Origin of the sequence: Sinomonas susongensis (assembly GCF_005877005.1) — a bacterium.
In the GTDB taxonomy this organism is placed as follows: Bacteria; Actinomycetota; Actinomycetes; order Actinomycetales; family Micrococcaceae; genus Sinomonas; species Sinomonas susongensis.
In genome coordinates this window covers 1-42,916 of sequence record NZ_SSNH01000018.1, presented here as the reverse complement: position 1 = coordinate 42,916, position 42,916 = coordinate 1, and the positions used below count along the sequence as shown (strand labels likewise).

Here is a 42,916-nt window from a genome sequence, read left to right as displayed (position 1 = left end):
CTTTCCAATCCCCGCCTGGATCATCAGCCGATCCTCAGCAGTCAGCTCCCTACGCGCCATGCGACTCCTCAGCTCATGCCCCCGAAATCATCGCAAGCGTTGCTTCGAAGTCCTGAACTCAAGGAACAAGTGGGCGGGAGGAACGCTACTGCTCCTCGAGGGTCTGCCTGAGCTCCCGATACTGCTCGGGCGTGATCTCGCCGCTCACCAGCCGTTCGTCCAGCATCCGTCGGGCCCGGCTGCGAACCTGAGGGGCCGGGATCGGCTGGAAGGCGGCCTGCGGGTTGGATCCGAACGCGCCGGCGCTCGAGGCGTCGGTGCTGGACGCGCCGGTACTGGACGCGCCCGTACTGAACTCGCCCGTACTGGACGACTCGGTATCGGACCCGTCAGTACTGCGCCCGTCAGTACTGCGCCCGTCACTACTGTGCCCGTTAGTACTGCGCCCGTCAGCACTGGCATCCGCACCGGCCCCTCCGATACCGGCCCCTCCGGTATTGGCAGTCTGGCCGGGCTCCATTGCAGTCGACCCGACCGGCCCCCGTTCACCAGGGTCGTGATGGCCGGGGCCGTCGGAATAACCGGTCGGCGGGTACTGAGTCGGCGGATACTGAGCCGGAGCATGCGGATACTGGCCGGAAGGATACTGGCCCGGAGGGAACTGGCCCGGAGGGTGGCCGGGCATCGGCGGGGCGCCCCCGGGCGGGGCGGCCCCGGGGGGAACGCGCCCGGAATGGTGCCACGGCTCATGCATGAACAGCCTCACGGCAATCACGACGAGCAGGGCAATGACGATCAGGAGCAGGATGATGACGAACAGTCCGCCCATCCCGACTCCGCCCCAGCGAAGCATCGAAACCTCCAGGCTCGAACCAGATCGCGGGGCGTCCGCCAGCGGGAAGGTGCTGCCGTGACGCCGAAGCGCCGTGATCAAAGGGTAAGGCTCTCGGCCGTTAGCCCCTAGCCCCCAGCACGCGGACAGGCTGAGAATGATGCAACCGGCTCCGAGGACGGGACCGGCTGGGCGGCAGACGGAGGAACGCGGTGGAATTGCGTGCAGCGAGGGATACGTCGGGGACGGGGCCTGCGACGAGGCTGCGAGTCTTCATCCTCGACGACCACGAACTCGTGCGCCGCGGGCTTCAGGAGCTCCTCGAGGACGAGGGCTTCGAGGTCGTGGGGACGTCCGGGAGCGCGGTCGAGGCAGCGGGGCGCATCCCAGCGCTCCGCCCGGACGTCTCCGTCCTCGACGTGCGGCTTCCCGACGGCACCGGCATCGAGGTCTGCCGCGACGTGCACGCCGTCGACCCATCGCTCCCCTGCGTGATGCTCACGAGCTACGACGACGACCAGTCGCTCCGCGGCGCGATCCTCGCGGGGGCGAGCGGATACGTGCTCAAGGAGATCCGCGGCACCGAGCTCATCTCCGCCCTCCGGCGCGCAGCCGCCGGCCAATCGCTGTTCAGCGAGGAGGACAAGGCGAAGGTCATCGGCAGGCTGGCCCCCGCCCGGGACGAGGAACCGCGGCTGGCCCTGCTGAGCCCCCAGGAACGGCGGGTGCTCGAGCTGATCGGCCGCGGGCTCACGAACCGAGAGATCGGAAGTGAACTGTTCCTTGCCGAGAAGACGGTGAAGAACTACGTCTCCTCGCTCCTCGCGAAGCTCGGCTTCGAGCGGCGCACGCAGGCAGCACTGTTCATTGCGCGTCACCACCCCGCAACGCACTAGCCACCGCATCTTCGGGCAGGGCCGAGCAGCCGGCAGTCGCGATCGCGGCAGCGCCAGGCAGAAACGGGAGCCAAGCCCCCCAACGGACCTGGCTCCCGCAGCTGGGTCAGCCGCGCTTGACCTCGATCTTGTTCGAGAGCCGCGCAGACTTCTGCTCCGGTATCGGTACGCGGACCTCGAGCACGCCGTCGGTGTACGTCGCAGTGACGTCGTCGGCGGAGGCACCTTCGGGAAGCTTGAGCGTCCGGGTGAAGGAGCCGTAGCGGAACTCGGTCCGGTAGCCGCCCTTCTCCTTCTCCTCCTGCCGCTCCTCGCGGTGGGCCTCGATGCGCAGCTGCCCTTCCGAGATGCTGACGTCGACGTCCCGTTCGGGATCGATTCCGGGGAGCTCGGCGCGCACGACGAGCTTTCCGTCGTCGACCAGTTCCTCGACCTTGATCCCGGTTGACGCGACTTCCTCGCCCTCGAACATCCTCTGGAACAGCTCAAACGGCGATCGCCGGGAATCGAACCACCTGGTCAGGTCTGACATGACGGCATTACCTCTCTTTCCCTCACTGTCGGAGCCGCCCTCTCGGGCACGGGCGCAAGAGCCCGCTGCACACCAGCTTGGGGGAGAGCGCCGGGGATGTTAAGAGCCCAAGTACCCTAGGAGAGCGCTACCCGGCCCACGACTGCCGCACCGGTCAGCCGGTGTTGCGCAGCCCGGCCGCCACACCGTTGATCGTGATGAGCAGTGCGCGCTGGAGCCGTTCGTCGATCTCCCGCTCGCCGGGCTGGCCGTCTGGCGTGCTCTCACGGATGCGCCGCAGGAGCTCGACCTGCAGGTAGCTGATGGGGTCGAGGTACTGGTCGCGGATCTCGAGGGTCCGCTTGAGGGTCGGTGCCGCCTCGAGGAGGTCCCGCTCGCCGGTCAGGCGCTCGACCTCGGCGACTGTCAGCTCGTACTCGTCCCGGATGTCCTCGAAGATGTGGTGCAGTTCCTTGGGGACGAGCGAGGAGACGTAGTGCGAGGCGATCTCGAGATCGGTCTTGGCGAGCGTCATCTCCACGTTGGAGAGGACTGACTGGAAGAACGGCCACCGCTCCTGGAGCTCGCGCAGCTCGGCGTCCTTCCCCGCCCGCCTCGCGGCCCGGAGCCCGGAGCCCACCCCGAACCAGCCCGGGATGATCTGACGGGACTGGGTCCATCCGAACACCCATGGGATGGCCCGAAGGCCGCCCAGGCCGGCACCGGAGTCGGGGCGCTTCGAGGGGCGGGACCCGATGTTGAGCTGCCCGAGCTGCTCGACGGGCGTCGAGGCGACGAAGTACGCGGGCAGGTCGGGATCGTCGATGAGCTTCCGGTAGCGCTCGAACGCTGCGTCGGAGATCAGGTCCATGAGCTCGCCGTAGCGCTCGCGCTCGTCCACGGTCGTGCGCGGGGCACGGTGCAGGGCAGACGCGCGCATGACGGCGGCAAGGGACAGCTCGAGGTTTTCCCTCGCGAGTTCGGGCAGCGAATACTTGTCGCTGATGACCTCGCCCTGCTCCGTGAACTTGATCTCGCCCTCGAGGACGCCGTTGGGCTGGGCCATGATCGCGTCGTAGGTCGGGCCACCGCCGCGGCCCACCGAGCCCCCGCGCCCGTGGAAGAGGCGGAGCCGAACGCCGTGCCGCGCGGCCACGTCGCGGAGCTTTCGCTGGGTCTTGTGGATCTCCCACTGGCTCGTGAAAACCCCGGACTCCTTGTTCGAGTCGGAGTACCCGAGCATGACCTCCTGCACGTCGCCGCGGAGCCGCACGATCTCCCGGTACGCGGGCTCGGAGAGGAGCTGGTCGATGATCTCGGCCGACGCGCGGAGCTCGTCGACCGTCTCGAGGAGCGGAGCGAACCCTATGTGGGCGTAGGGCGCGTCGCCGAACAGCCGGACCAGTCCGGCCTCGCGGGCGAGCAGGGCGGGCGCAAGGACGTCGTCGGCGCCCCTGGTCATCGACACGATGTACGTCTCGATGACGTCCGGTCCGTAGATGCGGCGGGCCTGCCGGATGACGCGCATCGTCTCGTACACGCGCGCGGCGTGCCCGGGAAGCTCGACGGGGTGGCCCGAGAGGGGACGGCGGCTTCCGAGCTCGAGCGAGAGGATGCGCCTCCGCTCGGCGCGCGGAAGCTCGAGGTACGGCCGCGAGAGCTCGCCGAGCGGGTCGAGGAGCAGCCCGACGGCGTCGTGGTGGTAGTCCGCGTGCTCGCGGATGTCGACCGTCGCGAGATGCAGCCCGAAGGAGGCGACGACGCGGCGTACGGTGGCCAGCGCGCCGTCGGCCGCCAGCTGGGCCGCGTGCTCCCGGAGCGAACGGTCCAGCACGGAGAGGTCCTCGGCGAGCTGCGAGGTCGCGGCGTAGTCGCGGCCGGGCTCGTGGGGGGTGCCGGCGGCAATGCGGCGGCCGGTGTTGAGGAGCTTCGCCTTGATGCAGGTGAGCTTGAGCCGGTACGGCTCCTGGGCGTTGAGTTCGAGAACGCGCTTGTCGAGGCCGGGCAGCTTCGCGAGGTCTGCGTCGATCGAGTCGAGCAGCTCCGGCTCGACGCCGGCGATCGCCGCCGAGTTCGAGAGGATGCTGATGAGCTCGTCGACGAGCTGGACGGCGATGCGGACGGCCTGCTGGCTCTGCAGGGCGAGGATCTCGCGCGTCACCTCGGGAGTGACATTGGGGTTGCCGTCGCGGTCGCCGCCGATCCACGAGCCGAAGCGCAGCGGCGACGAGGTCGAGGGCAGCGTCACCCCGTGCTCCGCGAGGAGGCCCGAGAGCTCGTCGAGCACCTCGGGGAGCGGGCCGCCCAGGATCTGGCCCAGGTAGTACACGGCGTTGCGGGCCTCGTCCAGCGGCGTCGGGCGGACCTGGCGGAGCTCGTCGGTCTGCCACATCTGGTCGATGATCTCGGCCAGGTGGCGATCCTGCCGGCGGCGCAGCTCGGTCCCCTCCGTCGATGGCACCGAGAGGACCTTGGACACCGCGCGCAGCTTGTCGAGCACCGAGCGGCGCGAGGCCTCAGTCGGGTGGGCGGTGAAGACCGGGCGCACGTCGAGCGACGCGGCGACCTCCTGGAGCACCTCGGGCCCCGCCTGGTCTGCGATGTCGCGGACCGCGGCGGCGAGCCACCCGGAGTTCTCGGCGCGCTTCCCGAGTTCACGGACGCGGTGCAGCTGCTCCGCCGCGTTGGAGAGGTGGAAGTAGAAGGCGAACGCCCGCACGAGCTCGGTAGCCTCGTCGATCGGCAGGGAGGCGAGGAGTTCGCGGACCTGGGCTGCGACGTCGGCCGCATTCCACGGGCCGAGAGCGCCCGCGCCGCCGCGGGCCGCCTCCTTGGACTCCTTGGTCAGGAGCCGCACCTCCTCCACGAGGCGCAGCAGTTCCGGGCCGTGCTGCCGGACGAGCGAGGCGCCGAGCAGCGTCGAGACGCGCCGCACGTCGGCGCGGAGCTCCGCGGCAGGTCCCGTGGGACCGGCGGGGCCGCCTGCCTCTGACGTCAGGTCGTGTTCGGTGGGGGAAAACGGTGGCATGCGGGCACTCCACAGGGATCGGGGCTCGTACGCGACGCCGGATACTGTGAGCCGGGGGGAACTTCCTCAGCGCCAGACAATACCGCAGGCCGTGCCTCCACCACTCCTCGGGTCCGGATGCTGGGAGGCCGAGCTCGACCGCGACAGACCGAAGTCAGCGCTTCCTCCGCCGCTGGACCACGCGGGCGACCCACTTGCCCGGGCTGGACCGGACGGCGGCCCGCCGGATCCGGGACATGTCCACGAAATCACCCTTCTCGGACCCTGACGGTCCAGGTGTGCTGGGGGAACCGGCTTCGGCTGACGAGCGGCGAGTGAACAACGCCTCGGGATCGGACTCCTCAGGATCCACCAGGAGCAGGACCTCGTCCCCGGCGCTGAGCACAGTCGAGGCGTGCACTTGAAGCGGTTGGCCCTGCCGGAGGACCAAACTGACCCAGATGCCCTCGGCAAGCCCGAGGTCCTCGATGGCGCGGCCTTCCGCCGTTGCTCCGGGCGCCACGCGATACCGCCGCAGGCCTTCCGGCGGCTCCCGGAACCGCAAGCCCAGCCCCCAGGGAGTGGGCTCCACCTTTCTCATGGGCACCCCGCAGAACGCGGCGACCGATGGCACCAGGCCGCCCTGGACAAGCACCGAGAAGGCGACGACGACGAAGATCACGTCGTAGATCCGAGTGGTCCCCGCGAGCCCGGACCCGAACACGAAAGTGCCGAGGAGGATCGGCACAGCTCCCTTCAAGCCTGACCACAGCACGAAGATCCGCTCGCCCCACCTGAGCTTCACCGGAAGAAGCACGAGACCCACGAACAGCGGTCGGATCACCAAGGCCAACAGGACGGCGAGGCCGAGGCCGATCAGCCAGGCGTCTCCGTCGGCCATCGTCCGGAGGTTGACGGTCAGGCCAAGTACAACGAACACGACAATCTCGGCGATGCTCGAAAGGGAGGAGTGGAAGCGTCTGATGTCCGCCTTGTAGGGCGCCCCTTCGTCGCCGATGATGATGCCGGCAATGAACACAGCCAGGAACCCGGAACCGTGGGCGACGGTGGCCACGCCGTAGAGCGCGAGCGCCCCGGCCAGCGTCCGCAGGGCGTAGAGGCCCTCGCTGGGGAGTTGGACGCGCCGCATGAAACTCAGAAGGAGCACCCCGCCGACGATCCCGACTGCGGCGCCCACACCCATCTGGAGCACGAAGTTGCCGATGACACCGGGAACGTCAATGCCACTGATGCCGCCGCCGGCGAGCAGGCTCACCATGAGGGCGATGCCGACCGGGTCATTCGCCCCGGACTCGCCCTCCAGGATCACCCCGGTGCGGCCGATGACTTCCCGGCTGCCCAAGACCGAGAACACGACGGCGGGGTCGGTCGGGGACAGCGCTGTCCCGAGCACCAGCGCTGTGGGCCAGTCGAGTCCGAACAGGGCGTGCGCAGCCAGCGCAAGCCCCGCGGCAGTGGCGAACGTCCCGATGGTCCCCGTCAGCAGCACCGGCCACCCGGCGGACCGGAACCGCTCCCAGCCGATGTGCATGCCCCCGTCGAACAGCACCACCACCAAAGCCACTGTCACCACTCGCTGCACGGTGGTGGTGGAGAGCCCCCCGAACTGCGGGAACACGTCCGAGACGGCAGCAGCGCACACGAGGAAGATCACCGGGGCCGGGATCCGCAGCCGCCCGCTGATTCGATTGGACAGCACCGCCGCCAGGGCCGCGAGGGCGACGACCAGGATGACAAGCCCGAACTGAGCGACATCGTCCAATTCGCGATCTCCTTCGACGCCGCACCGAGGACCCCTGTCCTGCGGATTCTACGACCGGCCGGACGGGCATGATCCGCAGTGGCCCCCGCTACCCTTGAAAGGTGATGAAATCCCCCCTCCCGGTGCGCGACGGCGTCAACGCGACGCGCCTTCGCCTGCCCTCGGAGGGGCCGTGGAAGACGGCGCTCGGCTACATGCTCCACCGCTGGGGCCACGTCGACCCGGAGGGAATCCTCCGAAGGTTCGACGACGGCGAGATCGTCGGGGCGGACGGCTCGCCCCTCCACCGGGGCACCGCGCTCGACGAGCACACCTTCATCTGGTACTACCGCACGCTTCCCGCGGAGGAGCGGCTCCCCGTGGAGCTCTCGGTCCTCCACCAGGACGAACATGTCGTCGTCGTGGACAAGCCGCATTTCCTCCCGACCACGCCCGGCGGGACCTACATCCAGGAGTCCGCGCTCGTCCGGCTCCGCAACGAGCTCGGGCTCCCCGACCTCGTCCCGATGCACCGGCTCGACCGGATGACCGCGGGGGTCCTCCTCTTCGCCGTGAATCCTGAGACGCGCGGCCGCTATCAGGTGCTGTTCGAGCGGCGCAAGGTGCAGAAGGAGTACGAATGCGTCTCGCTGGTCCCGGCCGGCGACGAGGACCGGTTCCTTGAGCAGTTCGCGGAACCCGTCACGGTGCGGAACCGGATGGTCAAGTCCCGGGACTACCTGCTCGCGAACGTCGTCGAGGGCGAGCCCAACACCGAGACGCGGATCAGCCTGCTCCGACTCGACCCCACTCCCGACCCGCCGCGGGCCCTGTTCCGCCTCGAGCCGCACACCGGCAAGACGCATCAGCTGCGCGTCCACATGGCAGGGCTCGGCGCCGGGATCATGCACGACCCGTTCTATCCCGTGCTGCTCGACAAGGCGCCGGACGACTTCGCCCGCCCCCTCCAGCTGCTCGCGCGCACGATCCGCTTCCGCGACCCCATCTCGGGCCGAGAGGTGGAATTCCGCAGCCGGCTCGAGCTGCAGGAGGCTCCGCCTCCCCGCACCGCTTGACGGGATCCGTCACAGGCCATCCAGGATTGTCATTTCCCGTTCCCCGGATGGATCTGGGGGCATTGGCTCACTTCCACTTCTGGTCCACACTGTTCCCATGAGGATCGACATCGTCACCGGTGACATCACGACCCGTCCCGTCGACGCGATTGTGAACGCCGCCAACAGCTCCCTGCTCGGGGGCGGCGGCGTCGACGGCGCCATCCACCTCGCGGCCGGCCCGGAACTCCTCGAGGCCTGCCAGGAACTGCGTCGCAGGGACTACCGCGATGGGCTGCCCGTCGGGCATGCGGTGGCAACCCCGGCCTTCCGCCTCCCGGCGCGCTGGGTGATCCACACGGTCGGTCCGAACTGGCACGCAGGCCAGCGGGACCCGGACCTCCTGCGCTCCGCCTTCCACGAGAGCCTCACCCTCGCCGACAAGCTCGGCGCCACGTCAGTGGCCTTCCCGGCCATCTCCGCGGGAATCTACGGCTGGGACCCGCGCGTCGTCGCCCGCACCGCGGTCGACACCGTCCGCGAGGCCGACACCCAGACAGTCGAGCTCGTCGAGTTCGTCCTCTTCAACGACGATATGGCCAACGTCTTCGTCGCCGCGGCCTGACGGCGGGCGGGGGCCGGGGACCTAGACCGGAAGCCACTTCCCCCGCCGCTGCCGCAGGACCCGCAGCCGGCCCGTCGTCGCGACCTCGTCCACCGCCTCGTGCATCGCCAGAGCCGACGCCCAGGCGGCGGCCGTCTCGTCGTCGTCGGACGCCGCCTCGACGAGGAAGCGGAGCGTGATCTGGGGGATGCCGCGCACGACGTCTAGCTGTGCCGCCTCGACGAGGTGGCGCGACCCCAGTGCCTCCTGAGCGGCCTCCATGACCCTCTCGGGAGGGTACCCGGGGCGGAGCCCTGTGATCTGCAGGACTGCGCGATAGCTTGGCATGCCGCCAACGTATCCTGTGTGGGTGACCCTCCAGAATTCCTTGCTGGGTTTCGCCGCGCTCGCTGCGCTCATCACGGTGATCCCCGGTACCGATACCGCTCTCGTCCTCCGCTACACCCTGAGCCAGGGCCGCCGCCACGCGTACATTGCGGCGCTCGGGATGATCTCGGGCGCCTTCGTGTGGGGCGTCGCCGCGGCGACGGGCGTCTCGGCGCTCCTGACGGTCTCGACCGTCGCATACGACGTCCTTCGGCTCGCCGGCGCCGTCTACATGGTCTGGCTCGCAGTCGGCCTGTGGCGCGCCTCGTTCAGGAAGGCGGCACCGGGCACCGCGGACGACGGCGAGGGGTCGCCTCTCGCGGCTGGCCTCCCGCGCCTCGGGCAGGAGCCGCTGGGCCGGACCTGGGCCAAGGGCCTCGTATCGAACCTCCTCAACCCGAAGTACGGGATGTTCTGCATCGCCGTCATCCCCCAGTTCCTCGTGCCCGGGGTCCCGTCCGTGTGGATGGGGCTCATGCTCACGGTGGTCAGCAACATCGAGGCGGTCGTGTGGTTCGTCGCGATAGTCGGCGCGGCCCACTTCTTCCGGAAATGGCTGGAAGGGCCGAAGTTCAGGGCGTGGATCGACCGCGTCACCGGGACGGTGCTCGGCGCGTTCGGGGTCGCAGCGGTGCTGGAGACGAAGATTTCCTGACCGTCGACGCGCCCCTTGCCCGGACGCGGCGGGCAGGGTCAAGGTGGGTGCATGACGGACACACTTGAGGGCTCCCCCAAGGAAGCTGAACGGCTCGCCCGCTGGCAGCGGTTCCGCGAGAACCGGAACCGCGCCCTCGCCGAAGAGCACGGGTGGCTCACTCTCACGTCGCTCCAATGGCTCACGCCCGAGCCGTCACCGGTCGAGCTCGTGCCGGGCCTCTGGTCCACCTCCGAAGCCGTCGGCCTCGAGACGGCAGTTCTCACTGCCCGCGCCGACGAAGGCCTTGTCTTCGACGAGGAGGGCGACCCGGTGGACGGAACGTTCAGCGCCCACCTGTCCAACGAGGAGTCGCTGAACTGGGTGCGCTACGGGACGATCGTGGTCGAGCTCGCGATGCGGGGAGGCCGCTACGCGATCCGCACCCGGGATTCGGAGGCGCCCACGCGGACCGAGTTCCGCGGCGTGCCGGTCTTCGACTATGACCCCGAGTGGGTCATCGAGGCCAAGTGGGAGCCGTACCCCGTGCCGAGGGAAGTACCGATCTCGACGGCGAACCCACTCGTCGACGGCGTCCACCTCTCGGCCGGCGAGGTCGTGTTCCACCGCAACGGCCACGAGTACCGGCTCCAGGCCGAGCAGGGCAAGCTCGGCGACCTCACGATCACGTTCCACGACGAGACCAACGGCCGCACCACCGAAGACTGGCGCAAGGTCACAACCGCGCGCCCCCGGCCGGACGGCGGCGTGACACTCGACTTCAACCGCACCATCAACTACCCGAGCGCCTTCACGCCCTACGGGACGTGCCCCATGCCCGTGCGGGACAATTCGCTCGACCTGGCCGTCGAGGCCGGCGAGAAGCTGCTCGAGGAAGACTAGGCCCGAGGAAGACTGGGGCGGTCTACTTCGGCGCCATCCGGATCGCGCCGTCGAGCCTGATCGTCTCGCCGTTGAGCATCGTGTTGTCGACGATGTGGGCCACGAGGTTCGCGTACTCCCCCGGCCGCCCGAGCCGCGCCGGGTGCGGCACCTGCTGCCCGAGCGACGCCTGAGCCTCCTGCGAGAGCCCCGCCATCATGGGGGTCTCGAAGATCCCGGGGGCGATCGTGACGACGCGGATGAGCGAGCGCGCGAGCTCCCGTGCGATCGGCAGCGTCATGGCATGCACTGCGCCCTTCGAGGCCGAGTAGGCGGGCTGGCCGATCTGCCCCTCGAAGGCGGCCACCGACGCCGTGTTGACGATGACGCCCCGCTCCGGCCCGCCGAGCTCGGTGCTCACAGGCTCGGCCTGCACCATCGCGGCGGCGGCGAGCCGAAGCACGTTGAACGTCCCGAAGAGATTGACCCGGACGACCCGTTCGAACTGCTCGAGCGGGATCACCCCGTCCCGCCCGAGGACCTTGCCCGGCGTCGCGATGCCCGCGCAGTTCACGACGATCCGGAGCGGCCCCGGCCCGGAGGCTTCGGACATGGCGAGGTCGACGGCGGCGGCCACCTGAGCCTCGTCGGTCACGTCGGCCGGGGCGAAGAGCACGGGCGGGCCGCCCCGGCGCGACGCGTTCAGCCCCTCGGCGAACTCCGCGCCACGGCTTCCCGGAAGGTCGACGACGACGACGCCGGCCCCGCCGTCGTGCAGGCGGCGTGCGGTGGCGGCGCCGAGACCTGAGGCGCCGCCCGTGACGAGCGCCGTAGCACCAGCGAGATCCATGGATCCTCCCGATTGCGAGTTGAAGGCACGATTCGCAGCTGAACAGGCAGTTGAGTTAACGCCCGCTAACCGCCGCCATCCTAACGGGCCCCGTGACCCCCGTCACCTGTCCGGCCTCCGTTAGCGTGGTGGCGTGAGCACTCCCGAGACTGCCGCCGCCCGCGCGAGCGTGGCCGCAAAGAGCGTCACCGCAACCTTCGGCCATGCGCCCCTTCGCGTCGGCGGCGCATGGCTCGCGTGGGTGCAGGACCCGCACCGGCGCCCTCAGCTCCCGTGGAGCGAGTGGCACTACTGGTGGCAGGCCCACCTGCTCGACTGCCTCGTCGACGCTGCAGAACGCGAGGCGGCAGGGGCCGAACGCGAGGCGGCAGGGGACGAAGGTGAGGCCACAGGGGCCGGGGACGCCGAGTGGGCCGGCGACCCCTCGTGGCTCCTCCTCGGGCAGAGGCATCTGCGGGGGATCCGACTGCGGAATTTCGGCCGCTTCCCCAACATGTTCTTCGACGACATGGCCTGGCTCGCCCTTGCCTCCCAGCGGGCAGAAGCCCTCGCCCGGAAGCTCACCGGCCAGGGCCTCCCTCCCGCCGGCACTGCCGTCCGGGAGCTCAAGCGCCGCCTCGTGGCGGCGCAGACGGACGACCTCGGCGGAGGCATGTTCTGGAACACCCGCCGCCGCTACAAGAACACCGCGACGGCAGGCCCGGCCGCCGTCTTCTTCGCGCGGGCAGGCGATCATGATCGGGCCCAGTCGCTCGTCGACTGGCTCTGCGAGACGCTCTTCGACCCGGCGCAGGGCCTCTTCCTGGACGGCATCGACGTGCCCCGCAATGGCGGGGAACCGAGCCTGACGCGCGATGTCTGGGCGTACAACCAGGGGACGGTCCTCGGCGCGCTCGTCGAGCTCGGCGACTATCGGCCCGCAAACCTGGAGCGCGCCGCCGCACTCGTCGATGCCGTCGACCGCGGGCTCACCGTCCCCGTTCCGCGGCTACCGGGGGCGGCGGAGAGGGAATCCCGCGCCCTCAAGGCGCACGGGGACGGGGACGGCGGGCTGTTCATGGGCATCCTCGCGCGCTATCTCGCCCTCGCCGCCCGTGACCCCCGGCTTCCGGGGCCGACGCGGGACACGGCCCGGCGGCTCGTCGTCGAGACGGCGGACGCCATCTGGGCAGGTCGCGAGGAGCGGGCCGGCGAAGGGGCCGCCCGCGGGCTCGGCCTGGGGCATTCGAATCGGCCGAGCGTCGTCTTCCCAGCCCACCCCGGCGAGCTCGCGTCGTCGTCGTACCCCGAGCGGGACGGGCAACTCGTCCCCGTCGAATTGGGCACGCAGGTGCAGGCTTGGACCCTCTTCGAGGCCTCCTACAGGGTGCTCCGGACCAATTAGGGCACACCAAAATTGCGTAATTGAAGTGATTTGCATCACAATTGGGGCGGAATCGCACTGAGGTTAGGTGTGGCTAACCTACAGTCGTTCTCGGAGGCAGCGGCCTCCACCCTCGACGTCGAAGCCTCACCGCGCCCTTCGGGCTGGCCCTCGCGTGCCGGTCCCCAAAAGCTACGAAAGGACCTTCTGTGAAGATCCGCTCCCAGGCCCTTGTGGGCATCGCGATCGCCGCGATGGCCGCCACCGGCCTCTCAGCGTGTGGCAGCACCCCCGGCTCGTCGTCAGGTTCGGCGGGGGCCAGCGGCGGCCCGACCGACACCATCACCGTCTACAACGCCCAGCACCAGGAACTCACGCAGGCCTGGGTCGACGCGTTCACGAAGCAGACCGGCATCAAGGTCAACATGCGCAACGGCGACGACACCGAGATGGGCCAGCAGATCATCCAGGAGGGGAAGAACTCCCCCGCCGATGTCTTCCTCACCGAGAACTCCCCGGCCATGAGCGCCGTCGAGAACGCGGGCCTCCTCGGGGACCCGGGCTCGCAGGCCATCGCGAACGTGCCACAGGCCTACCGCCCTTCGACCGGCAAGTGGGTCGGCATCGCCGCCCGCTCGACCGTCCTCGCCTACAACAAGACCAAGCTCAAGGCGAGCGACCTCCCCAAGTCGCTCATGGACCTTGCCGACGCCTCGTGGAAGGGCCGCTGGGGCGGGGCTCCCTCGGGCGCCGACTTCCAGGCCATCGTCTCCGCGATGCTCCAGCTCAAGGGCGAGAGCGCCACGCTCGACTGGCTCAAGGCCATGAAGAGCAACGCGAAGGCCTATCAGGGGAACACGACCGCGATGAAGGCCGTCAACTCGGGCGAGATCGACGCCGCGGTCATCTACCACTACTACTGGTTCGGGGACCAGTCGAAGACCGGCGAGAACTCGAACAACGTCGGCCTGTACTACTTCAAGAACCAGGACCCGGGCGCCTTCGTCTCGGTCTCGGGCGGCGCCGTGCTCGCCTCGAGCAAGCACCAGACGGCCGCGCAGAAGTTCCTCGAGTTTGTCACGGGCGCAGACGGGCAGAAGATCCTCCAGACGGGCTCGTCGTTCGAGTACCCGGTCGGCTCCGGCGTGGCCGCGAACCCCAAGCTCACCCCGCTGCAGGAACTGCAGGCGCCGACCATCGACCCCGCGAAGCTCAACTCCCAGAAGGTCACCGACCTCATGACCCAGGCAGGACTGCTCTAGACCTTGTTGCAGACCACAGCGTCGCCAGCACAGCACACACCCCCAGTGGACGGAGGCAAGGGCCTCCGTCCACTGGGGGCTTTCCGCGCTGCGTTCCGCAAGGTGCGCTCGATGCCGTGGACTGTCCTGGTCCTCAGCGTCCTGATCGGCGCCCTCTCCCTCGTGCCGCTCGGCTTCGTCGTCGCCATGACGGTCGCGACGGGCTGGGACACCGCGGTTGCGCTCATCGTGCGGCCCCGCGTCCTCGAACTGCTGGGCAACACGATCTGGCTCGTGCTCATCACGGTGCCGCTCTGCCTCGTGATCGGGGTTGGCGGCGCGTGGCTCGTGGAACGGACGAGGCTGCGGGCACACCGGGTCTGGGCAGTGCTGCTCGCGGCCCCGCTCGCGATCCCGGCGTTCGTGAACGCCTACGCGTGGGTCTCGGTCGTCCCCTCCATGGCAGGCCTGGGATGGGGCGTCTTCATCGCGACGCTCTCCTACTACCCGTTGGTCTACATCCCGGCCGCGGCGACCCTGGCCCGCCTTGACCCGGCGCTCGAACAGTCCGCGGCCTCCCTCGGCCAGGGACCGTGGAAGGTCTTCTTCCGCGTCGTCCTGCCGCAGCTGCGCATCGCCGTCACCGGAGGCGCCCTCTTGGTCGGCCTGCACCTCCTCTCCGAATACGGCGCCTTCGCGATGATGCGCTTCGACACATTCACGACGGCGATCATGCAGCAGTACCGCTCGACCTTCAACGGCTCAGCGGGCAACATGCTCGCGAGCGTCCTCGTCGCCCTGTGCCTCGTCATGCTCGTCGTCGAGGCCCGGGCCCGCGGCAATGCGCGCTACGCCAAGCTGGGTTCGGGCGCCCAGGCCGCGCCGTCCCGCGCCCCACTGGGGGCTTGGGAAGTGCCTGCCCAGGCGGTGCTCCTCGGCCTCGCCGTCATAGCGCTCGGCGTCCCGCTCGCCGTCATCGGCCGCTGGCTCGTCGACGGCGGCGCCCAGATCTGGGAGACGGCAGACCTCGCCTCGGCCCTCGGCCAGAGCCTGTGGCTCGGCCTCCTCGGCGCGATCGCGACGACGGCCGCGGCGTTCCCGCTCTCGTGGCTTGCGGTCAGGTACCCGGGGTGGCTCAGCAAGACGCTCGAGCTCGCGAACTACGTCACGAGCTCGATGCCGGGCATCGTCCTGGCCCTCGCGTTCGTGACCGTCGCGCTCCACGCGCTCCCGAGCATCTACCAGACCACCCCCCTGCTCGTCATCGCGTACGTCCTGCTGTTCCTCCCCCGGGCGCTCGTGAGCCTTCGCGCCGGGCTCGCCCAGGCGCCGAAGGAGCTCGAGGAGGCCGCAAGAGCCCTCGGACGGCGCCCGGCCGCCGCCTTCTTCCGGGTAACCCTCCGCCTCGCAGCGCCCGCCGCGGCCGGGGGCGCGGCTTTGGTCTTCCTCGCCGTCCTCAACGAGCTCACGGCCACCCTCCTGCTGGCCCCGACCGGCACGTCCACGCTCGCGACCCAGTTCTGGAACCTCTCGAGCGGCATCGACTACACCGGCGCCGCCCCGTACGCGCTGCTCATGATCCTGCTCTCCGCACCCATGACCTACCTGTTGTTCCAGCAGTCGAAGAAGGCGGCCGGCCAGTGACCGAACAGAGCCCCACCCCCACCTCGGCCTCGCGCCTTCCCGAGCCCCGCGTGTCGCGGTCCATCGCGGACACCGCGGACCACCACCTCGAGATCGACGAGGTCACCAAGACGTTCGGGCGGCAGCAGGTCCTCAAGGGCATCAACCTGCACGTCGCAAGAGGAGGCACGACGGCGATCGTCGGGCCGTCCGGCTCGGGCAAGACAACGCTCCTGCGCCTCATCGCGGGCTTCGAGGCCCCCGACACGGGGCAGATCAGGCTCGACGGGCGCGTCGTCGCGGGTGACACGTGGGTGCCCGCCCATCGGCGCAACGTCGGGTACGTGGCGCAGGACGGCGCGCTGTTCCCCCACCTGACAGTGGGCCAGAACATCGCGTTCGGGCTCGATCGGGCCCACGGCGGCTCGCGGAAGGCCATCGCGGCACGCGTCGAAGAACTCCTCGACATGGTCGCGCTCGACGGCTCCTACGCGAAACGCCGCCCGAACGAGCTCTCGGGCGGCCAGCAGCAGCGCATCGCGCTCGCACGGGCCATGGCCCGGAAGCCGGAGGTCATGCTCCTCGATGAGCCGTTCTCCGCGCTCGACGCCGGGCTGCGGGTTGCCACCCGCCGCGCGGTCTCGAAGGTGCTCGGGAAGGCCGGGGTGACCACGATCCTCGTGACCCACGACCAGGCCGAGGCCCTAAGCTTCGCCGACCAGGTCGCCGTCATGCGCGGAGGGAAGCTCGCCCAGATCGGCAACCCCTTCGTCGTCTACACGCGGCCCGCGGACCGCGCGACGGCAGAGTTCCTCGGCGACGCCGTGATCCTCGACGCGTGGCTCGAGGGCAGCCTCGCAATGTGCTCGCTGGGGCCGGTCCCCGTCCGGCACCCCACGACGCAGGGACACGTGCAGATCATGCTGCGGCCCGAGCAGATCCGGATCGCCGCGGAGTCGCCCATCCACGGAACCGTGCTCGACTGGGACTATTTCGGCCCCGAGTCCTCGGTGCGGATCAAGCTGGCGGACCGGCCGCCGGCCCAGTCCGTCGACCCGAGGATCCCCGGCGGCGGCGAAATCATCACGATCCGGCATTGGAACGCTGCGATGGCGCGCAAGGGCATGGACCTCGCGCTCAGGGTCATCGGCGAGGGCGTTGCCTTCCCGCTCGGGGAACCCTCGGCGGGCCTCAGCACGCTCGCCGAATGAGGTGACCCGGCCCTAGCCGCCCCAGACGTCTCCGGCGAGGAGCCGCGCGGCCTCGGCCCGGGCGTGCTCGTCGGCGAGTCCCGCCTTCCGCAGGTCCGCCACGAGGTGCTCCCACTGACGCAGTGACGAAAGCTCGTGCCTCTCGGGCCGCAGGACCCGGAGGCGCCCGCGCTCGGCAGCGGCGCGCGGAGGCTTTCGTTCGGAGTGCGTCTGGGAGGGGTCGGGGGCGTGGGCTTTGGAGTGCATGATTGCTGACTGTCCCGTCAATAGCGACGCATGGCACACCTTTGTGCCAGTCCCACTGCTTGAGATGTTCATCAATCATTACGCAGAATTGGGTTTCTGAGAACTGCGATCTGAGCTTTTCCCGCTCGCTAGTCTGGTCATGTGACTGAATCGCAGCCCACGCGTTGGGTCCAGAGCTCCGAGCTCACCCGTTATCGTCTGGCGCCCAACCCCGGGCCGATGAGCCTCGAGGGAACGAATTCCTACGTCATCTCGGGCGGCTCCTCGGGCCAAGGGGCGACGGCGGACGGCGGACGGCCGGGCGTCGTCGTCGTCGATCCCGGCCCGCTCGACGCGACCCACCTCCAGGAACTCGCCGCGGCGGGCCGCGTGGAGCTCGTGCTGATCACACACCACCATTCGGATCACACCGAGGGGGCAGAGGAATTCCACCGGATCACGGGGGCGCCCGTCCGTGCGCTCGACAGGTCCCTGTGCTTCGAGGCCCCGCAGCTCGCGGACGGCGAGGTCATCGAGGCCGCCGGAGTCCGGATCGAGGTGCTCGCGACCCCGGGCCACACCGCCGACTCCGTCTCACTGCTGCTCCCCGACGACGGCGACCACGGCTCAGTCCTGACGGGCGACACGATCCTGGGCCGCGGCACAACCGTGATTGCCTATCCTGACGGCCGGCTCGGCGACTACCTCGGGTCGCTGCACCGGCTCGAGACCCTCGGGCCGAAGACGGTGCTCCCCGCGCACGGACCCGTCCTGCCGGACCTCGGGGAGATCGTCCGCGCCTACGCGGCGCACCGCGAGGAGCGGCTTGCCCAGATCCGGGCGGCGCTCGAGCGCCTTGGGGCAGAGGCCCCGGTGGGCGCGGTCACGGACCTCGTGTACGCCGACGTCGACACCTCGGTCCGAACCGCCGCGGAGACGTCGGTCGCGGCCCAGCTCGATTACCTCCGCGGCTGGGCCTGAGGCCCTTGGGCCTGGGTCACCACACCGAGAAGCCGTGGAACTCCCCGGTGGCGGGCCCGATCGAGGCCTCGACCCCCTCGACGTGCCCCGGCGTCTCACCGGACTGCAGCCACCTGAGGAAATGCTCGACGTCGTCGAGATTCCCCTCGGCCACGATCTCGACGGTTCCGTCCAGCCTGTTGCCCGCGCTGCCGACGAGACCGAGCCTGTCCGCCTCGCCCCGGGTCCAGTAGCGGAACCCCACCCCCTGGACCATGCCCTTGACCGTCGCGTGCAGCCGCGCCTCGGGTACCTGTGACATGGGACCAGTCTAGTTTTTCGGGGAGCGGCGCTTCTGCGGGTGGATCGTCTCGCCACGGGCCAGCATGTCCACGAACTCCGCGATCTTCCTGGCCCTCGTCTCGGGCTTCTTCACGGAGCCCGTCCGGTAGATGAGCGCGTAGCGGTTCACCGCGGTGAGCTGCTCGAAGAGCTCCTGGGCCGCGGGGTTGGCAGCGATGGCGGCGGCGAGGTCGTCCGGGACCTCGGCGGAGGCCTGCCCCGCGTACGCCTGCTCCCAGCGGCCGTCCTTTTTGGCGGCCTGGACGACGGCGCGGCCCGCCTCCGTCATCAGGCCCGCGCTCTCGAGCCGCTCGACATTGGCCACGTTGAGCCTCGACCACCGGCTCTTCGGCCCCCGCGGGGTGAAGCGCGTGACGTAGCTGCCCTCGTCGCGGCGGCCGATCTGGCCGTCGACCCATCCGAAGCACAGCGCGTGGTCGAGGGCCTGCCCGAAGGTCAGCTCGGTCACCGAGCCGCCCTTCTTGTGCTGAACGAGCCACACGCCCGGGCTCGTGGCGTGGTTCTCCTCGAGCCACGCCCGCCACGCATCGGCGTCGGGAAGCAGCAGTTCAGGCAACTCTGGGGCCATGGTGCAAGGGTAGCGGGATCGGCCTGACCCAGAGCCCGGGTCAGCAGGGACATCGTGGACCGGATGCTGTAGAAACTTATCTATGGCAGTGCGCACACCCGACCCCTACCCTGGCTGGCTCTCTCCTGAGGATCTCTACGAGGCCAGGAACCGGCTGCCGATGCTCTACGTCGAGGCAGTGCCCGTGCGCCTCGACCCTCTGGGCTACGTCAACGAGGTCGGCCTGCTCCTCCAGGCCGACGACGAGGGCAACATGATGCGCACGCTCGTCTCGGGCCGCGTCCTCTACAAGGAGACCATCCGGGCCGCCCTCCTCCGGCACCTCGAGAAGGATCTCGGGCCCCTCGCCCTCCCGCAGCTTCCCGTGAGCCCTGTTCCGTTCACCGTGGTCGAGTACTTCCCGTCACCGTCGCAGACGGGCTTCACGGACGAGCGGCAGCACGCCGTCGCCCTCGCCTACGTCATCCCGGTCGCGGGCGAATGCCAGCCCCGTCAGGACGCCCTCGAACTCACGTGGATGTCACCCGCGGACGTGCTGAGCGGGGGCGTCCAGGCCGAGTTCATGGGCGGTCGAGGCGAGCTCGTGCGGCAGGCGCTCGCGTTCGCCGGCGTCGCGGCCTGACGACTATTCGCACGGGGCGAACCTTGGCGCGCCTCGAGGGGACCGTTACCGGACCTTTATAGACTGGGCCGCGGACCGACAGCGACTTGGAGGACTCCGCCATGCAGTACCGCCCCGATTCCGAGCAGGGTGGGTCGAACCCCCACACGCTCGAGCACTTCCGATCCATCGACGCATCGGAGCTGCGCCCCGGGCACCGGCTTGTCCTTCCCGACGGCGAGGGCACGGCCGAGATCATCGAGATCGACACTGTCCTCGACGACTACGGCAACCCGGCCCTCTACTTCACGGTGCTCGAGAACCACCTCAATCTGCGCGTGGCCCACGGGACGTCGGCCCGGATCGCTTCAGCGCGGCCCAGCCGCCCCGCCGACCTCCTGTTCTCGGGCTCCCCGGCGGCGTCCGAGCACCATGATCTCGAGCCGCAGGGTGGCCCCCGCGGCACCGCTGGCGACGCGGACGGCCCCTTCGATCCGGCCTACCCGGCGATCCGGGGCGGCGCGGCGGACGACGACGGCGCCTCCGCGGCGGCCGAGCCGGCGGAACCCGAGCGGCCCGGGACGACGATCACGCTCGACACGGGCGACGTCGTCGTCGTTCCCGGCAAGGCCCGCGCCTCGACCGGGGGCCCCACCCAGGCGCAGCTCCGGCTCATCCCCGTGTACGACGGGCACCCTGAGGACCTCATCCGGCACATCGACGCCGTGCACCCGGGAAGGCACGCGATCCACGAGATGTGCGAACGCCTCGTGAAGGGCATCAACACGAAGTCCGGGGCGTGCCTTCAGGACCTCCGCGACCTCGCGTTCGAACTCTACGTGGGCCAGAACGACCCCGAGAACGCGCAGAAGGTGGCCGACCTTCTCGCGGTCGTCCCGTTCGACGGCAACCCGGGCCGGTGGGCGTCCGTCGAGGCGGGCCTCGCCCTCGCCGCCCACCTCGCACGGGAGCGCGGCGAGGACGCCCGCTCAGCCGTGTACTCGGAACTGCTCCACGCCCCCGACACTGCCGAGACCGACCCGTTCCGGGCCCAGATGGCCGCCCGGGTCCGGCAGCGTACCCTGAACGAGCCGAACCTCTACGAAAAAGAGGTCTCACGCGCGGCCGAGACGGGCGACGAGGCCGAGGAGCGCAGCTGGCGCGTCCTGCGGCTCGCCACCCTGCTCCACCTCCGCGCACACGGCGGCTCGGAAGCGTTCGACCGCGCCGAGCTCGACCGTCGGATCCGGATCGAGCTCGACGCCGTCAGGCGCTGAGGAGCGCCTCGCCGCCCCCGCCGCTGCTCACGGCACGGGCGAGGGGCCTCCCGGCTCCACGAACCCGTGCAGCCGCTCCTCGATCTGGGCCACCCTGGGATCCGTCTCGTCGGCACCGTAGTCGGAGGGCCGCGTCATGTCGGCTCCCTGCGGAAGCTTGAACGCGCGGAACACGAGCGTGAGGACGACGGCGACGAGCAGGTTCAGCACGAACGCCGAGATCGCGATGTACACGCTGACATTCGTGCCGGGGACATTGGCCACCGAGCCGCCGAAGTGCGCGTGCGTCGCCGGGTTCACGACGTTGTACGCCGACACCGTTCCGAAGACGATGCCCACGGCCCACCCGATGAGCAGCGCCCAACGGTCGAACCAGCGCGTGTAGAGGCCCGCGACGACGGCCGGGAACGTCTGCAGGATCCAGATGCCGCCGAGGAGCTGCATGTTGATGGCCGTCGACTGGTCCATCGCGATCACGAACACGAGCGCGCCGACCTTCACGAGGAGCGAGACGATCTTCGAGACGTTGGCCTCCGTCCTCGGATTGACGTCCGGACGGAAGAAGTCCCGGTAGATGTTGCGCGTGAACATGTTGGCGGCCGCAATGGACATGATCGCGGCGGGCACGAGCGCCCCGATCGCGATGGCCGCGAGCGCGATGCCCGCGAACCACGACGGGAAGTGGTCGATGAACAGCTGCGGGACCACGAGCTGCGGGTTCACCGAGCCGTCGAGGTCGATCGGCTTCGTCCCCGCCTTGATCGCCACGAAGCCGAGGAGCGCGAGGAACCCCAGCATGAGCGAGTAGAGCGGGAGGACGGCGGCGTTGCGGCGGATTGTGTTGCGCCCCTTCGACGCGAGCACGCCCGTCACCGAGTGCGGGTACATGAACAGCGCCATGGCCGAGCCGAGCGCGAGCGTCCAGTACGCCGAGTAGTTGCCCGGACTCGGGATGAACACGCCCGCGGCCTTGCCGGTCGCGGGGCTGATCGCGCTCATCTTCGTCTGGGCCGCACCGAAGATCGCGTCCCAGCCGCCGAATTTTATGGGCAGGTAGATGACAGCGACGATCACTGCGAGGTAGATGAGCAGATCCTTGACGACGGCGATCATCGCCGGTGCGCGGAGGCCCGACGTGTACGTGTAGGCGGCGAGGACAACGAACGCGATGATGAGCGGGAGGTCCGTCAGGAACGCATTCTGCGAGCTGCCGAGGCCGAGCACGGTGAGGACGGCCTTGATGCCGACGAGCTGCAGGGCGATGTACGGCATCGTTGCGACGATGCCCGTGACGGCGACCGCGAGAGAGAGCCAGCGGCTCCCGTAGCGGCCGCCGACGAAGTCCGCCGCCGTGACGTACCCGTGCCGGTGGGAAACCGACCAGAGTCGGCTCATGATGATGAAGATGATGGGGTACAGCACGACCGTGTACGGGACCGCGAAGAATCCGCTCACCGCGCCCGTGGCCCACATTGCTGCCGGAACGGCGACGAACGTGTAGGCGGTGTAGAGGTCGCCGCCGAGCAGGAACCAGGTGATCCAGGTGCCGAAGCCACGGCCGCCCAGGCCCCATTCGTCAAGGGTGTGCAGGCCCTCGACTTCCGTGCTGCGCCGCCACCGGGCCGCCATGAAGCCCATGACGGCGACGATCACGAACAGCAGGATCACGATGATGAGGGCGACCCAGTCGATGCTGCGCGTGTTCATAGCCGATCACCTCCCTCGAGGCCGACGTTGGCTGCCCGTGCTTCCCGTCGACGTCGTCTGTCCTCGGTAGTGACGAGCCAGTACGAGAAGCCGCTGAGGATGGCCGAGATCGGCACCCACAGAAGCTGGTACCAGTAGAAGAACGGCATTCCGCCGAGACGCGGCGCGTCGAAGGAATACAGCTGTGGCAGGAGCGGCAGCACAATCGCCGCCGCCAGCAGGATTCCTGCGATGACGTACGGGAGCGGTCGGGCCGGACCTCGTGTCGGAGTATCCCTGGTCAACGAGTCGCGGCGTGGGCCCCCGTCTGCTCCGGGGACTGCAGGGATGGGGCGCTGGTCGGGCGCGGGAGTTTCTTGACCGGACATCAGGACCTCCTTGTCAGCCCGTCCGGCCGTCTTCCCGGGTGCTCGGGAAATCAGCAGGGCGGAGGCGCATATGTCTGTTCCCCCGCCGTCTTTGTACCGCAGTTTGAAGTGGTCGGGAAGGGGCCGCGCTGTTTCCGCGGCGCAGCGCCTGCTGAGGCCGTCAGCCGAGCGAGCTGAGGGAAGCCTCGATCTGCCTGAAGAGAATGGCCGGACCGTTCGGGTTGGGCAGCTGGGTGTTGAGGAGGATGGCCACGGTGGTGCCGGTGCTCGGCTGGTACATCGTGAGCGACTCGTAGCCGAGACCGGTCCCCGTGTGACCCCACCAGCCGTCGAGCTCGCCCGCCGCGAGGCCGTACGCGTCGTACTCGGGGCTCTGCGGGTCGTCCGAGCCGGGACTCGAGACAGCCGTGAACCGCTGCTGCTGGAGGGAGGCGGGGAGGAACTGGCCCGAGCCGAGAGCGGTTCCCCAGCGGAGCAGATCGCCGATGTTGCCGAACAGCCCACCGGACGCGCCGTAGAGCGAGGGGCTCACCTGGGCAAGGCTCTCGAGGTTCGAGGCGCTGTCGATTTCGTAGGGCGTCGCGACGGGCGGCGTCGGATCGCTCGAGCCCGAGTATCCGACGGATGCGAGGCCGAGGGGCGAGAGGAGCCGCGACTGGACCTCTTGGTCCCAGGAGTTGCCCGTGACGGCCTGGATGACCTTGCCGAGCAGCACGAAATTGGTGTTGCTGTACTCGTACTGGCTCCCTGGGGCGAAGTCGAGGGGCTGCGCGAACGCGTAGCCGAGCAGCTGGTCGTCCGTGAAGGGTGCCGTGTAGTCCGTGTTGAGCTGGTCCGAGAAGCCTTGGGTCGCCGAGAACTCGGGCAGCCCTGTCCGCATCTCGAGGGCCATGCGGACGGTGATCGAACTGCCGACCCCGGACCCGTCGTACTGCACCGACGCCACGTCCGGGACGTAGCGGGAAACCGGATCGTCGAGACCGAGCTTGCCCTCTGACACGAGTTGGAGGACCACAGTCCCGACGAAGCTCTTGGTGATGCTCCGGAACGCCGAGCGAGTGTCAGTGGACCAAGCCACTCCGTCGGACGCGTTGCCTTGGGTCGTGACATAGCGCGCACTGCCGCCGGAGGACGCGGAGCCGCCCGTGGAGACGGCAACGGCAACGCCCGCTGCGCCCTGGTCGGAGAGGAACTGCGAGACGACGTCGGAGATCTGGGAGGGCATCTGCTGCCACGCAGGCTGGTCTGACGTGTTTGCCTGGTTTCCCTGGGCCGAGCCCTGTGGGGCTGCCGGACTGGCTATGGGGCTGGGATGAGCAGGCGTCGCTGCGGACGGGGGCGGCGCCGGGAGACGGTTGGGTGCGTGGCCCCGCACCGCGCTCGCGCTCGTGATGCCGGCTGTTCCCACCGCGATCAAGAGGACGCAGCCCGCGGCTCCGACTAGGACTCGGCGGCGCCGGACCCGGATGGACCGGCCGAGGATGCTCTCGAACGGAAGCCGCGCACGGCGTGCTCCGCCATCGTGCTTCATCCGTCCTCCTGCCGCATCCCCCGCTGGGGTCCGTCTGTTAACTTCCATGAGGCTAGCTGTTAATGTCCATGAGGCTAGGAGAAGACTCTGTGCGGGCACTGTGCAAACGCCCAGCCTCCTGCAAGCCGGAGGTTCTACGCAGCGTACGGCAGACTGGTGGGGTGCCGAATTCCCATCCACGCCAGTCCGAGTTCTCCTTCCGCGTCGACACCCCCTTGAGGGCGCGCGACGGCGCGCGCACCCTGGGCAGGACCGGCACCATCACGACCCCACACGGAGAGATCAGGACGCCGGCGTTCATTGCCGTCGGCACGAAGGCGACCGTGAAAGCGGTTCTCCCCGAGTCGGTGCGGGATCTCGGCGCGCAGGCTGTGCTGGCGAACGCCTACCACCTGTACCTTCAGCCGGGTCCCGAGATCCTCGACGAAGCGGGCGGCCTCGGCAGGTTCATGAACTGGCACCGCCCGACTTTCACCGATTCCGGTGGTTTCCAGGTCATGAGCCTCGGCTCGGGCTTCAAGAAGGTCATCGACATGATGGCCGTTGACGCCTCGGGCGCTGACGATCCGGCGAGGGACACGGCCGTCGCCCCCGGAAAGGAGCGCCTCGCCCACATCGACGAGGACGGCGTCTGGTTCACGAGCCACCTCAATGGCGATCGGCACCGCTTTTCGCCTGAGATCTCGATGAACGTCCAGCACCAGATCGGTGCGGACATCATGTTCGCCTTCGACGAGCTGACAACGCTCCAGAATTCCCGCGCCTATCAGGAGGAATCCCTAGAGCGGACGCGTCGGTGGGCCGAGCGCTGCGTTGCGGAGCACTTCCGCCTCACAGACGAGCGGGAGCACCGCCCGTACCAAGCCCTGTTCGGGGTGATCCAGGGGGCGCAGTACGAGGACCTGCGGCGGAAGGCTTGCCAAGATCTGGGGGCCATGCCGTTCGACGGCTTCGGCATCGGAGGCGCGCTCGAGAAGGAGAACCTCGGCACGATCGTCGCGTGGTGCTCGGAGGAACTCCCCGAGGACAAGCCGCGCCACCTCCTCGGGATCTCCGAGCCCGACGACATCTTCGCCGCGATAGAGGCCGGAGCCGACACGTTCGACTGCGTCTCCCCCACCCGCGTCGCACGCAACTCGGCGTTCTATACCGCGGAAGGCCGATTCAACCTCTCGGGCGCCAAGTACCGCCAGGACTGGGGCCCGCTCCAGGACGGGTGCGACTGCTACACGTGCCAGAACTATACGCGCGCCTACATCCGCCACCTCTACAAGGCCAAGGAAATGCTCTCCCACACTCTCATTTCGATCCACAACGAGCGCTTCGTGGTGCGAATGGTCGACGACGCACGCAAGGCCATCGAGGACGGCACCTTCTGGGACTTCAAGGCGGAGACGCTGGGGCGCTACTACACCCAGAGGTGACTCGCCCCACCCCCGCCTGAAGCCACCCGCAGCGCCGTGAGCAGAACTGCCCGTGACCCGCTGGGCTGCGGTCAAGGAACAGCAGGCGGCACATGCCATCGGCGCAGCGTCGGATTCGGCCGAGGAGATTCTCGGAGACAAGGGCGAGGGCAGCCGGAAGGAGGACCGCTGCGAGGCGGTATGCCGTGCCGTCCCTGCCAGAGCGGACAATCGGCGCATCGCCCGAGCTGAGGCACGGGAAGAGCCCGAATTCGAGGCTAACCCTCCCGACGAGGCTCCGCCGTTCGTCAGCCGTCGCCTCGATGAGGACCACGATGAGCTGATCGCGAAGCCGCCCTAACGCGTCGACGTCGGCCTGGACCGGGGGTGGGCACACTGTGCCACTGCCCGAGCCACGCAGCCCCAGCACCACGCACTCACGCGCCGGAATGGGCTTCCAAGAAGGCGTACACCTCGGTTTCGTCGACACCGGGGAAAGCGCCGGGAGGCATGGCGGCGAGGAGGTGGGAGTGGGCGCGGGCCGAGGGCCACGCATTGCCGGCCCAGTTTTCACTGAGCTGAACAGGAGGCCGCCGGCAGCAGGCCGGATCGGGGCAGTGCGAGGTGGCCCGCGCCGTCGTCTCCCGCCCCCGGAACCATTTGACGTGCTGATAGGGCACACCGACGCTGAGGGAGAACTCACCACTTGCGCTGCGCTCAGTGCGGGCCGTGCACCAGAAGGTGCCGTTGACCGTGTCGGTGTACTGGCTGTAGGAGCTGAACTTGTCCGGGACGTCGAAGACCGCGCGGCTCGTCCAGGCCTTGCACGCAGGTTGGCCCTCGATGGCGCCGGTGTGGTCCATGGGAAAGTTCACGCCGTCGTTCTCGTAGGCCTTGTAGATGATGCCGCTCTGGTGAGTCTTCTGGAAGTGGGTCGTGATGCCGAGGTGCTGGGTCGCAAGGTTCGTGAACCGGTGGGCGGCCGTCTCGTAGCTGACGGCGAAGGCGTCGCGGAGGTCCTCCACCGAGATCGCCTTGCGCGCCTTCGCCTGCTGGAGGAAGTCCACGGTCGTGTGCTCGGGCAGCAGGAGCGCAGCGGCGAAGTAGTTGGTGGCCACGCGCTGGGCGAGGAAATCACCGTAGCTGCCCGGAGTCTCGTGGCCCAGGACATAGTGGCCGAGCGCCTGAAGGAGCACTGAACGCGGGTCATGGTCCGAGCGCTGGTTCTGCGTGAGGTAAATCCTGCGGTTCTTCAGATCGGTCACCGACCGGGTCGAATGCGGCAGATCCCCCACATGGTAGAGGGTGAAGCCGAGGTGGTCCGCGATGTCGGCGATGAGGTGCTGGCTGAGTGGACCGCCGGAGTAGCCGACGGCCTTGAGCACCTTCTGGGCCTCGGCCTCGTACTCCGGGAAGTAGTTGCCCCGCTCGCGCATCATACGGCGGAGCTCGCCGTTCGCACGGCGCGCCTCCTCCGGCGTGGCGACCTGCTCATTGAGCTTTCGCTCGAGCTCACGGAGGAGCCCGATCTGGGACTCGAGCACGTCCAGCGGAGTCCGCGAACTGATGCGGATCTTCGGGAGATTGAGGGACTCGTAGAGCGGGCTGCGCTGGTACCGCTCCAGTTCGATCTCCAGCGCGGCCCGCCGGCTCGGGGGCTCCGCGCCGAGCAGCACGTCCACACCTACGCCGAGCGCTCCCGCGAGCTGCTGCAGGAGGCCGAGCTTGGGTTCGCGCTTGCCGTTCTCGATAAGGCTCAGCTGGCTCGCGGCGGCGCCCACGGCGGCCCCCAGCTCGCCCAGCGTGAGGCCTGCCGCTTTACGCAGGTGGCGCACCCGGCGTCCGAGGCTGATGGCATCCGCCCCGCCCCCGGAACCCGCTTCGGGGCCCGTTCGTGGCGCGGCTGACGGTCCCGAGGGGAGGCTCCATGAGGCTGCAGGCGGCATTTCTTGAGAATACGTGAAAATGTGCATTTCTTTCCAGCACTTTTCTCTACCGGGGTGCTTGCGAACCCGGAAAAGTTGGTGCCACGAAGAATTCCTTCCGGCGCTGAAGCCGGGAAACCCGTCGAAGGAGACAGCGATGAGCGCACAGGCCAACGGTGCAGAGCAGCCCCGGACCCCTCAGCAGCAGGCCGAGGCCCTCGAGCTCGAGTGGTCCGCAGACCCCCGCTGGCAGGGTGTCCAGCGGGACTATTCCGCCGAAGACGTCGTCCGGCTCCGGGGCCGCGTGATGGAAGAGCACACCCTCGCCCGCCGGGGCGCGGAGAAGCTGTGGAAGGCCGTGACCGAGGGACGCGCGGACGGCACCGGCTACATCAACGCCCTCGGCGCACTCACCGGCAACCAGGCCGTGCAGCAGGTCAAGGCGGGCCTGAAGGCCATCTACCTCTCCGGCTGGCAGGTCGCCGCGGACGCGAACCTCTCCGGCCACACCTACCCCGACCAGTCCCTCTACCCCGCGAACTCCGTGCCCGCCGTCGTGCGCAGGATCAACAACGCCCTCCTCCGCGCGGACCAGATCGAGTTCTCCGAGGGGAAGTCGACCGTGGTCAACGGCCAGGAGATCGACTGGCTGGTCCCGATCGTCGCCGATGCCGAGGCCGGCTTCGGCGGCCCGCTCAACGCGTACGAGCTCATGAAGTCCATGATCCAGGCAGGCGCCGCCGGCGTTCACTGGGAAGACCAGCTGGCGTCGGAGAAGAAGTGCGGCCACCTCGGCGGCAAGGTCCTCATCCCGACCCAGCAGCACGTCCGCACCCTCAACGCCGCCCGGCTCGCCGCCGACGTCGCCGGCGTGCCGAGCGTCATCATTGCCCGCACGGACGCTGAGGCCGCAACGCTCATCACCTCCGACGTCGACGAGCGGGACCGGGAATTCCTCCTCACCGAGGACGGCCAGCCCGTGCGCACGCCGGAAGGCTTCTACAAGGTACGCAACGGCGTCGAGCCCTGCATCGCCCGAGCCAAGGCCTACGCCCCGTACTCGGACCTCATCTGGATGGAGACCGGCACCCCGGACCTCGCCCTCGCGCGGAAGTTCGCCGAGGCGGTCAAGGCCGAGTTCCCCGACCAGATCCTCGCCTACAACTGCTCACCGTCGTTCAACTGGAAGAAGCACCTCGACGACGCCACGATCGCCAGCTTCCAGCGCGAGCTCGGGGCCATGGGCTTCAAGTTCCAGTTCATCACCCTCGCCGGCTTCCATGCCCTCAACTACTCGATGTTCGACCTCGCCCACGGCTACGCCCGCGACGGGATGAGCGCCTACGTCGAGCTCCAGGAGCGCGAATTCGCCTCCGAGGACCGCGGCTACACCGCAACCAAGCACCAGCGCGAAGTGGGCACCGGCTACTTCGACCTGGTCTCCACGGCGCTGAACCCGAACGCCAGCACCCTTGCCCTGGTGGGATCCACCGAAGAGGGCCAATTCCACTGATGAATCAGTCCCACTGATTGAAGGAAGCGCCTCTCATGAACACGTACCACCACTCCGACGGCTTGACCATCAACGGCATCACGCTCGCTGCGCAGCCCCTCGCGCGGCAGCACGAGATCCTCACCTCCGGCGCGCTCGAGTTCATCGCCCAGCTCCACCGTGCGACGGCGGGACGCCGCCAGGAACTGCTCGAACGTCGGCACGAGCGCCGCGCCGCGATCCGCAAGGGCCAGGATCCCCGCTTCCTGCCCCAGACGTCGCAGATCCGGAACGACCCCTCGTGGCGGGTCGCCCCTCCCGCACCCGGGCTCGAGGACCGCCGCGTGGAGATCACGGGCCCCGTGGAGCGCAAGATGACCGTCAACGCCCTGAACTCGGGGGCGAAGGTCTGGCTCGCCGACTTCGAGGACTCGCTCACGCCGTCGTGGCGGAACGTCATCCAAGGCCAGATCAACCTCATCGACGCACTCACGGACCGCATCGACTTCGTCTCCCCGGAGGGCAAGGAGTATCGGCTCCGCCCCGCCGAGGAGCGGCCCACCATCGTGGTGCGGCCCCGCGCGTGGCACCTCCCGGAGAAGAACATGCTCGTCGACGGGAAGCCCGTGGCCGGCGGGATCGTGGACTTCGGCCTGTACTTCTACCACAACGCCGCCCGGCTCATCGCCCAGGGCAAGGGCCCCTACTTCTACCTGCCGAAAATCGAGAACCACCTCGAAGCCCGGCTCTGGAACGACGTGTTCGTCTTCGCGCAGGATCTCCTCGGCATCCCGCAGGGCACGATCCGCGCTACCGTCCTGATCGAGACGATCACGGCCGCATTCGAAATGGAGGAGATCCTCTACGAGCTCCGCGACCACGCTGCGGGCCTGAACGCCGGCCGGTGGGACTACATCTTCTCGATCATCAAGAACTTCCGCACCCGCGGACCGCGCTTCGTACTCCCGGACCGGGCCCAGGTCACCATGACCCAGCCGTTCATGCGGGCCTACACCGAGCAGCTCGTCCGCGCGTGCCACCGCCGGGGAGCCATGGCGATCGGCGGCATGGCCGCCTTCGTGCCCAACCGCAAGGACCCCAGAGCCAACGCCCTCGCGTTCGAGAAGGTCCGCGCAGACAAGACCCGGGAGGCCCGCGACGGGTTCGACGGTTCGTGGGTTGCGCACCCTGACCTCGTTCCCGTGGCCCGCGAAGTGTTCGACTCGGTGCTCGGCGGCCGCCCGAACCAGCTCGACCGCCTCCGCGAGGACGTCACCCCGGACGACCGTGCGCTCATCGACGTCGCGGCCTGCACCGGGACCATCACGGAGGCCGGCATCCGCAACAACATCGAGGTCGGCGTCCGCTACATCGAGGCGTGGCTGCGGGGCTCCGGCGCCGTCGCCATCCACAACCTCATGGAGGACGCCGCCACCGCGGAGATCTCCCGTTCCCAGATCTGGCAGTGGATCCACTCCCAGGCCATCACGGACGAGGGCGAGGTCATCACGCGCGAATGGGTCAAGGAGCTCTTCGAAGAGGAGTTCACAAAGCTCGAGCGCTTCGACGGCGACCGGTTCCGCGATGCCCACGAAATCTTCGAGGAGGTCGCCCTCGCACCCGAGTTCCCCACCTTCCTCACCCTCCCCGCCTACGCCCGCTACCTGTGCGAGACGGCGGGCAAGGAGGACGAGTACGAGGCCGGGCTCCCCGAGCCCGATCGGGCCTTGGCGGGGGTCTCCTGACCCGCCGGTCCAGACCTGCCCACCCATAGCTTCCCGACGCCGGCACGCGACACTCGCAACACGCACCCCGAAGGCCGGGGGCCGGCGATCGGGAACCAGAGTTGAGGGGTCGATCCGCGTAGTGGTGCTGCGCGGGTCGGCCCCTCGACGCCTTCCCCGGTCCCTGCTCAGCGTTCCACGAGCAGGCGGCCCACAATCAGGCGCATGATCTCGTTGGTCCCTTCGAGGATCTGGTGGACTCGGAGGTCCCGCGCAATCTTCTCCACCCCGTACTCATGCAGGTAGCCGTAGCCGCCATGGAGCTGGATGGCCATGTTCGCCACCTCGAATCCGGCGTCGGTGGCGACGCGCTTCGCCATCGCGCACAGGCGCAGCGCGTCGGGGTCGTTTCGGTCGAGGGCTACGGCGGCGCGCCAGAGGAGGCTCCGGGCGGCCTCGAGCTTCATCTCCATGTCCGCGAGATCGAACATGAGCGCCTCCTTGTCGGCCAGCCGCCCGCCGAAGGCCGTGCGGTCCTTGAGGTACGCAACCGTCTTGTCGAGCGCGGACTGCCCCCCTCCCAGCGAGCATGCGCCGATGTTCAGACGGCCTCCGTTGAGGCCCTTCATCGCGATGGCGAACCCCTGGCCCTCCTCGCCGAGCAGGTCCGAAGCCTGTACGCGGACATCCCTGAGGACGACCTGGCCCGTCGGCTGGGCATTCCAGCCCATCTTCTTCTCGCCGCGCCCGAAGGAAAGCCCAGGGGCATCTCCCGGCACGAGGAAGGCGCTGATGCCATGGTGGCCCGTTTCGGCGGTGCGGGCCATGACAATGTAGAGCGCGGACGTGCCCGCGCCCGAGATGAACTGTTTGACTCCGTTGAGGACGTAGCCCGCGCCGTCGGCCTTCGCCCTCGTGATGAGAGCCGCGGCGTCGGAACCCGCCCCGGGCTCGGTGAGGCAGTAGCTGCCGAGGGCCTCCATGGAGGCAAGCTTGGGGATCCACTCGGCGCGCTGGGCGTCGGTGCCGAACGTGTCGACCATCCACACGACCATGTTCTGGATGGAGATGTAGGCGGCGATGGTCGGGTCGGCCTTCGCGAGTTCCTCGAAGATCAGCGCCGCGTCCGCGCGTGAGAGGCCGGACCCCCCGTATTCCTCGGCGACGTAGATCCCACCCAGCCCGAGCTTTCCCGCCTCGCGGAGAACGTCCACCGGGAAATGCTTGGCTGCGTCCCACTCCAATGCATGGGGAGCGATCTTCTCGGTCGCAAAGTCGCGGACCATTCCTACGAGGTCCTGCTGGTCCTCCGTCAGTTCGAACATCGTCATCTCCCCTGCAGCCTTGCCTGTGCTGTCAGTCTCGGACACGACCGCCGTCAGGGGAATAGAGCCCGACGTCCGCGGCTTTGCACAGAAGTGAACGTTGACATTTGGTCGGACATCGCCTGCCCCTGGTGCTTCATCGGAAAGCGCCGCTTCGAGAAGGCTCTCGCCGCATTCCCGCACAAGGACCAGGTGACGGTCACCTGGCACAGCTTCCAGCTCGACCCGTCCCTCCCGGAGCACTATGACGGGACCAAGCTCGAGTACCTGAGCCAGCGGAAGGGCATGCCCGCGGACCGCGTCGCCCAGATGTTCGAGCAGGTCGCCCAGGTCGCGGCCGGCGAAGGGCTCGCGTACGACTTCAGTGCCATCGTCGTCGCCAATTCGTTCCCGGGGCACGAGCTGCTGCACCTCGCCAAAGCACGCGGAAGCGAGGGAGCGGCCGACGCCGTGAAGGAGGCGCTCCTGTCGGCCCACTTCGAGCAGGGGAAGGACATCGGGAGCCGGGAGGTCCTCGTCGAGATCGGCACCGCTGCCGGGCTGGCCGAGGCGGAGATCACGCAGGCGCTCGACGCCGGCTCCTACCGCGAGGCCGTCGACGCCGACATCCGCGAGGCACAGATGCTCGGCATCCAGGGTGTGCCGTTCTTCGTCTTGGACCGCAAGTACGGAGTGTCCGGCGCCCAGCCCTCGGAGGTCTTCGCCCAGGCGCTCGACACCGCGTGGCGCGAGTCCAACCCGCTCGTGATGGTAGCCGCCGACGCCGCGGGGCCCGATTCCGGTACGGGCGACGACGAGCTCAACGGTCAGGCCTGCGGACCCGACGGCTGCTGACCCGCGCCTCCTTCGATCTCCCTGGATCGTCGATCTCCCTGATCGCGCCCGCGGATTCCGACCAGCTTTGAAGCGGGCCGCGCCCCCCCTCAGGCGTGTCCCGTCTCGACACGCCTAGTTGCCGGCTCAATCGCGGTCGGAATCCGAAGCGCGATTCATCCACATAGGGCCGAGAGCGCGTTCGACGGCGGGTGGCTGGCCCCGAGGATAGCTTCATGGGGGATCGCTCAGGCCGGCCGGGCCAGGTCATGCAGCCGGGCCACGTCATGCGGCTTGGCCAGGTCATGCAGCCGGGCCACGTCATGCGGCTTGGCCAGGTCATGCACTTGTTCCATGGGGTCTGCCGCCTGCGGGACCTGCTCCTCAGGGGAGTCTCTGAGCCTGAGGTGAGGGCCGCCGTCGTGCGGGGAGACCTTGTTCGCGTCCGCAAGGGGCTCTACGCCCTCTCGGATGCCGATCCTGTGTTCGTTGCCGCCAAACGCACGCGCTCACTGCTCACGTGCGCCTCCGCGGCCGGTTTCTACGGACTCTGGACCCTCGCAGAGCCAGGGCAGCGAGCGGACAGATTCCATCTGCTCCGGAAGACCGGCGAGGACCCGCCCAACGCCGTCATCCACCGGGACACGCGCGTGCCGCCGGACCCGTACGCGCCCGTGGCGGGTCTGGCCGACGTCGTCCTCCACGCGGTGCGGTGCCTCCCGGAACTCGAAGCGCTCCTCCTTGCCGAGTCCGCGATGCGCAAGGGACTCTCCATGGACTTCATCCGCGAGCGGCTGCCCGGCAACCGGAACGGGCCGGCGCGGGCCGTCCTCGACCTCGTGGACAGCGGCTCGGAATCGCCGATCGAAACCCTTGCACGAGTGCATCTGCGGCGTGCGGGCTTCCATGTCGAGACACAGGTGGAGATCGAGGGTGTCGGATGGGTCGACTCCCTCGTCGAGGGATGGCTGATCCTCGAGCTCGACGGCAAGACCCACGAGGAGCGCGCTCAGCGCGAGAAGGACAGACGCCGTGACCGGGCGGCGCAGCTGCGCGGCCACCCGGTGTTCCGCTACGGCTATGCCGACGTCGTCCACCGGCCCGAGGCCTTCGTCGCCGAGGTGGCGCGAATGCTCGCGTTTCCGACCGGGATCGCAACGAGGCTCGTCTGAACGGCGGCGTGTCTGCGAGACACGCCGCCGTTCAGCTCTCAAACCCGGTCGGAATCATGGGGCCAGACTCCGATCGAATCCGGCCCGGGGCCGGAAGCCCAGACGGTCGAACCCGGCAGGCTCGCGAGGCGTGTAGGCCTCCTCGAGCTCCGCGGCCTCCGCGTCGTCGAGCTCGACCTCGAGCGCAGCGATCGCGTCCTCGAGGTGCGAGCTCTTCGTAGCGCCGACAATCGGCGCGGCGACGACCGGGTTCCGCAGCACCCACGCGAGGGCGACCTGCGCCCGCGGGATCCTGCGGCGCTCCGCGACCCGGCCGACGGCGTCGACGATCGCCTTGTCGCTCTCCTGGTACAGCGTGCGGCCGAACTCGTCGGTCTCGGTGCGCGCCGTCGTCGTACCCCACTCGCGGGCGAGCCGACCGCGCGCGAGGGGGCTCCACGGGATGGCCCCGACGCCCTCGTCCGCGCACAGCGGGTACATCTCCCGCTCCTCCTCGCGGTTGAGGAGGTTGTAGTGGTCCTGCATGGAGATGAAGGGCGTCCACCCGTTCGCGCGCGCAATGTGCTGCGCCTTCGAGAACTGCCACGCCCACATTGAGGAGGCCCCGATGTAGCGGGCCTTCCCCGCCTTGACGACGTCGTGCAGCGCCTCGAGCGTCTCCTCGATCGGGGTGTAGGGGTCCCACCGGTGGATCTGGTAGAGGTCCACGTAGTCCGTGCCGAGACGGCGCAGGCTCGCGTCGATCTCGCTCATGATCGCCTTGCGGGACAGGCCGCCGCCGTTTGCCCCCTCGTGCATGCGGCCGTGCACCTTCGTCGCAAGGACGATCCAGTCGCGGTCCGCGAAGTCGGCGAGCGCGCGGCCCACGATCTCCTCGCTGCTGCCCGCCGAGTAGACGTTCGCCGTGTCGAAGAAGTTGATGCCCGCCTCGACCGCCTGCTTGATGAGCGTGCGGCTCTCCTCCTCCGGGAGGCTCCACGGATGGTTGCCCCGCTGCGGGTCGCCGAAGCTCATGCAGCCGACGGCGAGACGAGAGACTTCGAGGCCGGTGTTGCCGAGACGCGTGTACTGCACAGTTCTCCCTTGTCGTGCGTTCTTGAGCTTTCCTGAACCAGTCTTACCACCGCAGGAGCGCGGCCGCCGCCTCGCCGTTGTCGAGCGCGCCACGCGGGAACAGCACGGTGTCCGCCTTCGTGAGCACGGCTGCGCGGAGGAGCGCGGAGGACGCATCGACCGTGCCGAGCACGGGTGCGCCGAGGGACTCGGATTCGTCGGTTGCGATCCACGGCTCGGCCCCCAGCGCGAGGAGCGTGCGCCCTTCTGCGACCTCCGGTGAGAGGAGCAGCGTGTCGACGCGCGCCTGCTGGAGCGCCCTGAGGGTCTCGGTCCAGTCGCCCGCCGCGACGCTGCCCAGGCCTCCCACGAGGCGCTCGAGGATCTCGTGCTGCCGCCTCGCCGCGACGCCCGCGACGACGGCTTCGACCTCTTGCTCGAAGCGCTCGCGGTCCGCGCCCGCCGCGGACGAATTCATGTCCACCGTCTCGGCGAGGGACCCCGCGCGCTCGCTCAGGGCATCGAGCACCATCTGCCGTGCGCGTTCGTCGCCCGAGATGACGACGAGCTGCACGTCGCCCTCCTCGACGATCCTGTTGATCTCGGATGCGACGTCAGCACCGTTGCGCCGCCAGATCTCCTCCGTGCGGTGCTGGTACTTGCCTTGCGACCAACCGCCTACCGGAACCTTCCGCAGGTTCTCGGTCTCGCCCGTCATCTCCTGCTGGTCGAGTGGCCCCCGGCCGGAGGCCCGGTAGCGGCCGATCTTCGCTTCGGCCCGTTCGACCTCGACGACGAGGTATTCGAGGTCCGAGCCTCGCACAGCGGCGAGCGGGAGGAGGTTCGGGATCGGCCCGCACTCGACCACGGTCTGCGTCGGGACGCCGGGCAGCACCTCGTTCACGACAGCTTCCCCGTCGCGGATCAGCACGAACCGCGAGACCGGCCCGGCGACACCCTTCGCCGACCAGACCAGCTGTCCGGCTGCCTTCGCGTCCTCGGGAGTGGCTCCCGCATCGGCCAGCTGACGGGCGATGTTGTCTCCCAGCACCTCGGTCGCTTCGAGGCTGCTCACGGTCCCCGTGCTCACGTCGGCGTGGACGGTGCACCAGGGCCCGGATTCACGGAGGGCTTCGGCGAAATCCCTGAGGGCATGCATGAGGTTCCTCCTCGACTCGATTCCAACTCGATTCGGTCGGCTCAGTACGCCCTACCCGCCTCGACGGATTTCACGCGCGAGGGCCGAAATTGGGGAGCAGGTCAGCTGCTCGGCTTCTCGATCGAGAAGTCCCCGCCCGGGAACACCACCGACTCGTGCCCGTCGTCGAAGCGGACCACATATGGCGGATCCCCGTGGGGCCCCTTGACTTCGACGATCTCCCCGTGCCGGTCCCTGGAGTCCACGGTCCGGCCGTGGATGATGATGCGGTCTCCCTGCACAGCGTTCATCGCGGATCACCTCCTAGTCCCCGAGGGTACGTAGCGGCCCCGTCTGGTGGAAGGGGCTGCGAAGGCCTCTCGGTCTCGACCCTGCTCTTGCGCGGAGGGGCCGCCCCCGGATAGGAGTGGTGGATGGACACCGAGACGACTGAGGGCCCCTCCGGGTTCTGGGACAGCTTCTACAGCGAGCGCGAGCGCATCTGGAGCGGCAAGCCCAACGCGGCGCTCGTCCGCGAGGCCGAGACCGTGGCCCCGGCGCGTGCCCTCGACCTCGGCTGCGGCGAAGGCGCCGACGCGATCTGGCTCGCGCAGCGCGGGTGGACGGTCACAGGCGTGGACATCTCCGCCGTCGCACTCTCCCGGGCCCAGCAGCACGCCGAGGAGGCAGGCGTGGCGGATCGGGTCCACTGGCTCGAACGTGACCTTGCCCTGTGGGAGCCGGAGGGCGAATACGAGCTCGTCTCCGCCCAGTTCCTGCACTCCCCCATCGAGCTTCCGCGGGAACGCATCCTGCGCCGTGCCGCGGAGGCCGTTGCGCCGGGCGGCCTGCTGCTCGTGGTCGGGCATACGGCGTTCCCGCCATGGGGGCGGCACCGCCACGCCGACGAGGCCGAGCTTCCGACCGCGGAGGAGCTCGCCATGACGCTCGGGCTGCGGGCCGGCGGGTGGCAGGTCGAGACGACGACGTCGGAGGGACGGGAGGTCACGGGACCGGAGGGCCAGGTCGCGGTGATGACGGACGCGGTCCTCAGGGCGCGGCGGGTAGGGACGGCCTGAGCCCCTCGAATCCGGGGCTACCCTCGGAACGGAAGAGTCGACCCCTTCGCTTCGAGGTGGACAGGTGACAGTGGCATGAGGGCCGAGGTGCGGGAGGCGACCGTCGCTGAACTGGTCGAGGCCGCCGCCGAGCTTGCGTCCGGCCCGCAGCGGGCCATCCTCGGCATTACGGGGCCGCCGGGAGCAGGGAAGTCGACCCTCGGCGGCCAGATCGTCGAGGCCCTCGGCCCCGACCGGGCCGTGCTCGTGCCGATGGACGGCTTCCACCTCGCCGACGCCGTCTTGGCCGCGCATGGCCTTCGCGACGTCAAGGGCGCCATCCACACCTTCGACGCCGCCGGGTACGCGGCCCTCGTCGAACGGATCCGGCATCAGCGCCTGGGCGAGACCGTCTACGCGCCGCACTTCGACCGCACGCTCGAGGAGCCGATCGCCGGAAGCATCGAAGTGCGCCCCGAGGTCCCGCTCGTGGTCACCGAGGGGAACTACCTCCTCGCGGACGACGGCGCGTGGCCCCGCGTGCGGGCCTGCCTCACCGAGTGCTGGTTCCTCGACCCGCCGCCGGACGTGCGGCGCGAGCGGCTCGTCGCGAGGCACGTCGCGTTCGGCAAGGACCCGGACGCGGCCCGGGCGTGGGCCCTTGGCACGGACGAGGCGAACGCCGCGCTGATTGCGGCGACGGCGGACCGTGCGGACCGCGTGTTCAGGCTCGCCGAGGAGTAAGGCCGGATCAGCCGACTCGTGCGGCGCCCATGAGGGCCGCCTCGATGCCCGCCGGCGAGAGGACATACTCGGACACGAGCTGGCTCGCACCCATGACCGCGGCTCGCTCGCCGGCGCGCGAGAGCACGATCCGGAGGTTCGTCGTCGCGAGCGGCGGCGAACGGTGGTAGACGACCTCGCGCACCCCGGCCATGACGTGGTCGCCCGCGGCGGCTACGGAGCCTCCCATCACGATCACGCTCGGATTGAGCAGGTTCACGCACGTCGCGATCACCTCGCCGATGTCTCGGCCGGCCTGTCGGAGCGCCTGGATGGCGGGGACGTTCCCGTGCGCGGCGAGCGCCAGCACATCGGCGCCCGACGGCGCCGCGACCCCGCGCGCGCTCAACGCCTTCGCGATCGCCGCCCCGGACGCAACGGCCTCGAGGCAGCCGACGTTGCCGCAGCGGCACACGATCCCTTCGCCGCGGGCGACCCGGACGTGGCCGAGGTCCCCAGCCGTTCCGTCCGCGCCCCGCTGGAGCTGCCCGCTGCTGATGATGCCGGAGCCGATCCCGGTGGCGACCTTGATGAAAAGGAGGTCGTCGACGTCGGCCCAGAAGTGGGCCCTCTCGCCGAGCGCCATGATGTTGACGTCGTTGTCCACGAGGACTGGGACGGGCAGCGTGCGCTGCACGAAGCCGACGACGTCGAAACCGTCCCAGCCAGGCATGATCGGGGGCTTCACGGGCCGCCCTGTCGCGTGTTCAACTGGCCCCGGGAGGCCGATGCCGACCCCCGCGAGCAGCGTCAGCGGCTCGTGGATCTCGGCGAGGAGCCGCCGTCCGCATTCGACGACGTGGCCGAGGACCGCCTCCGGGCCGGACGAGACGGGCAAGGGGTTCCGATCCTCGGCGAGCGCCTCGCCGTTGAGGTCGGTGACGGCAACGCGGACGTGGGTCGCGCCGACGTCGGCCGCGAGGACCAGCCGCGCCCGGGCGTGGAAGGCGAAGCGCGACGGCGGCCGCCCGCCGCTTGAGAGCGCCTCGCCGACGGAGACGACGAGGCCCGAGTTCAGGAGGAGGTCGACCTTGCCGGCAACGGTCGATCGGGCGAGCCCCGTGGTCATCGCGAGCTGGGCGCGGGTCCAGGGCTTGCCGTCACGGAGGAGCTGAAAGAGGTCCCCGGCGCGGGACAGTGCGGGCGGAACCTGCTCGGCTGGGCTGCTGTCGAGGGGCACGCGCAGCCCAATCCGTCGATCCTCCGCCATGCAGGTCAGTGTCGCACAGGGACTTCCGCAAATCCATCGGCAAGAAGTTCGACGACTATCTACCAACTTTTGCTTGTGGTTCGTCAAAAGCAGACCTAGGCTCCAAGTACGCTGCAGACGAGAGAGGAAAGCGTTCCCCCATGGCCTATTCAGTCCAGCTCTACACCGTCCGGGATGCCATCGAGCAGGACCTGCCGGGGACGATCCGGCGGCTCGCCGAGATCGGCTACACCCAGGTCGAGCCCTACAAGTTCGCCGAGCGCGCCGAGGAATTCGCGAAGGCGTTCGCCGAGAACGGCATCGTCGCCCCCACCGGGCATGCCCCGTTGCTCTCCTCCGACCAGGACGAGATCTTCTCTGCGGCGAAGCGGCTCGGCATCGGCACCGTGATCGACCCGTTCGTCCCCGCCGAGAAGTGGCAGGATGCCGAAACGATCCGCGACACCGCCACCCGCCTTAACGCGGCCGCGAAGAAGGGCGCCGAATACGGCATCCGAGTCGGCTACCACAACCACTGGTGGGAGCTCGAGTCCAAGGTCGAGGGCACGAACGCCCTCGAATACTTCGCATCGCTGCTCGATCCCGAGGTCGTCCTCGAGGTCGACGCCTACTGGGTGGCCGTCGGCGGCGAGAACCCCCTTGCCGTCCTCAAGCGCTTGGGCGACCGCGTCGTCGCGGTCCACCTCAAGGACGGGCCCGTCAACGAGGACCGCAAGGCCCAGCAGCCCGCGGGCCAGGGCAAGGTGGACATCTGGGGAGTCATCGGCGCGGTGAAGAACCTCGAGGTCGGCGTGGTCGAGTTCGACGACTACTCCGGGGACATCTTCGAGGGCGTCGCGCAGTCGCTGCGCTACCTCGAGGCGGGCGCACCCGAGGCGAGCGAGACGGGGGCCTCCAAGTGAGCCGCGGGCCTGTCGGCGTCGCCGTCATCGGCGCCGGCGTCATCAGCAAGCAGTACCTCGACAACCTCACGAAGTTCCCGGACCTCAAGGTCCACGCCATCGCGGACCTGTTCCCGCAGGCTGCGAAAGCGCGCGCGGAGGAGTACGGGATCGCCGAGCACGGTTCCCCGGAGCTCGCGCTCAACCATCCCGACGTGGACATCATCGTGAACCTCACGATCCCGGCCGCGCACGTGGAGGTCGCCACGGCCGCCGTGCGCGCGGGCAAGCACGTCTGGAGCGAGAAGCCCTTCTCCCTCGACCGCGAGAGCGGCCTGGCTCTGCTCAAGGAGGCGGACGACGCCGGGCTGCGGCTCGGGTGCGCCCCCGACACGTTCCTCGGCGCTGGCATCCAGACCGCCCTGCGCGTGATCCAGCGTGGCGACATCGGCGCCCCCCTGACCGCGCAGACCGTATTCCAGAACCCCGGTCCGGAGTCGTGGCACCCGAACCCGGCCTTCCTGTTCCAGCGCGGGGCAGGCCCACTGTTCGACATGGGCCCGTACTACTTCACGACCCTCGTCCAGATGTTCGGCAGCATCCGCCGGGTCGCCGCGCTCGGCTCCATGGCGAAGGCCACCCGGATCATCGGTTCCGGACCGAAGGCGGGCGAGGAGTTCGAGGTCGAGGTCCCCACGCATGTGAGCGCGCTGGCCGAGTTCGAATCCGGGGCCTCCTCGCACAGCATCTTCAGCTTCCAGTCCCCGTACAAGCGCGTCGGCTACGTCGAGATCACCGGCAGCGAGGCGACCCTCTCGGTGCCGGATCCGAACTACTTCGACGGGCCTCTCGAAATCCACCGCAACGGGGAAGACGAGTGGACCACGATCCCGACGACCGGCCCGGCGAACGGCCGCGGCATGGGCGTGCTGGACATGGCCCGCTCCATCCGCGCAGGCGAGCCCCATCGGGCCACGGGACAGCTCGCCTACCACGTCCTGGACACCATGGTCTCGGTCTCCGAGTCCATCGACTCGGGTGCGTTCACCGACGTCGCCAGCTCGGCGCCGTCGTCCTCCCCGCTGCCCGAGGACTGGGCCCCGGGAGAAGCGACCCTCGACGGGGTCGCCGCATGAGCGCACCCAGCAGCCCCGAAGGGGCCGCGTCGGAACGCCCCGCCGCACGGCCGCTCGGCGTCGCCGCCATCGGCTACGCCTTCATGGGCAAGGCACACTCCCAGGCTTGGCGGAACGTGGGGGCGTACTTCGACGTCCCCGCGGTCGCCCAGCGGGTTCTCGTGGGCCGCGACGCCGAGGCCGCGGCCGAGGCCGCAGCCAGATACGGTTGGGCGGAGTCCGCGACGGACTGGCGCGAGGTGATCGCGCGGGACGACGTCGACATCGTGGACATCTGCGCCCCGGGGTGGCTGCACGCCGAGATCGCGATCGCGGCGCTCGAGGCCGGCAAGCACGTCCTCGTGGAGAAGCCCCTCTCCAACACCCTGCCCGAGTCCGAGGCAATGGTGGCCGCGGCCAAGTCCGCTCGGGAGCGCGGGATCCAGTCCATGGTCGGTTTCAACTACCGCCGGGTACCGGCCCTCGCGTATGCACGGCAGCTGATCGCGGACGGCAGGCTCGGAAGCGTGCGGGAGGTGCGCGCCTCCTACCTGCAGGACTGGCTCGCCGACCCCGCCTCGCCCATGACGTGGCGGCTGCGGAAGGAGACCGCCGGCTCCGGCGCGCTGGGGGACATCGCCTCGCACGCGATCGACCAGGTCCAGTACCTGCTCTCGGACACCGTGAGCGAGGCCTCCGGTCGCCTGCACACCTTCGTCACCAGGCGCCCCGGGCGCGACGGGGCGGAGGAGGAGGTCACAGTCGATGACGCCGCGTGGGGCACGCTCGTCCTCTCGGGCGGCGCGATCGCCTCGGTCGAGGCCTCCCGCGTAGCGCTCGGGCGGAAGAACTCGCTCCGGATCGAGGTCTACGGCTCGGAGGGCTCGCTCGCGTTCGACCTCGAGCGGCTCAACGAGCTCGACTTCCTCGACGCCTCAGGGCCGGCGGCGGAGCAGGGGTTCCGGCGGATCGTCGTCACCGAGCCCGAGCATCCCTACATCGGCGCGTGGTGGCCACAGGGCCACGTGATCGGGTGGGAGCACACCTTCACGCACCAGATCCGCGACTTCCTCCTCGCAGTCCGCGACGGCACCGCGCCCTCGCCCTCCTTCGAGGATGGCCTGCAGGTCCAGCGCGTCCTGGCCGCGATCGAGGAATCCGCCGCCGCGAAATCCGCGAGCGTCCAGCTCTAGCCACGGCTGCCGCTGGGCTCCTGCCGCGCTTCCTGACCGGTTGATGCTTGAGTTCAGGACTTCGAAGCAACGCTTGCGATGATTTCGGGGGCATGAGCTGAGGAGTCGCATGGCGCGTAGGGAGCTGACTGCTGAGGATCGGCTGATGATCCAGGCGGGGATTGGAAAGCGGA

The 42,916-nt window shown here is 69.2% G+C and carries 42 protein-coding genes; 23 read left to right on the top strand and 19 right to left on the bottom strand.

All coding sequences use genetic code 11. From position 1 onward, the window contains the following. Window positions 1-145 precede the first annotated feature (145 nt). Entirely contained in the window at window positions 146-934 is a 789-nt protein-coding gene (locus E6A21_RS17135; protein WP_212745970.1) for an SHOCT domain-containing protein, read from the bottom strand. A gap of 116 nt (window positions 935-1,050) precedes the next feature. Here E6A21_RS17135 and E6A21_RS17130 point away from each other — a divergent pair, with 116 nt between their 5' ends. After that, window positions 1,051-1,728, top strand: coding sequence for a response regulator (locus tag E6A21_RS17130; RefSeq protein ID WP_138445384.1), 678 nt, complete (start codon window positions 1,051-1,053; stop codon window positions 1,726-1,728). A gap of 106 nt (window positions 1,729-1,834) precedes the next feature. On the opposite strand, the gene E6A21_RS17125 is transcribed toward E6A21_RS17130, so the two are convergent. From E6A21_RS17125 to E6A21_RS17115, 3 genes are all read right to left on the bottom strand, one after another. Beyond that, complete coding sequence (locus E6A21_RS17125) at window positions 1,835-2,260, bottom strand: Hsp20/alpha crystallin family protein (protein WP_138445377.1); 426 nt, start codon at window positions 2,258-2,260, stop codon at window positions 1,835-1,837. Between the two features lie 154 nt (window positions 2,261-2,414). Further along, window positions 2,415-5,267, bottom strand: a complete 2,853-nt coding sequence (ppc, locus tag E6A21_RS17120; protein ID WP_138445376.1) for a phosphoenolpyruvate carboxylase — start codon at window positions 5,265-5,267, stop codon at window positions 2,415-2,417. Between the two features lie 154 nt (window positions 5,268-5,421). Next, a complete protein-coding gene (locus E6A21_RS17115; RefSeq protein ID WP_138445375.1) occupies window positions 5,422-7,029 on the bottom strand; it encodes a cation:proton antiporter domain-containing protein in 1,608 nt (535 codons plus the stop codon). 104 nt (window positions 7,030-7,133) lie between these two features. On the opposite strand from E6A21_RS17115, the gene E6A21_RS17110 reads away from it, so the two are divergent. After that, a complete protein-coding gene (locus E6A21_RS17110; protein ID WP_138445383.1) occupies window positions 7,134-8,084 on the top strand; it encodes a pseudouridine synthase in 951 nt (316 codons plus the stop codon). A gap of 97 nt (window positions 8,085-8,181) precedes the next feature. After that, entirely contained in the window at window positions 8,182-8,688 is a 507-nt protein-coding gene (locus E6A21_RS17105; RefSeq protein ID WP_138445374.1) for an O-acetyl-ADP-ribose deacetylase, read from the top strand. A gap of 21 nt (window positions 8,689-8,709) precedes the next feature. Here the strand turns inward: E6A21_RS17105 and E6A21_RS17100 are convergent, their stop codons facing one another. Further along, complete coding sequence (locus E6A21_RS17100; protein WP_138445373.1) at window positions 8,710-9,015, bottom strand: hypothetical protein; 306 nt, start codon at window positions 9,013-9,015, stop codon at window positions 8,710-8,712. 22 nt (window positions 9,016-9,037) lie between these two features. Between E6A21_RS17100 and E6A21_RS17095 the strand changes: the two genes are divergently transcribed. Both E6A21_RS17095 and E6A21_RS17090 read left to right on the top strand, forming a co-directional pair. Continuing rightward, window positions 9,038-9,709, top strand: a complete 672-nt coding sequence (locus E6A21_RS17095; RefSeq protein WP_212745969.1) for a LysE family translocator — start codon at window positions 9,038-9,040, stop codon at window positions 9,707-9,709. A 51-nt stretch (window positions 9,710-9,760) separates the two neighbouring features. Continuing rightward, complete coding sequence (locus E6A21_RS17090; protein ID WP_138445371.1) at window positions 9,761-10,591, top strand: DUF1684 domain-containing protein; 831 nt, start codon at window positions 9,761-9,763, stop codon at window positions 10,589-10,591. A gap of 22 nt (window positions 10,592-10,613) precedes the next feature. Here the strand turns inward: E6A21_RS17090 and E6A21_RS17085 are convergent, their stop codons facing one another. After that, entirely contained in the window at window positions 10,614-11,420 is an 807-nt protein-coding gene (locus E6A21_RS17085) for an SDR family NAD(P)-dependent oxidoreductase (RefSeq protein WP_138445370.1), read from the bottom strand. Between the two features lie 133 nt (window positions 11,421-11,553). Here E6A21_RS17085 and E6A21_RS17080 point away from each other — a divergent pair, with 133 nt between their 5' ends. From E6A21_RS17080 to E6A21_RS17065, 4 genes are all read left to right on the top strand, one after another. Continuing rightward, window positions 11,554-12,804, top strand: a complete 1,251-nt coding sequence (locus E6A21_RS17080) for a glycoside hydrolase family 76 protein (RefSeq protein ID WP_138445369.1) — start codon at window positions 11,554-11,556, stop codon at window positions 12,802-12,804. Between the two features lie 188 nt (window positions 12,805-12,992). Continuing rightward, the gene (locus E6A21_RS17075; RefSeq protein ID WP_138445368.1) at window positions 12,993-14,045 is read left to right on the top strand and encodes an iron ABC transporter substrate-binding protein; all 1,053 of its coding nucleotides are present in this window, start codon (window positions 12,993-12,995) and stop codon (window positions 14,043-14,045) included. Window positions 14,046-14,156: 111 nt separating this feature from the next. Beyond that, entirely contained in the window at window positions 14,157-15,668 is a 1,512-nt protein-coding gene (locus E6A21_RS17070) for an ABC transporter permease (RefSeq protein ID WP_138445367.1), read from the top strand. Further along, window positions 15,665-16,858 carry an ABC transporter ATP-binding protein gene (locus tag E6A21_RS17065; protein WP_171041453.1) on the top strand — a complete coding sequence of 398 codons (1,194 nt, stop codon included), beginning with the start codon at window positions 15,665-15,667 and terminating at the stop codon, window positions 16,856-16,858. Before E6A21_RS17070 ends, E6A21_RS17065 begins: the two co-directional genes overlap by 4 nt. A gap of 12 nt (window positions 16,859-16,870) precedes the next feature. On the opposite strand, the gene E6A21_RS17060 is transcribed toward E6A21_RS17065, so the two are convergent. Then, window positions 16,871-17,104, bottom strand: a complete 234-nt coding sequence (locus tag E6A21_RS17060) for a hypothetical protein (protein ID WP_138445366.1) — start codon at window positions 17,102-17,104, stop codon at window positions 16,871-16,873. 141 nt (window positions 17,105-17,245) lie between these two features. Here E6A21_RS17060 and E6A21_RS17055 point away from each other — a divergent pair, with 141 nt between their 5' ends. Continuing rightward, window positions 17,246-18,064: an MBL fold metallo-hydrolase gene (locus E6A21_RS17055; protein ID WP_246036601.1), complete on the top strand. Its 819-nt coding sequence runs from the start codon at window positions 17,246-17,248 to the stop codon at window positions 18,062-18,064. A 16-nt stretch (window positions 18,065-18,080) separates the two neighbouring features. Here the strand turns inward: E6A21_RS17055 and E6A21_RS17050 are convergent, their stop codons facing one another. Both E6A21_RS17050 and E6A21_RS17045 read right to left on the bottom strand, forming a co-directional pair. Continuing rightward, window positions 18,081-18,365, bottom strand: coding sequence for an acylphosphatase (locus E6A21_RS17050; protein ID WP_138445365.1), 285 nt, complete (start codon window positions 18,363-18,365; stop codon window positions 18,081-18,083). Window positions 18,366-18,374: 9 nt separating this feature from the next. After that, window positions 18,375-18,974, bottom strand: coding sequence for a YdeI/OmpD-associated family protein (locus E6A21_RS17045; RefSeq protein WP_138445364.1), 600 nt, complete (start codon window positions 18,972-18,974; stop codon window positions 18,375-18,377). 82 nt (window positions 18,975-19,056) lie between these two features. Here E6A21_RS17045 and E6A21_RS17040 point away from each other — a divergent pair, with 82 nt between their 5' ends. Then, window positions 19,057-19,596: an NUDIX hydrolase family protein gene (locus tag E6A21_RS17040; RefSeq protein WP_138445363.1), complete on the top strand. Its 540-nt coding sequence runs from the start codon at window positions 19,057-19,059 to the stop codon at window positions 19,594-19,596. Window positions 19,597-19,697: 101 nt separating this feature from the next. Next, window positions 19,698-20,852: a DUF6707 family protein gene (locus tag E6A21_RS17035; RefSeq protein ID WP_138445362.1), complete on the top strand. Its 1,155-nt coding sequence runs from the start codon at window positions 19,698-19,700 to the stop codon at window positions 20,850-20,852. A 27-nt stretch (window positions 20,853-20,879) separates the two neighbouring features. On the opposite strand, the gene mctP is transcribed toward E6A21_RS17035, so the two are convergent. The 3 genes from mctP to E6A21_RS17020 form a co-directional block, all read right to left on the bottom strand. Then, a complete protein-coding gene (mctP, locus tag E6A21_RS17030) occupies window positions 20,880-22,559 on the bottom strand; it encodes a monocarboxylate uptake permease MctP (RefSeq protein WP_138445361.1) in 1,680 nt (559 codons plus the stop codon). Continuing rightward, the gene (locus E6A21_RS17025) at window positions 22,556-22,927 is read right to left on the bottom strand and encodes a DUF3311 domain-containing protein (RefSeq protein WP_138445360.1); all 372 of its coding nucleotides are present in this window, start codon (window positions 22,925-22,927) and stop codon (window positions 22,556-22,558) included. Before E6A21_RS17025 ends, mctP begins: the two co-directional genes overlap by 4 nt. Window positions 22,928-23,087: 160 nt before the next feature. Further along, window positions 23,088-24,458, bottom strand: a complete 1,371-nt coding sequence (locus E6A21_RS17020) for a serine hydrolase domain-containing protein (RefSeq protein WP_171041452.1) — start codon at window positions 24,456-24,458, stop codon at window positions 23,088-23,090. Between the two features lie 161 nt (window positions 24,459-24,619). Between E6A21_RS17020 and tgt the strand changes: the two genes are divergently transcribed. After that, complete coding sequence (gene tgt, locus E6A21_RS17015) at window positions 24,620-25,882, top strand: tRNA guanosine(34) transglycosylase Tgt (protein WP_425471577.1); 1,263 nt, start codon at window positions 24,620-24,622, stop codon at window positions 25,880-25,882. Here tgt and E6A21_RS18455 read toward each other — a convergent pair. After that, on the bottom strand, window positions 25,842-25,976 hold the full coding sequence (locus E6A21_RS18455) for a CGNR zinc finger domain-containing protein (RefSeq protein WP_425471578.1): 135 nt from the start codon (window positions 25,974-25,976) through the stop codon (window positions 25,842-25,844). The genes tgt and E6A21_RS18455 overlap by 41 nt on opposite strands. Between E6A21_RS18455 and E6A21_RS18250 the strand changes: the two genes are divergently transcribed. Continuing rightward, on the top strand, window positions 25,935-26,222 hold the full coding sequence (locus tag E6A21_RS18250; protein ID WP_246036599.1) for a hypothetical protein: 288 nt from the start codon (window positions 25,935-25,937) through the stop codon (window positions 26,220-26,222). The genes E6A21_RS18455 and E6A21_RS18250 overlap by 42 nt on opposite strands. Window positions 26,223-26,298: 76 nt before the next feature. Here the strand turns inward: E6A21_RS18250 and E6A21_RS17005 are convergent, their stop codons facing one another. Next, on the bottom strand, window positions 26,299-27,834 hold the full coding sequence (locus E6A21_RS17005) for a helix-turn-helix transcriptional regulator (protein WP_138445357.1): 1,536 nt from the start codon (window positions 27,832-27,834) through the stop codon (window positions 26,299-26,301). 109 nt (window positions 27,835-27,943) lie between these two features. On the opposite strand from E6A21_RS17005, the gene aceA reads away from it, so the two are divergent. Next, a complete protein-coding gene (gene aceA, locus E6A21_RS17000) occupies window positions 27,944-29,299 on the top strand; it encodes an isocitrate lyase (RefSeq protein WP_138445356.1) in 1,356 nt (451 codons plus the stop codon). 35 nt (window positions 29,300-29,334) lie between these two features. After that, window positions 29,335-31,023, top strand: coding sequence for a malate synthase A (aceB, locus tag E6A21_RS16995; protein ID WP_138445355.1), 1,689 nt, complete (start codon window positions 29,335-29,337; stop codon window positions 31,021-31,023). Window positions 31,024-31,190: 167 nt separating this feature from the next. Here the strand turns inward: aceB and E6A21_RS16990 are convergent, their stop codons facing one another. After that, window positions 31,191-32,327, bottom strand: a complete 1,137-nt coding sequence (locus tag E6A21_RS16990) for an acyl-CoA dehydrogenase family protein (RefSeq protein ID WP_138445379.1) — start codon at window positions 32,325-32,327, stop codon at window positions 31,191-31,193. Between the two features lie 93 nt (window positions 32,328-32,420). Here E6A21_RS16990 and E6A21_RS16985 point away from each other — a divergent pair, with 93 nt between their 5' ends. Further along, window positions 32,421-33,161 carry a DsbA family oxidoreductase gene (locus E6A21_RS16985; RefSeq protein ID WP_138445354.1) on the top strand — a complete coding sequence of 247 codons (741 nt, stop codon included), beginning with the start codon at window positions 32,421-32,423 and terminating at the stop codon, window positions 33,159-33,161. 215 nt (window positions 33,162-33,376) lie between these two features. Next, window positions 33,377-34,312: a type IV toxin-antitoxin system AbiEi family antitoxin domain-containing protein gene (locus E6A21_RS16980; protein WP_138445353.1), complete on the top strand. Its 936-nt coding sequence runs from the start codon at window positions 33,377-33,379 to the stop codon at window positions 34,310-34,312. A gap of 54 nt (window positions 34,313-34,366) precedes the next feature. Here E6A21_RS16980 and E6A21_RS16975 read toward each other — a convergent pair whose 3' ends face one another. From E6A21_RS16975 to E6A21_RS16965, 3 genes are all read right to left on the bottom strand, one after another. Continuing rightward, window positions 34,367-35,386 (bottom strand): aldo/keto reductase, encoded by a 1,020-nt coding sequence (locus E6A21_RS16975; RefSeq protein ID WP_138445352.1) that lies wholly within the window; start codon window positions 35,384-35,386, stop codon window positions 34,367-34,369. Between the two features lie 43 nt (window positions 35,387-35,429). After that, a complete protein-coding gene (locus tag E6A21_RS16970) occupies window positions 35,430-36,524 on the bottom strand; it encodes a baeRF2 domain-containing protein (protein ID WP_138445351.1) in 1,095 nt (364 codons plus the stop codon). A 101-nt stretch (window positions 36,525-36,625) separates the two neighbouring features. Then, window positions 36,626-36,814 carry a DUF1918 domain-containing protein gene (locus tag E6A21_RS16965; RefSeq protein WP_138445350.1) on the bottom strand — a complete coding sequence of 63 codons (189 nt, stop codon included), beginning with the start codon at window positions 36,812-36,814 and terminating at the stop codon, window positions 36,626-36,628. A gap of 123 nt (window positions 36,815-36,937) precedes the next feature. Here E6A21_RS16965 and E6A21_RS16960 point away from each other — a divergent pair, with 123 nt between their 5' ends. Both E6A21_RS16960 and E6A21_RS16955 read left to right on the top strand, forming a co-directional pair. Continuing rightward, window positions 36,938-37,582, top strand: a complete 645-nt coding sequence (locus E6A21_RS16960; protein WP_138445349.1) for an SAM-dependent methyltransferase — start codon at window positions 36,938-36,940, stop codon at window positions 37,580-37,582. A gap of 75 nt (window positions 37,583-37,657) precedes the next feature. Continuing rightward, entirely contained in the window at window positions 37,658-38,305 is a 648-nt protein-coding gene (locus E6A21_RS16955; protein WP_138445348.1) for a nucleoside/nucleotide kinase family protein, read from the top strand. A gap of 7 nt (window positions 38,306-38,312) precedes the next feature. Here the strand turns inward: E6A21_RS16955 and E6A21_RS16950 are convergent, their stop codons facing one another. Then, on the bottom strand, window positions 38,313-39,554 hold the full coding sequence (locus E6A21_RS16950; protein ID WP_138445347.1) for an ROK family transcriptional regulator: 1,242 nt from the start codon (window positions 39,552-39,554) through the stop codon (window positions 38,313-38,315). 140 nt (window positions 39,555-39,694) lie between these two features. On the opposite strand from E6A21_RS16950, the gene E6A21_RS16945 reads away from it, so the two are divergent. From E6A21_RS16945 to E6A21_RS16935, 3 genes are read left to right on the top strand one after another with little or no spacing between them, the layout of a single operon-like run. Then, on the top strand, window positions 39,695-40,456 hold the full coding sequence (locus E6A21_RS16945; protein WP_138445346.1) for a sugar phosphate isomerase/epimerase family protein: 762 nt from the start codon (window positions 39,695-39,697) through the stop codon (window positions 40,454-40,456). After that, window positions 40,453-41,571 (top strand): Gfo/Idh/MocA family protein, encoded by a 1,119-nt coding sequence (locus tag E6A21_RS16940; protein ID WP_138445345.1) that lies wholly within the window; start codon window positions 40,453-40,455, stop codon window positions 41,569-41,571. The genes E6A21_RS16945 and E6A21_RS16940 overlap by 4 nt, the downstream gene beginning before the upstream one ends. Continuing rightward, window positions 41,568-42,743 carry a Gfo/Idh/MocA family protein gene (locus E6A21_RS16935; RefSeq protein ID WP_138445344.1) on the top strand — a complete coding sequence of 392 codons (1,176 nt, stop codon included), beginning with the start codon at window positions 41,568-41,570 and terminating at the stop codon, window positions 42,741-42,743. Before E6A21_RS16940 ends, E6A21_RS16935 begins: the two co-directional genes overlap by 4 nt. Window positions 42,744-42,916 lie beyond the last annotated feature (173 nt).

Coding starts and splice junctions, on each gene's coding strand:
- E6A21_RS17020 (WP_171041452.1), bottom strand. CDS start 24,458: ATGAAGCACGATGGCGGAGCACGCCGTGCGCGGCTTCCGTTCGAGAGC.
- E6A21_RS17085 (WP_138445370.1), bottom strand. CDS start 11,420: ATGGATCTCGCTGGTGCTACGGCGCTCGTCACGGGCGGCGCCTCAGGT.
- E6A21_RS16945 (WP_138445346.1), top strand. CDS start 39,695: ATGGCCTATTCAGTCCAGCTCTACACCGTCCGGGATGCCATCGAGCAG.
- E6A21_RS17125 (WP_138445377.1), bottom strand. CDS start 2,260: ATGTCAGACCTGACCAGGTGGTTCGATTCCCGGCGATCGCCGTTTGAG.
- E6A21_RS17090 (WP_138445371.1), top strand. CDS start 9,761: ATGACGGACACACTTGAGGGCTCCCCCAAGGAAGCTGAACGGCTCGCC.
- E6A21_RS17040 (WP_138445363.1), top strand. CDS start 19,057: ATGGCAGTGCGCACACCCGACCCCTACCCTGGCTGGCTCTCTCCTGAG.
- E6A21_RS16990 (WP_138445379.1), bottom strand. CDS start 32,327: ATGTTCGAACTGACGGAGGACCAGCAGGACCTCGTAGGAATGGTCCGC.
- E6A21_RS17100 (WP_138445373.1), bottom strand. CDS start 9,015: ATGCCAAGCTATCGCGCAGTCCTGCAGATCACAGGGCTCCGCCCCGGG.
- aceB (WP_138445355.1), top strand. CDS start 29,335: ATGAACACGTACCACCACTCCGACGGCTTGACCATCAACGGCATCACG.
- E6A21_RS18455 (WP_425471578.1), bottom strand. CDS start 25,976: ATGTGCCGCCTGCTGTTCCTTGACCGCAGCCCAGCGGGTCACGGGCAG.
- E6A21_RS17110 (WP_138445383.1), top strand. CDS start 7,134: ATGAAATCCCCCCTCCCGGTGCGCGACGGCGTCAACGCGACGCGCCTT.
- E6A21_RS17035 (WP_138445362.1), top strand. CDS start 19,698: ATGCAGTACCGCCCCGATTCCGAGCAGGGTGGGTCGAACCCCCACACG.
- E6A21_RS17105 (WP_138445374.1), top strand. CDS start 8,182: ATGAGGATCGACATCGTCACCGGTGACATCACGACCCGTCCCGTCGAC.
- E6A21_RS16960 (WP_138445349.1), top strand. CDS start 36,938: ATGGACACCGAGACGACTGAGGGCCCCTCCGGGTTCTGGGACAGCTTC.
- E6A21_RS16970 (WP_138445351.1), bottom strand. CDS start 36,524: ATGCATGCCCTCAGGGATTTCGCCGAAGCCCTCCGTGAATCCGGGCCC.
- E6A21_RS16955 (WP_138445348.1), top strand. CDS start 37,658: ATGAGGGCCGAGGTGCGGGAGGCGACCGTCGCTGAACTGGTCGAGGCC.
- E6A21_RS16935 (WP_138445344.1), top strand. CDS start 41,568: ATGAGCGCACCCAGCAGCCCCGAAGGGGCCGCGTCGGAACGCCCCGCC.
- E6A21_RS17060 (WP_138445366.1), bottom strand. CDS start 17,104: ATGCACTCCAAAGCCCACGCCCCCGACCCCTCCCAGACGCACTCCGAA.
- aceA (WP_138445356.1), top strand. CDS start 27,944: ATGAGCGCACAGGCCAACGGTGCAGAGCAGCCCCGGACCCCTCAGCAG.
- E6A21_RS17005 (WP_138445357.1), bottom strand. CDS start 27,834: ATGCACATTTTCACGTATTCTCAAGAAATGCCGCCTGCAGCCTCATGG.
- E6A21_RS16950 (WP_138445347.1), bottom strand. CDS start 39,554: ATGGCGGAGGATCGACGGATTGGGCTGCGCGTGCCCCTCGACAGCAGC.
- ppc (WP_138445376.1), bottom strand. CDS start 5,267: ATGCCACCGTTTTCCCCCACCGAACACGACCTGACGTCAGAGGCAGGC.
- E6A21_RS17050 (WP_138445365.1), bottom strand. CDS start 18,365: ATGTCACAGGTACCCGAGGCGCGGCTGCACGCGACGGTCAAGGGCATG.
- E6A21_RS16980 (WP_138445353.1), top strand. CDS start 33,377: ATGGGGGATCGCTCAGGCCGGCCGGGCCAGGTCATGCAGCCGGGCCAC.
- E6A21_RS17045 (WP_138445364.1), bottom strand. CDS start 18,974: ATGGCCCCAGAGTTGCCTGAACTGCTGCTTCCCGACGCCGATGCGTGG.
- E6A21_RS17070 (WP_138445367.1), top strand. CDS start 14,157: ATGCCGTGGACTGTCCTGGTCCTCAGCGTCCTGATCGGCGCCCTCTCC.
- E6A21_RS17025 (WP_138445360.1), bottom strand. CDS start 22,927: ATGTCCGGTCAAGAAACTCCCGCGCCCGACCAGCGCCCCATCCCTGCA.
- mctP (WP_138445361.1), bottom strand. CDS start 22,559: ATGAACACGCGCAGCATCGACTGGGTCGCCCTCATCATCGTGATCCTG.
- E6A21_RS16965 (WP_138445350.1), bottom strand. CDS start 36,814: ATGAACGCTGTGCAGGGAGACCGCATCATCATCCACGGCCGGACCGTG.